This window comes from Citrobacter sp. wls706 (assembly GCF_005281305.1).
Taxonomy (GTDB): Bacteria; Pseudomonadota; Gammaproteobacteria; order Enterobacterales; family Enterobacteriaceae; genus Citrobacter; species Citrobacter werkmanii.
The window spans coordinates 57,672-114,556 of record NZ_SZXG01000040.1 but is presented as its reverse complement, the minus strand read 5'-3'; the positions used below and the strand labels follow the sequence as shown (position 1 = coordinate 114,556).

Here is a 56,885-nt window from a genome sequence, read left to right as displayed (position 1 = left end):
GATCTCACCGCCTTTGTTCCGTATTACAGCGGCCTGAAAGCATATCCGGCCAACTATACAATGGGTACAGATAAGGCTGACGATCAATCCATCTACTGGAAATATCGTAAATTGCAGACGCTGACGATGACCGATTATCCGAAGCTCGCGCCAATCGTCAAAAAGGCCTACAAAGCGTGGGAAGATAAAGTGGCGAAGGAGCAAAAAGAGGTCGAAGCAGAATATCTGAAGATGGCGAAAACCAATAAACCTGCCGCAGATAAAATGCTGAATGACTTCAACCTGCGCATCATGGCCGATGCCGAGAAGTTAACGGAAGATCTCACTAATCAGCTGTTTACCATCCGCACCAAAGACATTCAGTCTGATATTTTCTTTGCTAACGCAGCGAAAAAAGACTAAGTCACACCACAGTAATGTACTGGCGCAAAGCGTATCTTAGCTCTGCGCCAGCATCTCACATCGCGCCTTCACGGCGTCATGCAGCAAGCGTACTGCCGTAGAAAGCTGCTTACGATGCGGGCAAATCATATTCAGCGGGACTTTCTCCCCCTGATAATCCGTCATCAGCAGCTGCAATCGCCCTTCGCGTACATCCTCGCTAACATCCAGCCACGACTTGTAGGCAATCCCCTCACCAGCAATCGCCAGCCGCCGGATCACTTCGGCATCATCGCTTATAATCGTGCCGTTAACCTGCACGCTGCTGACCTCGCCGCCGTGTGTAAAGGTCCAGCGGTCGTGCAGGCGTCCACGTAAGACAAAGGTCATGGCGTTCAGCTGCGCTAAATCTTCCGGGGTCTGCGGCGCACCGTTTTGTATAACCCAATCCGGTGACGCCACCAGCACGCGTCGATTACCCGGCGCAACGGGCAGCGCAATGTATGACGCATCTTCGGTATTGCCATAACGGAATGCGACATCGACAGGATCTTTAAAAACATCCGTCACCTGATCGGAGAAAAAGATCCGCAAACGCAGCGCAGGATAGCGGCGTCGAAAAGATTGAAAGACCGGCAGCAGCAAATTTCTCCCAAGATCGGACGGAACCGCGATTTGCAGCGTGCCAGAAACTTCATCTTCCGGGGTCTGAATTTTTTGCAGTCCGGCATGCATCACGTCCAGCATCTGGCGGGCATAGGGCAACCAAATCTCGCCTTCCGGCGTCAGGCGCAGGCTGCGCGTGGAGCGAGCGAACAGGCGGATAGTCAACGTTGACTCCAGGCGCTTGATAGCAGAACTGACCTGAGCAGGCTGGACGCCGGCTTCGCGTGCCGCATCGCTAAAACTATTCAGCGCCGCGGCGCGGACAAACAACGTGAGATCTTCAAGCCGGAACATTTTCACTCCCCAAGTATAAGTCCTGTCGCCGTAGGGCTATTTTTCCCGTTCTGTTACCGGTTTACCATCGAATTATTCAACTGATTCCTGTGACCGGAGAGAATATGAAAGCCATCGCCATTACCCGCGCCGCGACTAACGGCAATAACATTGAGTTTTTACAAGAGATTGACCTGCCCATGCCAGTTGCCACAGGGCATGACCTGCTGGTTGAAGTGAAGGCCATTTCCGTCAACCCCGTTGATACCAAGGTCCGCGAAGGTTTTAACGCTGATGTGCCGCGCGTGCTGGGCTGGGATGCCGTTGGTGTGGTGCAGTCCGTGGGTGAAGCCGTCACCCTGTTCGCACCTGGCGATGAAGTCTGGTACGCCGGAGCGCTGGGCCGAGCTGGCAGTAACAGTGAATTTCAGCTGGTTGATGAACGTATTACCGCACTGAAGCCAAAAACACTGGATAATGCTTCTGCTGCGGCGCTGCCGCTGACCGCCATCACCGCCTGGGAAATGCTGTTCGACCGTCTGGGCGTTGAGGAAAATGGCAATGAAGATGATGTGTTATTGATTGTTGGCGCGGCTGGCGGCGTCGGTTCTATTCTGACGCAACTGGCCAGTAAGCTGACCAAAATGACCGTCATCGGTACCGCATCGCGTGCGGAAAGCCAAAAATGGGTACGTGAAGCGGGCGCTCATCATGTGATTGACCACAGCAAACCGTTGACGGAAGAACTGGCGCGGATAGGGATCAAGGAAGTGACGCACGTTGCCAGCCTGAACAATACCGAGCAGCACTATCAACAAATTATTGCCGCACTCGCTCCGCAAGGAAAGCTGGCGCTGATTGACGATCCGCAAACCCTTGATGCCCGCCCGCTGAAGGCCAAAAGTATTTCCCTGCACTGGGAATTTATGTTCACCCGTTCGATGTTTACCACCCACGACATCATTGCCCAGCATCAGCTATTGACCCGCGTGGCGCAGTTGATCGACGACCACACTATCCATACCACGCTGGGTGAACATTTTGGCGCGATCACTGCGGCGAATCTGCAAAAAGCTCACGCGCAAATTGAAACGGGTCGCTCGGTCGGCAAGATTGTGCTGGAGGGGTTTTAACATGTCTGATGCAGAAGTGATTTCAATTATTGCAGTACTGAAAGCCAAACCAGGGAAAATAGATGCCCTGAAACAGGCGCTACAGGCTCTCTTACTGCCCACGCGCCGGGAGGAGGGCAATATTGAGTATGCGCTGTTCCAGTTACGCGACACGCCAGATGTATTTTATGTGCGTGAATCCTGGCGCGGTCAGGCTGGCCTGGACGAACATATCGCCCTGCCGCATTTCCAGTCGTTTGTATTGCAAATGAACGATCTACTGGCCGAGCCGCTACGACTGGATTATCTGACGCCGATTGAGCCGTAATATTAATACCGTGCTCCTCTGCTGTTCGGAGGAGCACAATAAATATCAATCTGAGAATTTACTTAATTCAATAATGACTTAGTAAATAAAATAGACATGATCATTACTCTCAAGAAAACCGTGGCATTAGTCACAAAATTGACATTGAAGATATATCGTTAATATTCATTTTATTTCACAATAATAATAACCGTATAAAAATAAATCAGTCAGAAATACCCACCGAATCTTCCCCCCTACTTCCAACACACACCATAAAATAATATGAATGCAGAAATATAATTTCATAATAACAGGCATTGTTATTTTCATAGGGTCGGAGGAAATTAGTTCACTAAGGCTGTTCTGATAAAGATAGCTTTAGCCTCCCCCTGAAATTAACCATGATGATGTCAATAATGGTTAATTAGCTGTAGAGCAAAAATGGATATCGCCCAGGCGATTATAGACTTTACTGCAGGTTAGATAACCTGCAAAAAGCAACAACAAGGAATGGATCATGTCTACACCCGCTAATTTTAATGGCCAACGCCCAGTGATTGATGTCAATGACGCAGTTATGTTGCTTATCGATCATCAAAGCGGCCTGTTCCAGACCGTTGGCGATATGCCAATGACTGAACTGCGTGCAAGAGCTACGGCTCTGGCAAAAATCGCCACCTTATGCAAAATGCCGGTGATTACCACCGCCTCTGTGCCGCAGGGGCCAAACGGTCCGCTTATTCCGGAAATTCATGAGAACGCACCTCACGCACATTATGTCGCACGCAAAGGTGAAATTAACGCCTGGGACAACAAAGAGTTTGTTGCGGCGGTAAAAGCGACAGGCCGTAAGACGCTGATTATTGCTGGTACCATCACCAGTGTATGCATGGCATTCCCGGCCATCAGCGCGGTAGCAGAAGGCTATAAAGTCTTTGCCGTCATCGATGCTTCCGGTACTTACAGCAAAATGGCGCAGGAGATCACCATGGCCCGCGTCGTACAGGCTGGCGTCGTGCCGATGGATACTGCCGCGGTTGCGTCCGAACTGCAGAAAACCTGGAATCGGGAAGACGCAGCGGAATGGGCCGAAGTCTATACCAAAATCTTCCCGGCTTATCAGTTACTGATTGAAAGCTATACCAAAGCCCAGGATGTTGTGAAAAATAACGAGCTGCTGGACTCTCAGCGCACTTAACTTTTCCGATCTTCCATAAACGCCTGTTTAGTATAAGCAGGCGTTTTGTAATGCGCAGCATCAGTCCCTGTCAGCCATTACGTCCGGCCATAACCCCCCCATCGACATCCCAGACAGCACCAGTTACCCAACCCGCCTTGTCTGACAACAGGAACGCGACGGTTTCTGCCACATCACGCGGCGTACCGACCCGGCCAATCGGATGGAAGCTATCAAAGCTGCTCATCACACCTTGTACATCTTCTTTCGGGATAAATCCTTCATAGATGGGTGTATGCACGACCGCTGGCGAAACGGCGTTCACGCGAATCCCATGCGCACCCAGCTCAATAGCCAGATTTTTGGTTAACGCATGCAGACCCGCTTTGGCCATCGAATAGGCCGATGAAGGTGTCGCGCCCACCGCTTGTTGCGCCCACATTGAACCAATATTCACGATGGCGCCGTTTATATTGTCTGCCAACATATTGCGCACCACGTCGCGGGTAATGAAAAACGTCGCCCGATTGAGGCTCATATATTGCTCATAATCCTCAACCTCATGTTCAATAAACGGTTTCGGGAAAAACACGCCAGCCGCATTTACCAGCAGGCTGATATCTTTATGCTCGGCATTCAACCTGGCCATCACCTGCTGCGCTCCGGCTTCCGACATCAAATCCGCAACAATCACCGCGACATCACCCATCGTCGCCAGAGTTTGACGCGCTTGCTCTGCTTTGTCGGCGCGGTTGCCTACCAGCACCACGCTACCGCCGCCCTGGAGGATCAGTTTCGCCGTTTCGAATCCCATCCCACTGGTCCCACCCACAACTAACAATTTCTTTCCGGCAAATAATGCGCTCATCGTTAACCTCGTTTAAAGAATCCGTTGATGCGCTAAAGATGCCACTCGTTTCAGAGGTTGACGACTGAGAAGAAATAGCGCCTCAAGAAAGAAAATCTATCTCGCTGGCGTATACTGAAAACAGTTAACAAGAATGGAAAAAAGCAGATGCGTTCACTCAATCGGCTAAAATGGTTACACGCTTTTGAAGCCACCGCCCGTCATGGCAGCTTCACCGGCGCGGCGCAGGAACTGGGCGTGACGCCTGCAGCCGTTGGACAACTGGTGCGTGCGCTGGAAGATTGGGTAGGCCATCCACTGTTACATCGCACCCGCACGGGCAAAGAACGCCTCACGCTGGTCAGCGAAGCACAGGACGCATTGCGCGACATCACTCTGGGACTGGATAACCTGGAATCAGGACTCAACAAGCTGCGCGGCCGTCGGGCACGCTCAGTGGTAATTATTACCGCGTCGCAGGTCCTGGTCATGAACTGGTTGATGAGTCGTCTCAATCGTTTCTCACAAACGCATGAAAACATCGAGTTACGTTTGAATGTGACGGAAAAGCTGATGGATGTCGCCCACGGCGAAGCCGATCTGGGTGTACGCTGCGGCAAAGGTGACTGGCCCGGCGTCAACAAAACCTGGTTAATGGATGAAGAAGCCGTTCTGGTCTGCAGCCCACGAATGGTACCGGTAGATAAAATCGCCTGCGGGGAATGGCTGGCCGCGCAAAAGCTGATCCACGATGACACTCCCCACCCCGGTGCTCATTTTCCTGCCTGGGATGATGTCTTGAACGCTACCCATGCCCCGACCGTCCGCGACAGTGGACTGCACATCAACTCCACTGCTGCGGTGATCCTGGCAGCAATCAGCGGTCAGGGCGTGGCTATCGTTCGCCGGGCGCTGGTTCAGCAGTTACTTACCGACGGACAACTGGTGCAACTTCACCCCGACACCCGTTGGCCGCTGACGTGGTCATACTACATCGTCACGCCGCAACACGCGGTAATGCGTCCGGAGGTGAAAGTCTTTAATGACTGGCTGATTGCGGATGTGCTGGCAGAAATCGCGGCTAACTCTGCTATGATGCCTGCACACAAATAAAACAAAACAACATGCCGAGGGAAAGATGGGTTCCACCAGAAGAGGGATGATGAACGTCCTGATTGCCGCCGTATTGTGGGGAAGTTCGGGCGTTTGTGCACAGTACATCATGGAGCAAAGTCAGATGTCATCTCAGTTCCTGACCATGACGCGTCTGATTTTCGCCGGACTTATTCTGCTGATGCTCTCTTTCGTTCACGGCGACAAAGTATTCTCCATTATCAAAAACCGCAAAGACGCGATTAGCCTGCTGATTTTCTCCGTGGTAGGCGCGCTTACCGTACAGTTGACCTTTCTGTTAACCATCGAAAAATCTAACGCCGCCACCGCGACGGTACTGCAATTTTTATCACCGACCATTATCGTGGCGTGGTTTTCCGTTGTACGTAAAGCGCGACCGGGTATTTTGGTGCTAACCGCGATCCTGACCTCGCTCATTGGCACGTTCCTGTTGGTCACCCACGGTAATCCGACGTCGCTGTCTATTTCACCTGCCGCGCTGTTCTGGGGAATTGCCTCCGCATTTGCCGCCGCGTTTTATACCACCTACCCTTCAACGCTTATCGCGCGCTACGGTACGCTGCCGGTTGTTGGCTGGAGTATGTTAATTGGCGGGATGATCCTGCTGCCGTTTTATGCCGGGCAGGGAACCAACTTTGTCGTCAATGGCAGTTTGATTCTGGCGTTTTTCTATCTCGTGGTCATCGGTACGTCACTCACGTTTAGCCTGTACCTGAAAGGTGCGCAGATGATTGGCGGCCCGAAAGCGAGCATTTTGAGCTGCGCGGAACCACTGAGCAGCGCGTTGCTGTCTCTGCTGCTGTTAGGCATTACGTTCACCCTGCCTGACTGGCTGGGCACGATGCTGATCCTCTCATCGGTAGTGCTGATCTCAATGGACTCACGTCGCCGCGCCAGAGCGGTTTAATCCCAACCGGCGCGGCAACGGGTTAATTACCAGCCCGGAACCGCGCCGCCGTTGAAGATGGTTTCCGCCGCTTTTGCTACTTCCGGTGATTGATAAGATTGCAGGAATTCTTTCACATTTTCGGCATCTTTGTTGTCTTCCCGTGCCACCAGGATATTCACATACGGTGAGTTCTTATCTTCGATAAATACGCTGTCATGCACCGGAGAAAGTCCGGTTTGCTGGATATAAGTGGTACTGATAATCGCCACATCTACTTTCTGATCGTCCAGTACGCGTGGTAGCTGTGCGCCTTCCAGCTCCATGATATTCAGATGCCGTGGATTATCAGTAATATCCAGCGCCGTAGGCAACAGACCTGTCCCCGCTTTCAGGGTGATTAACTTTTCTTTTTGCAGCAACAACAGCGCCCGCCCAAGGTTGGTCGGATCGTTAGGTATTGCAATCGTTGCGCCGTCTTTCAGTTCCGCTATAGTTTTGATTTTCTTAGAATAACCGGCCATCGGAAAAACAAAGGTATTGCCCACCGCCACCAGCTTGTAGTTATGCGCTTTATTATCCTGTTCGAGGAACGGACGATGCTGGAAGACGTTGGCATCCAGTTCGCCATGATTAGTGGCATCGTTGGGTAATAATGAGCCACTGAAGCCCACCAGCTCAACGTCCAGCCCGTATTTCTCTTTGGCTACTTTCTTCGCGACCTCCGCCACGTCCTGCTCTGCGCCGTTAATGACGCCCACTTTGATATGTTTAGCGTCATTGCTCTGCTGATCGCACCCTGCCAGCAATAATCCCGCCAGTAATACCACCGTCCCGGCTGCAAAATGAGGTATTTTCAGTTTCACGTTTTTATCCTTTTGAAATAACCGCCTGATGAGTAATGAAATGACTATAGCGGGAAGGCCACTGCGGTTTAAAAAACGAAAAAGCATCAGCAAGAAGAAAAAAGCATAATGGAAAAAAGGATAATTAGTCAGAATGTGCCGTGAGCTCATCAATGGAAAGCCCGGTAATCATCAGCACCAGTTCACGATCGATGCCCTTCTCAAGCATGGCATGGGCGATCCGCAACGCTTCATCCTTTTTGCCTTCGAGTTTGCCTTCCAGCAATCCTGTTCTTCGCCCCGACTCACGTAAGCATTCTGCAATCGTCATTAATCTCTCCTTGTGTTGAGGAACGCGCCTGGCAACCTCACGAATAAACGCTTCAAAGCGCGGTGCGCTGCCGGACTGTACCAGGTAATTAAATAGCGTTTCTACCTGACTGTCATTAGCGTGTCCCTTAATCAGCAGGGCAACCAGTTTATCGACCAACACCATCAAATCGCGCTCACGTATATGCTTTTGGACAAGTTCCAGTAGCGCCATGCGCCGATGCTGCATAATCTCGTCATCAGATACCACCGTGATGTCTACCAGCGGGAAAGCCGCGCCATAAAGCTGCCGCGCAGTTTCTGAATCGTCAAACTCATCCAGCCAGCACAGTGAAAAAGGGTACGGGCTAGCAACGCCATGATAAAAAAGTATCGGCACCACTAGCGGCAGCGTTTTGTTTCCGGCATCAAGATGGCTCTGCATCGCGGCAATGGCATAACGCATCATCCGGAACGCCATATGCGCATCCGGCGAACTCTGGTGTTCAATCAACGCATAGATATAGCCTTTTCCAGTCCTTGTTTTTAGTGACCACAGTACATCGGAATAGCTGGCACGCAGGTCTTCCTCAATAAAACTCCCGGATTCCAGCTTCAGTGTGTTCAGATCGCAATGCTCGCGTAATGACGCTGGAAGATAGGTATCAAGAAAATCCCTCGTCGTTTCTGGATGGCTTAAAAACTTTTTAAAAACCGCATCATGCGGGGTAGAAGTTGTAGGTTTTTTCATGGCGATCCGTCACCAAAAGAACAAGATGACGGAACCTTACTCGCCAGCAGCGCAACCAACATCAGGGAAACTCTTCATCTGCGAGGCGCTTTGGCGAATAAATACATACTTTTGCAATGTATTCATTTTCCGGGAATGGTGTTCGCAAAAATGCCCGGTGAAACCTAGCGCTTACCGGGCATCTTTACACCGCATCGCGCAGGCTGCGATCGTAACCAATCAGGCCGAAAAAGGGATCGTCTGTCGCCTGGTCTTCCTGAACAGGCAACAGATCGGCAACGGTTTGCACTTCGCGTTCGGACTCATCCAGTTGGCGTCCCAACAGCGTTTCGATTGCCTGACGATGCAGAAAGAATACCGGACGTCCGCGACTTTTAATCGCCAGACCGTCATTCCAGAGCTGATTTAGATCTTTACTGACCGAGTTACGCGCCAGCCCAAGATTAAAGCCGATGGCCTCCGCTGTGAACGCCGTTTCCTGCGCCAGTTGGGCAAGATTCAGTCCTCGCGGCATCCAGACCTTCCGGTCATCAAAACGTTTTTGACAAATAATGGCGCGCGGAACCGGTTTCCGGGAAGTTATCGAGGGTCATTTGCAGCTGATAGCCGTTTTTCTGATAAAACGGCAGCGCCTGGAAACTCATCGTATCCACCAGCGCATGCAGACACCCTCTCTCACGCGCGGTTTGTTCCGCCGCCTGCATCAATTTTGTGCCGTAACCGCCTTTACGCAGCGAATCATGCATCCATAAAAACTCAATGCACAGCCATTCGCCTTTAATTTTGCCGATCAACCCGCCCAGAATTTCATTGTGCTCATCGCGCCAGTACACTGCCAGGTCGCCAAAATTGGTGGTTCTGAGAAACTGGCGATTGTACGCACGCAATCCGCTCAGCAGCGCGTTTTGATCGTCTTCGGTAATCGTATCGGTAATCTGTATTTGCATCCTATCCTCCTGAAAAACTACAACGTCTGGCTGATTTAGTTTTAGGCATTAACACAGGCTGATGAGTGAGTCGTATGCCGTCTACACTTACTCTTGAGATGATGCGCATAGACAACAAGGATTATTATCATGAAACGAGCCATTTTTCCGATTATTGCCGTCCTTTTAACGCTACCCGCTCTGGCGCAAGCCGACTCAGCGTATGGCAGTCTGCAGGCTGTACACGAAAAAAATACCGTGCTGAATGACTTACGTAAGATTTGCACCCCGCAAGGGTCGCCGTCAGATGAGGTGTGGGAAAAAACAATTATGGCTGATACGCGCAATCAACAGCACATTCGCGAAGCCATTCTGGCAATACAAAGAAACAATCAGAACAACTACTGGGAAGCGCTTGGCAAAGTGGAATGCCCGGATTTATAGCCATTATGTTGTAAAATGAGCACTGTAACCGGTTTCTGTATCGTAAAAACACGTATTGTTGCCAGAACAGATAAATAGCAATGGAGCAACAATATGCGATACCGTTTTCCTGAAAACTTCTGGTGGGGCAGTGCCTGCTCGGCGCTACAAACCGAAGGAGATAGCCTGAACGGCGGCAAAAGCCAGACCACGTGGGATGTGTGGTTCGGCCGCCAGCCAGGTCGTTTCCATCAAGAGATAGGCCCAGCGAACACCTCAGGCTTTTATCAGCACTGGAAACAGGACATCGCACTGCTCAAACAGCTGAAACACAACAGCTTCCGTACATCTCTGAGCTGGTCACGCCTGATCCCGGACGGCACCGGTGAGGTTAATCCTGAGGCCGTCGATTTCTATAATAACGTCATCGACGAACTGCTGGCGCAAGGCATAAAGCCATTTATCACCCTGTTCCACTTCGACATGCCGATGGTGATGCAGGAAAAAGGCGGCTGGGAAAACCGTGAAGTGGTCGAGGCGTTTGGCCGCTACGCACAGACGTGTTTCAAATTGTTCGGCAACCGTGTTAAGCACTGGTTCACCTTCAACGAGCCGATTGTTCCGGTAGAAGGTGGTTATTTGTATGACTTCCATTACCCTAACGTGGTGGATTTCAAACGTGCGGCCACCGTGGCGTACCATACCGTGCTGGCGCATGCGACGGCAGTGCGGGCGTATCGTGATGCAAACCATGACGGTGAAATTGGCGTGGTGCTGAATTTAACGCCTTCGTATCCGCGCTCGCAGCATCCGGCAGATGTCAAAGCCGCGCACTATGCGGACCTGCTGTTTAATCGCAGCTTCCTCGACCCGGTACTGAAAGGGGAATATCCGGCGGATCTGGTGGCATTGCTGAAAGAGTACGATCAGCTTCCGACCTGCCAGCCAGGCGATGCGCAGTTGATCGCCGACGGCAAAATCGACCTGCTGGGGATTAACTATTATCAGCCGCGTCGTGTGAAATGTCGCGATACGGCAGTCAATCCGAATGCGCCGTTTATGCCGGAGTGGCTGTTTGATTACTACGAAATGCCGGGGCGTAAAATGAACCCTTACCGCGGCTGGGAAATTTATGAGCCGGGTATTTACGATATTATTACCAATCTTCGCGATAATTACGGTAACCCACGCTGCTTTATTTCAGAAAACGGTATGGGTGTAGAAAACGAACAGCGCTTTATTCAGGAAGGACAAGTTAACGACAGCTACCGTATCGAATTTGTTGCTAAGCATCTGAAATGGCTACATAAAGGCATTAGCGAAGGCTGTCATTGCCTTGGCTACCATATGTGGACCTTTATTGATAACTGGTCATGGCTCAACGGCTATAAAAACCGCTACGGTTTTGTCCAGCTGGATTTAGAAACGCAAAAACGCACGGTGAAAAAGAGCGGCGAATGGTTTGCCCATACCGCCGAAAATAATGGTTTTGATTGATTAAGTTGCCGGATGACAGTGTTGACTGAAAACGATGCGCCATCCGGCAACTGTTTTCACTGAATCCTGACCTTCATCGTAACCAGAAGCGCTGTCAGCAGCATCAGGCTGCCCGAGAGCATCAGGGGCGACAGCAGTCCGAGGTTATCAAGCGCGTAGCCTCCCACCGCAGCCCCGCAGGTATTGGCAAGCTGGATCACGGCGACCTGAACGGATCCGGCTTTTTCTGCCTGATCGGCAAGTGAGCGGGTGATCCACGTCGACCAACCGACCGGTACCAACGCAAACGCCAGCCCCCAGATTATTGCAATGCCCGCGGCAACCACTTTATCGCTACCCCACAAAATCAGGACCAGCGCGCTGAGCGCCAGCACCAGCGGCGCACCGGCTAAGGCCAGTTTGACCGAGCGCTTTAGAATCACCGAAGAGAACGACGTCCCGACAAAGCTGGCGATACCAAAACTCAACAGCACCAGCGTCAGGCCATCAACATCAAAGCCCGCCAGATTCATATAGACAGGGCGAATATAGGTAAAGAAGGCGAACTGCCCGGCAAAGGACATGAAGATGGCAATCATCCCGGCCATTACTCCGGGGCGCTGCAGCAGGCTGAACATGTTTTGCTTCTGATGCGAAGGTTCACCCGGCAGCGAAGGCAGCGCTCTCACCACCCAGATGGTACACAACACCCCCATTACCGCCGCCGCGTTAAACACATTGCGCCAGCCGATGATGCCGCCCAAAAAGCTTCCCAACGGCGCGGCAATCACCAGCGCGATGGACACCGCGCCAAAGATCACCGACAGCGCTTTCGGCACCGTACGCGCGGGAACCAGACGCATAGTCAGCGACGCTGACATCGCCCAGAACCCGCCGAGCGCCAGCCCCAGACAGGCACGACCGATCAGCAGTAGCGTAAAAGAGTTAGCAAATGAAACCAGCAGGCAGGAAAGCGTCAGCAGAACCGAAAACAGGATCACCACATAGCGACGATCGGTCGCCTGGATAATTTGCGTCACAAACAGGCTGGCGAACATGGCGACAAACGCCGTCACGGTCACTGATTGTCCGGCAACGCCTTCTGAAATGCCCAGATCCTGCGCCATTGGCGTCAGCAGACTAACAGGCAGAAACTCAACGGTTATCAGGCAGGCAACACAGAACGCCACGGCGAATACCGCCGACCAGTTTGGCCGGGTATTTACCTCAGCGCGGGATTTTTGTTCAACAGCGTCACTCATTTTGTTACCTGCGTGGGGTTATTGTAGAAAAGTTACGCATTGTAACATTAAAAGTGTGACGTATTTAACGTTTTGACAACTCTCACCGCCGGATGGCGACGTCGCCTTATCCGGCCTACGGCTGAGCCTCTTTGTAGGACTGATAAGCGTAGTGCCATCAGGCATCACTATCAGTGCAGCCAGTGCACGCCATCTTCAGGTTGGAAAAAGGCGTTATAGCGCATCTGGAACGCGTTAAGTTCCTGCATATCCGGCTCCATTTCACGTAGAAACCCGAGCGCCAGGCGCACCTGCGCGTCGGTGATCGGGGCGGCCAGGCGAGATTTTTGTAGCAGACGGTGCCACTGCAGCAGGTTCTGCTCACTACCGTCGACAATGACGATTTGCCAGATTAACAATACCTGGGCGGCATTTTGCAGATGCGATTCCTCAGGGCGGTGCAGGTACTGTAAAAACGCCTCACCCTGTACTTTTCCCATCTGATCAATCATCGATTCTACCGGTACCACATCAATATTCAGTCGCTCGCTCAGACGGCGAATGGCCCGTCGTGATCCAGACGTCAGCACCCGAAAACCCACTACAAAAACAACCACCAACGTGGCCAGCATTATCCAAATCATTAATGACGATACCGCCGCTTAAACTAATTTTTCCGAAAGGGACTGACAGGCTTCGCGCACCCATTGCGAATATTGTGGAATACAATTTTTTGGCATTTGTAATTCAACGCCGCTGATACTTATTGCCGCAATCACGTCTTTATTACGGTTAAAAACCGGTGCGGCAATGCAATAGATGCCAGGAGAGTCTTCGGCGTTATCAAAGACCCAGCCTTGCTCGCGGATTCTGGCAAATTCCTTCATTAATGCTTTTTTGCTGGTAATGGTGGTTTCGGTATACCGTGGCAACACTTCCTCAGGCAACAGTTCATCGATTTTGTCCTGCGGCAACCAGGCACAAAGCGCTTTCCCCACACCGGAGCTGTGCATCGGTAATTTTTTACCAACCCAGGTCCGAATGCCAATCGGCTGGGTATTCTCCAACTTCATAAGATAAATTGGCGCGACTTCATCCAATATACCTAAGTGACAGGTCAGATCCGTTTGCTGACGCAGTTTTTCCAAAACAGGAAGTGCTGCATTACGAATATCAAATTGTTCCAACGAACGATTTCCCCATTCGTACAGCTTCAAGCCCAAAAAGAAACGTCCCTTTTCCAGGCGCAAAAGATGATGCGCAACCAGTGCATTTAGCAGGGAAGACGTGCTGCTTTTTGGTAATGCCAGATCCTGCTGAATCTGACTGAACGTCGCTCCTGGGGAGTTAAAAAGATAATTACAGATTTTTACTGTCTTATCCAATGCGGGAACAGAGGTCGTAATGTCTTGGTTCATGCGCTATTAATCTTTTTTATTCATAGACTCTGCACAGTATACCGCAATCACTTTTCTCAGGAATGCGGCTTTTTTGCACATACGCAAACTGGGCTCTATTACCTAAATTTTATACCCACAAACCCGATCCATCTCACAGTTGTTCATTTGTTCTGCAAAAAACGTTGACGAACGATTTGGATATTTGCTGTACTAACTTCAATATACAGAACATAAGTTCCATATACAGAACTAAAGGAGTGGCAATGTTGAACATTTTTAAGGGCATCTTCCCACCAGTGCCGACTATCGTTGACGAAAGCGGTGAATTGGATCGCGCAGGAATGGCAGTAATGATTGACCATGTGATTAGCAATGGTGCCGACGGAATGCTCATTCTGGGCAGTGGTGGCGAATTTTCCCATTTCTCGTCCGAACAAAGAAAGCAAATTGCAGAGTTTAGCCTGCAGCATGTTGCTGGTAGAGTTCCTGTTCTTATTGGTATCGCCTGCGCCAGCACAGCGGAAACTATCGAACTTGGAAAGCATGCTGAAAACGCGGGCGCAAAAGGAGTACTGGTAGTCAATCCTTATTATGCAAAACTCAGCGATGAGGCCCGCTTTACGCATTACAAACGAATCGCTGAAGCGCTAAGCATTCCCGTCTTCTTATATAATTTTCCAGAACTAACTGGCCAGGATATTGGTTTAAACGTTATCACTCGCCTTGCCCGTGAAGTACCAAATATCGTTGGCATTAAAGATACAATTGATAACATTAGCCACACCAGGGAAGTTATCAATCAGGTTCACTGTTTCCGCCCAGATTTTATCATTTTTAGCGGTTATGACGAATATTTGCTTGATACATTATTACTCGGTGGACATGGCGGCATTCCGGCAACATTTAACTTTGCGCCTCATATTACACGCGGAATTTATCAGGCTGTTCAGCAGAACGATCTTGCTACCGCCAAAGCACTTCAACAACAACTTGCCGGGTTATCACCTTTATATGCCTTAGAACAACCGTTCTTTGCCGTTATCAAGACCGCCATTAAATTAAGTGGCGTGGATATATCAACTGCAGTTGTCCCGCCAGCATTACCGTTAAATGAAGAAAAAAGAGAACAGGTTAAAAATATTTTATCCCGTATTGCGGTATAAACCAGCATGAGAGCAAAGATAATGAACATCAACCCTGTATTAAAATTGAATCCCAAAGATGATGTGGTTATCGCAAGGCAGGCTGTCCCCGCAGGCACCCGGCTTGAAGAAGAGCACATTACGGTACTCAGTGATATTCCCGCAGGGCATAAAATCGCCCTGCATGCACTGAGGGTTGGCGATGCGGTCAGACGTTATGGGCAAATTATTGGCTTCGCAACTCAGCCCATTAAGCCTGGCGAACACATCCACATGCATAATTTGGGAATGGGTGACTTCGAACGCGACTATGCCTGGGGCGAAGATTGCCATTCACCCTCCCCAGCCCCTCAACAGGATACCTTTATGGGTATCCGACGCGCCGATGGTCGTGCAGCTACACGTAATTACATCGGTATTTTAAGCTCCGTAAACTGTAGTGCCACGGTCGTAAGAGCTATTGAGGATCACTTCCGTCTGCAGGGTCTTGCAGATTACCCGAATGTTGATGGCGTGGTGTCATTACCACAAAGTTTTGGCTGTGCTATTGGCTCTAAAAGTGAATCAATGGACGTCATGAGACGTACGATGGCCGGTTATGCCACCCATGCCAACTTTGCCGGAGTAATCATTGTTGGACTGGGATGCGAATCCAGTCAAATTAAAGACATGATGAACGCCCATGGACTGGCCGATGGCCCCATGATGCACAGTTATACCATTCAGGATGTGGGCGGTACACGTCACGCCATTGAGAAAGGAATTTCCCTGGTTAACCAAATGCTGCCCGTTGCTAACCAGGTAACACGCCAACCTATCCCGGCATCAGAAATCATACTCGCGCTGGAGTGTGGCGGTTCCGACAGCTATTCCGGGATCTCAGCCAATCCAGCTCTGGGCTATGCGGTAGATAAACTGGTGCAACAAGGCGGAACAGCGATTTTATCTGAAACCTCCGAAATTTATGGTGCAGAGCATCTTCTTACCCGCCGCGCCATTTCTCGCGAGATAGGTGAAAAACTCATTGCCCGCATTCACTGGTGGGAAGAGTATTGTCGCCGCACCGGAAGTGAAATGAACAATAACCCCTCGGCGGGTAACAAAGTCGGCGGACTGACGACAATTCTGGAAAAATCACTTGGTGGTATTGCTAAAGCGGGTACAACCAATCTGACAGAAGTGTATGAGTATGCAGAACCGGTAACCGCGAAAGGTTTTGTCTTTATGGATACCCCTGGATATGACCCTATTGCCGTTACGGGGCAAATCGCCGGAGGAGCAAATCTTCTGTGTTTCACCACAGGTCGAGGTTCTGCCTTTGGTTCCAAGCCAACCCCAAGCTTGAAGCTGGCTACCAATAATGCGCTTTGGCAACGCCAACAGGAGGATATGGATATTAATTGCGGAACCATTGTCGAGGGGGAAGAATCCATTGCAGAAGTCGGTGAACGTATCTACCAGATGATCCTTGAGATGGCATCAGGTAAAAAAACGAAGAGTGAGGAATTTGGCTATGGCAGTCAAGAATTCGTCCCCTGGACTGTTGGCTCCATAATGTAACACTCCACAAGATAATAATACCTCGTACCGCCATACTCATTATGAGTATGGCAAGGAGCCCTTATGTCTATTGTTAACGTAAATACTGAAGAAGAAAAATTAAAGGCAACAACAGTAAGGTGGCGCATATTTATTATTATGCTCTTATTAGGTGCTATTAACTATATTGACCGCACCTCTCTTTCTATTGCCATGCCTTATATTACAGATGAATTTGGTATTACCGATACTCGCGTTGTTGGTGTGATTCATAGTGCCTTTTTCTGGGCTTATGCATTAATGCAAATTCCTAGTGGGGTCATTGCTGATAAATTCAAAGCCAGAAATATCATTGCTCTGGCCACTATCTTATGGGGAGCATTTCAAGCCATAGCGGCTCTGTGTCACTCTATTTTCACCCTTTCACTTTCTCGTCTGGGGTTAGGCGTCACTGAATCTCCAATCATGCCCGCCGGCGCGAAGTTAATGGGCACATGGTTAACGCCAACCGAACGTGGACGTGGTTCGATGCTACTTGATGGCGGCGCGCCATTGGGTACGGCGCTGGGTGCGGTGATCATCGCCGGACTTATTGCCTTTTTCGACTCATGGCGTATGGCATTCGTAGTGGCTGGTGTGGGAACAATGATTGTCGGTTTACTGGCCTGGTGGTACATCCGCACTTATCCATCAGAACACCCCAGCATCAATAAAGCTGAACTAGACCATATTGTTGCGGCAAACGGTGCTGAAACCAGTAGCAAGAAATACCGTCTGGCCGATATCAAACCTTACCTGAAACAACGTAATGTGATTGCACTTATCTGTGGCTGGGTCTGCTATAGCTTCGTGTTCTATGGCCTGATGACATGGCTACCGCTCTATTTCCAGGCCACCTACGGTTTTGATATCAAATCGATGGGCGGAGCAATGGCGCTGATCTTCCTGCTGTGTTTTGTCGGCCAACTGACTGGCGGCTACATTATGGATAAATGGCGCAGCAAAGGGGCAAAAACAAGCCGCGTTATGCATACGATGTTGGCGATTTCGGCTACCACCGCTGGTGTAGGTATTTTCCTTTGCGCACAAAGCTCGACGCCAGCCGTCGCAATTACCTTGCTCACTATTGCCCTTTTTCCCCTGCGATGGGCCAGCGTTTACTGGTCAATACCCGGACTGCTGGGCGCACAATCAGTTGCAGGCACCATTTGTGGAACTATGAACTTCACCAGTAACTTGTTCGCAGCCATCCTGCCTATTTTTATCGGTTTCCTGGTGCAATCCACGGGGAACTATTACGCAGCGATGATGTTCTTTGCGCTGGCTGCGGTGGGTTATCTCATCTGCTCGTTGCTGATCAACTTTGATAAAAAAATGGTCATTACCGACGAATAGTCCACCTGAATCTGGCCCGTTTACGGGCCATCTTTCAACATCAGGAACGATGTATGTTCAATTCAGAGAATTTCATTGCCGTAGACTGGGGCTCAACTAACCTGCGCATTTGGGTCTATCAACAGAATGAATGTGTCTGGCAACACGCCAGTCAGAATGGGGTACTCAAACATCAACCAGGTGTATTCAAAGACACCTGGCTAACACTGCTCAGTTTGTGTCCCCGGCCATTAAGCAAAGATACAACCGTCATAATGAGCGGAATGGTGGGCAGTAATATCGGGTGGGTAGATAGCCACTATTTACATTGTCCAACCCCGTTAAGTGCATTATCACAGCATCTAACAAAGGTTGAAGATGCCGGCCCTTTTCCCACTTTCATCGTTCCAGGCCTGCAAATTACCGGGCCAGAAAACTACAACGTCATGCGTGGAGAGGAAACTCAGCTTTTTGGCGCCTTAGCTGATGAGAACTGGTACGTATTCCCTGGAACACACAGCAAATGGGTGCAGGTACAAGAGAGTAACGTCTGCGATTTTCAAACCATCATGACTGGCGAGTTTTTCCACTTACTTTCACGTTACTCCATCGTTGGAAAAAACGCCGGGGAACAAAACACGAACGAACAGGCTTTTTTAGCAGGAGCCGAACGCGGCTGGCAGGAAACATGTTTATCCCGCAGCCTATTTGATCTGAGAGCCCGAATACTCACCCATGCGTTGTTACCTGATACGCTTTACGAATCTCTGTCAGGGTTATTGATTGGCCATGAAATAGCACAAATGCTACAGCATTATGCCATTAACACTGAAGAAGAAGTCATTCTGGTGGGCAATGACGATTTGCTCAGCCGCTATCAACGCCTGTTTCATCATTTCGGTTATCGCTGTCGGCTCTGTAATGGTGAAAACGCATTTGTTAATGGTATCAGGAGACTTTTAAATGAATAGTCGTAACCCTTTGGTCGCTATTTTACGTGGGGTGAAGCCCGATGAAGTGCTGGCCCATATTGATGCACTTATTACAGCCGGATTCAGCACAATAGAAATACCGCTGAATTCACCAGACTGGCAACGTAGTATTGCTCTTGCCGTGGAACATTATGGTCATACGGTAAAAATCGGTGCCGGAACGGTCACCAATGTCAGTGATGTCAGCACACTCTCTTCGCTGGGATGTGCATTTATCCTTACGCCCAACACCGATCCGGAAGTAATTGATACTGCGCGAGCGGCCAAAATGACGACCTGCATCGGCTGCCAAACAGTCAGCGAAGCATTTGTTGCATTCCGGCATGGCGCGGACGGATTGAAAATTTTCCCTGCGGGGGAACTGGGACCGGATTACATCCGGGCATTAAAAGCCGTTTTGCCTCCTCAAGTCCCTTTGTATGCCGTGGGCGGAATTAGGCCAGACAATTTGTCCCATTACCTGAAGGCAGGTTGTTTCGGTGCCGGCTTAGGCAGCGATCTGTATCGTGCCGGACAATCTATCCACCAAACAGCCGCAAATGCTAAGGCATTTATCGAGGCTTATAATACCTTCTGTCAGTCTCAGGCATAAAAAAGCCCGCCATTATGGCGGGCAAAAGTTACCAATGCACACTTAACTCAAGCAACTTTCAATTGTTGAATCTTTTTCTCGCGGCGAATTTTACGTTCTTCAAACACGGCCACGATGGCCATCAGGCAGATACAGCCAATGGCGGCGGTATCCAGCGCGGCAAAGGTGCCTGCCCAGCCGGTGAGGCCGAAAATCGGTGTGCCGTCGGCGATCATCCCGAGACCCAGCTTGGCAAAGCTGTCGCCAATCAGGTAGGCGAAGGTGCCTTTAATGCCATCGGCCGCGCCGATCGCTTTTTTCGGTACAAATCCGACGGCGGCCACGCCGATTAACAGCTGCGGACCGAACACCAGGAAGCCGAGGGCAAACAGCGACGCCAGATAGACGTACTGGTTGCTGGCGTGCTGGTATACGCCGAGCGTGGCGATGATGAGTGCCAGCGCCACGCAAGCCACCAGCGCGCGACGACCGTTAGCGAGATCGGAGAGCCAGCCCCACAGCAGCGTGCCGACCAGCGCGCCCACTTCAAACAGGGTAAAACCCTGAATCGCCACTTCTTTGGAGAGCTTCAGCTCCTGGAAGGCGTAGACGGTGGACCACTGGTCGATACCGATACGCACCACGTACAGGAAGATGTTCGAGAAACATAGCAGCCAGATCACTTTGTTTTTCAGCACGTACTCAACAAAGATCTGCCATTTGGTCATCTCATTTTCTTCGGTCTCTTTGTCCTCTTCGCTGATCTCCTCGCCGAACAGCTCTTCGGCTTTACCGAGGCCATAAGATTCCGGGGAGTCGCTGCCGTAGCGCAGGCCGATAAAGCCGACAATCAGGGCAATAATTGACGGGAAGATAAACATGCCGATGACGTGGCCGTCGAACAGGTAATTCGCGCCGAACAGCGCTACGCCCGCCGCCCCCGCGCCGCCGAGGTTGTGGGAGATATTCCACATGCCGAGGTAGGAACCGCGCTTACGGCGCGGCGTCCACTTGGTGATGGTGGAATAGCTGCACGAGCCGCCGGTGCTCTGGAAGAAGCCGCTCAGCGCGTAGAAAGCGATCATCAGGAACAGGCTGGTTGACCCCGCGCCCATGCTGGCGCTGAAGCCAAGCATACAGATGGCGGAGAGGATCAGCATAAACGGCAGGAACTGCTTGGTATTTTTGCCGTCCGCGTAGTAGGAAACCACGGTTTTACCCACACCGTAGGTGATGGAGAATCCCAGGCCAATCATCCCCAGCTGCGTCATGCTCAGCCCGTAGGTGGAGATCATGTCGTTCTGCGCGATGTTGAAGTTCTTGCGGATCAAGTACATGGTCAGGTAGCCGATAAAGACCACCAGATAGGACTGCATGAACGGTTTGAACCACATTTTGCGCCGCACATCGAGCGGCAGATCCAGGGTCGGCTTGCGCACCTGGTTGAGAAAGGCCAGCATTTGACACTCCCGAGCTGATTTTTTTACCTGCGAATGGCAGGCATTGTAAAAATCAGCCGGGAGACACGCCTGAGACAGCGTCCAGGTGAAACCGGGAAAATTTCTTAGTTTTACGCCACTCGGGGCAAAAAGGTGAGGTGCATCACGCTTCGTTGAGATCGCGCGGTGCCTGGGCGTTTAAGAACGGCAGCAACAGCAGTGCTGAGATGCCGGCCGCGATGGCGATCACCACAAAGAATCCGCTCCAGTGCCACACTTCCATCACCTTCGCCAGCGGCCAGCCGGAGAGCGATGCCCCCAGATAAGCAAACAGGCCGACAAAGCCGGTCGCTGCGCCCGCCGCCTCCTTGTGCGAGCACTCCGCCGCCGCCATGCCAATCAACATCTGCGGGCCAAAGACGAAGAAGCCGGTGGTGAAAAAGCACGCCGCCTGCATCACGTAGCTGGCGAATGGCATCAACCATAGCGAGCCCACGGAGAGCAAAATTCCGGCGGCGAAAATCAGGTTCATCGGCCCACGATTGCCGTTGAATAGCTTGTCCGAGCCCCAACCTGCAACCAGCGCGCCGATGAAGCCGCCCAGCTCGAACATGGTCACGGCGGTATTGGCAGTGACCAAATCGACGCCGAGCGTCTCCGACATATACAGATTGCCCCAGTCGTTGATCGCCGCGCGCACCACGTACACCAGCACATAGCACAGCGACAACAGCCAAATATATGGATTAAGCAACACATATTTGGTGAGGATCTCTTTACGAGTTAACCCCGCGCCCTCCTGCTGCTGGGCAATTTCCAATTCATCGTGCCGCCAGTCGCCAATCGGCGGCAGACCAATCGCCTGCGGCCTGTCGCGCAGCCGCCAGCACAGAAAAACGCCCACCACGATCGCCAGCGTACCGGCAATCATCATCCCGGCGCGCCAGCCGTAATGCAGCGCCGCCGCCGCCATGACGATCGGAATCAGCGCGCCGCCGACGTTGTGCGCGGTGTTCCAGATAGCCCACCAGCCGCCGCGCTCGTTGCGCGAATACCACGCGGTGAGCAGACGGGCGCACACCGGCGCGCCCCAGCCCTGGAAGAAGGCGTTCAGCGCCCACAGTACGGCAAAGGCCCAGACCGAGGTTGAGAAGCCGAACAGGATGTTAACCACGCCGGTGGCGATAAGCCCGATACCCATAAAATAGCGGGCGTTGGAGCGATCGCTAACAATACCGGAGACAAATTTCGACAGCCCGTAGGTGATGTAAAACAGCGTCGCCAGCAGGCCAATATCGCTGCGGGTCAGCACACCGCTGGTGATAATTTCCGGCACCGCGGCGTTAAAGCTTTTGCGCGTGAAATAAAACAGCGCGTAGCCGAGCCAGATAGTCAGCAAAATATGCCGCCGCCAGTAACGGTAGCGGGCGTCCACTTCCTGCTTGTCGGTGATAAGCGGCGCGCTGGCCGGAGCTTTTAAAAACTGAAACATGGCCGTTCCTTAGGCGTAGCGCTGGGGCAGCGACACGCTGACGCGCGTGCCGTGCATGCAGGATATCGTGAGTGAACCACCGAGCGCCGTCACCCGCTCGCGCATCCCGGTGAGACCAAAACCTTGTGGGTTCGACCCCGGCGGCAAGCCGCTGCCGTCGTCCTCAATGACCAGCATCAGCCGCTCATCCTGCTGCCAGCCCTGGAGCGTCACCGCGCTGGCATTGGCGTGCTTCACAATGTTGTTCAGCCCTTCCTGACAGATGCGAAACAGCGTCACGCGCTGGCTTTCGCTCAGCAATGACTCATCAATTCGCCAGTCAAGGTGGCTGACGATACCGCGGCTTTCCAGCTCCATTTCGCGCATCAATGAACGGATGGCCTGTTCCAGCGAGAGATCGTCCAACTGGCGCGGTCGCAAGCGACCCAGCAGGCGGCGCACCGAATCGTACACGCCCAGAGACAACTGCTCGATATGCGCTCCGCTTTGCTTAACGCCCGCGTTCTCGGGGGCCAGGCGCTGTACAATACCCGCCTGCGTGCGAATGGCGGTGATGGTCTGGCCGATATCGTCGTGCAGCTCGCGCGCGACGTCGCGGCGCACGCTCTCTTCGGTTTCAAGCAGACGTTCCGCCAGCCGATGATTGCGCGCCAGCTCGTTTTGCAGCGACTGGTTAAGCTCACGCAGCCGCTGAATACCCGCACCGAGCAGCAGCCCGGTCAGGCTTTGCGCCAGCAGCGAGAGCAGTAAATCGACCGGGTGATCGTGCCAGGTCTGGCTGGCAATCAGTGCGATGGCGTTCATCAACGTCGCAATCAGTGCCCCCTGCCAGCCGTAGTGCCAGGCAAGCGCGATAATCGGTAAAGCGAGGCAAAATGGGGTAAAGCGCGAAAGTTCGGCGGGCAAACCGAGCTGTAGCCACAGGCTGACGGTGAACAGCAGCAGGTACCAGACCAGATGTCGCCCGCGCCAGTTCACCGGCTGCGACACCAGCGCCGGGCCGAGCGGCAGCCAGGTGGTGCTGGTGAGGTAGTGCCAAAACACCAGGCAGATCGGCGCCAGCGTTAATCCGCCGGTCAGGGTCAGTAGCAGCGCATTCCACGCTTCCTCGCCCTGCCCCAGCCACGGCAGCGATTGCAGCAGCGCCGCCGCCGTCAGCGCTGCGCCCTGCAACAGCAACGTGCGCCAGTCGCGTTGATGGCGGTATCGCGAAATCAGCATCACCGGGAGCAGCGTGAGGGCACTTCCGATCATCAAAAGTGGCAAATGGGCCAGCGCCACCTCCTGCGCCAGCCAGTACATCAGCAGCCACTCCGCGCCCAGCAGCACCGGCCAGTAGCTGCGCGGGCATTGCAGCATTAATCCCAGACGCAGGCCGAACGGAAACAGCAGTACCGCCAGTTCCGGGCGCTCAACCAGGTGCAGGCTGATGCTCCACAGGCAAAACCACGCGGCGGAAAAGATAAAGAAACAGGCAACAACGGTAATTAACCGGGAGAAAAGTGCGTTCATTGCCAGCCGTCAAACATCCGGCGCGCCAGCTCAACATCGTTGCTGACGTTCAGCTTTTCCATCAGGTTGGCGCGATGAACGTGCACCGTTTTCGGCGACAACCCCAGCTCGGCGGCAATCTCTTTCACCGCCATCCCCTGTGCCAGCTTCTCCGCCACCTGACGCTCGCGTTTTGTCAACGGATCCTGACGCCCGGCCGCCAGCTTGACGGCGATGTCCGGCGTCAAATAGCAACCGCCGGTCGCCACGGTATGCACGGCGGCAATCAGTTCATCTGGGCTACAGCGTTTTGAAAGAAAACCACGCGCGCCTGCGTTGAGCGCCTGCTCGACCAGTGCCGGGCTGTCGTGGACGGAGAGCATGATAATCGCCATCCCTTTTGGCAGTTGGCTTAGTAACTCCAGGCCCGAGATATCGGGCATAGAGATATCGCAAATACACACCTGCACGCCGCGCCCCGGTAAACCGGCCAGCGCCTCGCGCCCGGAGCCAAATTCCGCCACAACCTGCAAATCAGCTTCCAGCCCCAGCAGTTGGGCAAAGCCGGAGCGGACGATAGTGTGGTCGTCGATAAGGGCGATGGTGATCATGGGTTTGTCCTGGCGCTAAGGCATGCCTGATAAGCGTAGCGCCATCCGGCAAAAGCGCTTACCTTAACGATAAGCGCTTTGGTGTTCAAGCCTTGAGCGATCAGGCTATGCCTGTCGTGACGGTAAATATCCGGGTGTGCTGCGGTTCTATTTCAATCAAGGTGCCATTGCGTTGTGCCGCCAGGAATCCTTCGGGTCGACAGGTTGCAGGCAACGCGAATGCCGCAACCTGTTGATCGCCGTTATACAGGATCCATCGCGTCACATAATTCAGCTCCGCGCTGGAGAAACGTGTAACGAACGTGGTGCCATCTGGAGCAATCATGCTAAATTCTGGATTATCTGTGTACCTGTCCAGTTGGTCAGCAAAGAAGACAATTTCCGGATCGTAAAAATGGGGTTCATTGAGCCGCGCCAGAGAAGCCTCGCCCTGCACAATCCGCTGATTAAACGCCAGCCATTGCTCAGTCGGCTTAACATGCGCGGGTATCGACTCACGCAGCTTCATGGCCTCATCCGGAATATTCTGGCTGAAGGAGGCTTCCGGTACGTAGGCATAGTTCATATGGCACATGTACTGCAACGGCATTGCCACTGAAGCGAGGTTGGTAACCGCCATCTGAATATCAAACAGCGCGCTCGCTTTGTGCATTACCACCGCAGGATGCGCCTGATAATGATAACCGAACCCCATCACATACTCATAGCGTCCGCCCACGCGCAAATTCTCACCCTCCAGCTCCAGCCAGGCTTCATCCATCGCGGCACAAGCCATTTCACCGTGCAAAGGATGTGAATCTTCTGGTGATGGGCAGCCATTAGCCAACAGACCTGAGTGGAAGGCAAAACAACCGTAGGTCGCCACCACTTCCGCCGCCGGTTTCGGCTGACTGAACATGTTGCGCATGGTCAGGTCATGGCCATCAAACTGAGCATCCCAGATCATCTGCCCCATCCAGGGCAGAATAACCAGATGTCCACGACTGTTTTCTACCTTCAGCCCTTCCACTCCGCTGGCGTAACGAAATGCGGTAACCGTGAAATCGCTATTCTTCAGTAAGATTCGCGGATGCTCTGCAAAGAGTTCTCGCCACAGCGTTATACGTGTTGTCATGATCGCTCTCCTCAGGAAACTGTCGCTTCAGCCAGGTTGTTGCGCACTTTGCTTTCACGCCAGAAGTAGATGCCGACGTACACGAAACAGAGCATGGAAACCAGGAACGAAAGTTGTAATGAATGGAACATATCAGCCACATAGCCCTGAATCGCCGGAACCACCGCCGCGCCGACAATCGCCATAACAATGACGGCACCTGCCATTTCGGTATGTTCGTTATCCACGGTATCAAGCGTACCAGCATAGATTGTCGCCCAGCAGGGTCCAAACAGGACACTCACCAGCACTGCGACATACACAGCGCTGAAGCTTGGCGCCAGTGCAACATAGACGAGGAACAGGGCACCAATGATGGAATAGAGAATCAGCACTTTTTCCGGATTGAAGCGCGTCATCAAAATGTTGGCGATAAACTTGCCGATAAAGAAGCAGGCGAAGCTATAGACCATGAAGGTTGAGGCGTCGCGCTCGTTGATATCACCTAATTCCAGTGCCAGACGGATGGTGAATGACCACACCGCGACCTGCATCCCCACATAAAGAAATTGCGCCACAATTCCACGACGGAAACGGGCATTGCTGGCCAGATAACGCAGTGTATCCATCGCTGACGGGCGTTTACGACTCGTGGTTTGCGCGACTTTACAGGTCGGGAAGCGGGTCAGCAGGAATAACACCATCACCACAACCAGCACCATAATCATGTACTTATATGGCTCAAGAGTATTTTCCAGCATCAACACTTTAAAGTTATGGATCTGCTCGGCGTTCATCCCGGCCATCTGTTTTTCCAGGCTTTCGCCTTCAGAGAAGACCAGATATTTACCCAGCAGAATACCAGCCGCCGCGCCAATAGGATAAAAAGTTTGACTGATGTTCAGGCGTAAAGTGGCATACGCTTTTGGGCCGATCATTGAGCTGTAGGTGTTGGCCGCTGTTTCCAGGAAGCTCAGACCAATCGCAATCGCGAAAATCGCCGCAAGGAACATGGTGTAGGTGGCCATGTGCGATGCCGGGAAAAAGAGCGTACACCCAACGATATAAAGGGTCAGCCCCATTAAAATGGCGACTTTATAACTGGTCTTTTTAATCACCAGAGATGCCGGAATTGCAATTAAAAAATAACCGCCATAAAAGGCACTCTGAACTAATGCCGAGGCAAAGTTGCTGAGTGAAAATACGCTTTTGAATTGCGTAATCAGAATATCATTTAATGCGGCTGCGCATCCCCATAACGGGAATAAACAGGATAACAAAATAAACTGGAACAGAGGGGTCTTATTCAAATAGCCGTCAGCCATCTGAATGATGTTTTTATCGTTCATAGTGCTACCTTTTACAGTGCAGGAGTATTATTCGTTTAAGGTAAGAAACTCATTAAATTGTTCGATGCTTGGATAAGATGATTGAGTGCCTTTCCCGGTAACGCTGAAAGCAGCGAAGAGAGCGGCTTTTTTCATGGCGGCTTCCACATCACCGCTTTGAACGTAATAGTGAGCAAAACAACCGATGAAAGCGTCGCCTGCGCCACTGGTATCGATAGCGTTCACTTTAAACGCCGGAACATGGACTTCCTGGTCACGCGTCATCCACAGCGCACCTTTCTCACCCATGGTGACAATAATATTGTTCAGACCTTTATCAACCAGAGAACGTGCCGCTGCGCGAATATGGTCATAGGTATCTACTGACATACCGGTTAATATTTCCAGCTCGGTTTCGTTCGGCACGAAAAAATCACATTTACAGGCATAAGACATATCTAATTCCCGTAATGCAGGGGCGGGATTTAGTAACACTTCAATACCGTGTTTTTTGCCAAATTCAATCGCGTGATAAACGGTTTCCAGCTGCACTTCCAGTTGCAGGACAATAAGCTGACATTTTTTCAGATCTTCCGCCGCACGATCGATATCTTCCGGGGAGAGAAATTTGTTCGCTCCTTTAATAATCAGGATGCTGTTGCTGGAGTTGGCATTAACAAAGATCGGTGCGACACCGCTGCTGGTGCAGGGTACCTTTTCGACATAGGTGGTATTAATTCCCCAGGATTCGAGATTGCGAATAGTGTTATCCGCAAAAATATCATCACCGACTTTTGTCAGCATCAGCACTTTGGAATTGAGCTTAGCGGCCGCAACGGCCTGATTTGCGCCTTTGCCCCCACAGCCAATTTTGAACGCCGGCGCTTCCAGCGTTTCCCCTTCTTTGGGCATCTGGTTGATGTAGGTGATGAGATCCACCATGTTGGAGCCAATAACCGCGATATCCATTTTACTACCTCTCAGAAACAATCACACAACAATGATATTAAAATAACATTATCATGTTACTTTCGTACCATTTGTGACTAGGATCGCGATTGGAAGATCATTTTATTGTTTATTTATTACGCTAAATGTTGCTACGCCATCACACTACAAATGATGAAGTTGCTTACAATTGACTGAAAGTTAACTGTATACAATCAATAAAACGTGAAAAAACACGCTTTTATTTCCGAATAGTCAGACGTATAGTAATGCGGCAATGCCATGTTCTAAGAAACACAAAAATGTTACTGAAGGAACATGGAAACATGATTCGTGGAGAAGCACATGGAAACTAAGCAAAAAGAACGTATTCGACGTCTGATGGAATTGTTGAAGAAGACCGACCGAATCCATCTGAAAGAGGCGGCACGAATGCTGGAAGTTTCCGTGATGACTATTCGTCGGGATCTCAGTCAGGATGACGAGCCGTTACCACTCACGCTGCTCGGTGGTTACATTGTGATGGTGAACAAACCTGCTGCCATCGTTAACGCGCCACTCCCCGCGCAAAAGCAGTATCACCGCGATGATTTACCGGTTGCCATTCTGGCTGCGGGACTGGTGAGTGAAAATGATCTGGTCTTTTTTGATAATGGTGCGGAAATGCCGTTGGTGGTCAGCATGATCCCGGACGATATTTCCTTTACCGGGATTTGCTACTCGCACCGGGTGTTCGTAGCGCTAAATGAAAAGCCCAACGCCACAGCGATTCTTTGCGGGGGGACCTACCGGGCGAAAAGTGACGCCTTTTACGACACCAGCAATCCCTCCCCGCTGGATGCACTCAACCCACGAAAAGTCTTTATCTCCGCCAGCGGAGTCCATGAGCATTTCGGCGTTAGCTGGTTCAATCCGGACGATCTGGCCACAAAACGCAAAGCGATGGAACGCGGATTACGCAAAATTCTGCTGACGCGCCACGCCCTGTTCGATGAGGTCGCCCCCGCCAGCATTGGTCCACTCTCCACCTTTGACGTACTGATAAGCGACCGTCCGTTACCGGCAGATTACGCAACCCACTGCCGGAACGGCTCTGTCAAAGTGATCACCCCGGATTCAGACGGCAACTAACTCACTCAAAGAAGACGGTGATTTTGTTAAACATCGACGGGTCGGATTGGTTGCGGGCGACTTTCACCACATCTTCCAGTTTGTCGATCTGGCTTATCATCTGCTCCAGACGCTGATCGTCGTTGACCAGTAGCCAGATGCGGCTCTTATCGCTGTCCTGAATCGGTAGACAGAGAATGCCTTCCACGTTGAACGCGCGGCGGGCAAACAGCCCGCAGACGTGGGTCATTACGCCCGGATGGTTGCGTACGGTGAGTTCCAGGATTACGTTGTCATGAGTCTGCTGTTGCATGGCTTATTCCCCCACCATTTCAGTGTTTGCCGCACCCGGCGGCACCATCGGGTACACTTTTTCTTCGGCGTCGATACGCACGTGGATCAGCGCAGGTCCAGGCCGATTAATCATTTCCTGCAACGCTGCCTGTGGGTCTGCTTCGTTATTCAAATCACAAGTTTCCAGACCAAAACCAGCTGCGATCTGCATAAAGTTAATCATCCCCGGATAGGTCGCAGCAAAAACACCCTGCTTATAGAACAGGCTCTGCTGCTGATATACCAGACCCAACGCTTCGTTATTCATCAGGATGATTTTAATATCCAGCTGATTTTCGCTGGCTGTCGCCATTTCCTGAATATTCATCATCAGGCTACCGTCGCCGGAGAAGCACAGCACTTTTTTATCCGGGTTCGCCAGCGCCGCGCCAATGGCCGCCGGCAGACCAAATCCCATGGTACCAAGACCGCCAGAGGTCAGCCACTGACGCGGACGGTTCAGCGGGTAGGCCTGCGCCGCCCACATCTGATGCTGCCCGACATCGGTGGTGATAATGGCGCTGTCATCCACGCATGCCGCCACCGCATTGATCAGCCCATAGTGACTGAGCGGGTCGCTTTCCTGCGGAATGGCGCAAGGAAATTCACGTTGTAAATCGGCCACCATCTGATGCCATGCCTCTCGCGGCTGGGCCTCAACCAATGGGATCAGCTGTGCCAGTACCTCATCGACATCCGCCTGAATCGCTACGTGCGGCTGTTTGATTTTACCCAGCTCCGCACGGTCGATATCCACATGGATGATTTTGGCGTTCGGGCAGAACTGTTCGGTTTTACCAATCGCCCGGTCATCAAAACGTGCGCCAAGAACAATTAATAAATCCGCTTCTTGCAGAATAAAGTTGGTACTGCGCGCGCCGTGCATACCCAACATGCCTAACGACAGCGGATGCGCCTTTGGCAGCATGCCAAGCGCCATTAAGGTCATGGTGGTAGGCAGCATGGCTTTTTCGGCCAGTTCACGCACGCGTGCGGGCGCGTTAATCACGCCGCCGCCGAGGTACAGTACCGGACGCTGTGCGGCGTTAATCATGGCTGCGGCATCGCGAATGCTGTCCTGACTGAACGCCGGCGCCGCCATTTTCTGCGCGGGTTCCGGCATCTCTTCAATTTCAAATACGGCGGTTTGAATATCCTTAGGAATGTCTATCCACACCGGGCCTGGACGTCCGGACTGCGCAATGCGGAATGCATCGCTCATGACCTGAGGTAATTCATTGATATGGCGGACCAGATAGTTGTGTTTGGTGATGGGGATAGAAATACCGTAGGTATCGACTTCCTGGAAGGCATCGGTACCGATCATCGAGGCCGGAACCTGCCCGGTGATACACACCAGCGGGATGGAATCCAGACGAGCATCGGCAATCGCGGTAACCAGGTTGGTGGCGCCCGGCCCGCTACAAGCCATACACACGGCGGGTTTACCATCGGTTCGTGCCATGCCTTGCGCGATAAACCCCGCACCCTGCTCGTGGCGCGCCAGGATATGACGGATTTTCGTGCTTTGGCTTAACGCGTCATAGACGGGAAGGATCGATCCGCCAGGGATACCGGTGACTACCTGGATTCCCTGACGTTCCAGGAAATGAACGATGAATTCTGCGCCCGTAAAACGCGTACGCTTGGATGTTATGCCCGAACTTGCCATGCTCCAGTCCTTTTATTCTGGGCCTTTGCTCCGGGCAGGTCTCTTAAACGAAAAACCCCGCCCGGTTTGCGCCGGCGGGGTTTTGGAATCGTGTGTTGATCCGGACCCTACGGCGCATTGCCGACGACCACCACCACACGCACGACGACCGCTGCGCGAGATGGCGCAGTTTTTAGTAGGGTCGCAGTCAGCATGGAAGGGTTCATTAGGGACCTGTCTGTTTGTTGATTAACTGGATTTATACAAACACAGGTTTTTCAGCGTGACAATGGAAAAATTTTCATCTGCACAAAAATGCGTCAACGATCACATTTCACTATACGGTGTTGAAAAACAAAAAACCCCGCCGGAGCGAGGTTCTTTTCAGCGTTGTGCGGTTGGTAGCCGCCGAGCACACTGTGTTATGTCAACGAGAAAAGTATACGCGCTCCGCGAAGAACACGCAATTTCGGCACGAATTTTGATGATATTGAGTATGGCCTAATGTTGACGTTACGTCCACAAAATACTGTTAATTTATACAGTATTTATCTATAATATTTCAGTACGCAATGTGTTATGCGGGGGCCGCATCGTAAACCGGCGCATCAAAGTCCTGGCTGAAACGGGTGGTGCCGTCAGCGCCTTAACCCCCGTGCGAGCACACTGTGTTATGTCAACAAAGGTGCTGGCAACAGGCAGCGGCGAGGTACGCCAGCACCGTGCTCCTTGTACCAAAAGGAGAGCGTATGAGCCTCGTGGATATCGCTATTCTTATCCTCAAACTCATTGTTGCAGCACTGCAACTACTTGATGCCGTTCTGAAATACGTTAAGTAATTCAGATTCAAGTCGCACCTAAGGGGAGCGGGTAACACTCCGCTCCCCTTTCACCTTTTCCCAGGTGCTTGTCACGCGTCAATATGTTACGTTTTTATGACATTCTCAGGGAAGAATTCCGCCATGACGCTTTCTGTTTTCTGCATTTTGCTGTTCGCCGCGCTGCTGCATGCCAGCTGGAATGCCATTGTTAAGGCTGGAAACGATAAACTGTACTCGGCGATCGGCGTCAGCGGCTCAGCTGCGATTATGGCTTTAATCTGCTTACCCTTTGCGCCTCAACCTTCTGCCGCCAGCCTGCCGTTTTTGGCTGTCTCTACGGCCTTACAAGTGGTGTACACGGTTCTTGTCGCCAAAACCTATCAGGTTTCGGATATGAGTCAGACCTACCCTTTGATGCGCGGCACCGCACCATTGCTGGTTGCGATTATCAGCGTCCTGTTCCTTGGCGATAGTCTCTCTACGCTTGCCTGGGTGGGGATTGCCACCATCTGCCTGGCTATTCTCGGCATGGCATTTAACGGGCGCAGCAGCTCGCAACGCGGGATCGTACTGGCACTCATTAACGCCTGCTTTATTGCCGGTTACACGCTGGTCGACGGCACCGGGGTACGCTTATCTGAAACCGCGCTGGGTTATACGCTGTGGACCTTCTTTCTGAACGGTTCTTGCCTGCTCACCTGGGCGATGATCGCCAGACGCCGGGAAGCGTCACGCTATCTGGTACAGCAGTGGAAGAAAGGCATTCTTGGCGGGATTGGCACAATGGGTTCCTACGGACTGGCGCTGTGGGCCATGACCCAGGCACCGTTGGCGGTGGTCGCTGCGCTGCGTGAAACTTCCATCCTATTTGGCGCGCTGCTCGCCTGGCTGTTGCTGAAAGAAAAGGTTGCCGGAGTGCGTCTTGTCGCGGCCGCAGGTATTGCCATAGGCGCGGTTTTGCTACGCTTGTCATGATTTGTTGGTCGACCTGATGCAATCCGGCAACATTTGTTGCCGTTTTTTGTTTACATTTCCTGCCGTTCATCGCTTAAACATTCCAGCCTACTATCTGGCCTTCTTTTTCTGTTGTGGTAGATTCCACGCGCATTTACGGGAAAGTGCAGCACCTTATTCTTCTTTTTTCACTTTTTTAAAAGTTATCAGCGAAATGAAAAGGCATAGAAGCGTCAATTTGTTGTTGATGTTGGTATTACTGGTGGCGGTTGGACAGATGGCACAAACCATTTATATCCCCGCGATTGCTGATATGGCGCGTGAACTGAACGTTCGCGAAGGGGCAGTGCAGAGCGTGATGGCCGCCTATCTGCTGACCTACGGCCTGTCACAACTGTTTTACGGCCCACTTTCCGATCGTGTTGGCCGCCGTCCGGTGATCCTCGCCGGGATGTCTATTTTTATGCTGGCCACGCTGGTTGCCATTACCACCCATAGCCTGACGGTACTGATTATCGCTAGCGCGATTCAGGGGATGGGGACGGGCGTCGGTGGTGTGATGGCGCGAACCTTGCCACGAGACCTGTATGAAGGTACACAGCTTCGTCACGCCAACAGTTTGCTGAATATGGGGATCCTGGTCAGTCCGCTGCTGGCACCGCTGATTGGCGGTATGCTGGATACCGTGTGGAACTGGCGCGCTTGCTATATTTTTCTGCTGATTCTGTGCGCGGGCGTCACGTTTAGCATGGCGCGCTGGATGCCGGAAACGCGCCCGGCAGGCGCGCCGCGTCCACGGCTTATCGCCAGTTACAAGACACTGTTTGGCAACAGCTCTTTCACCTGTTACGTGCTAATGCTGATCGGCGGTCTGGCGGGCGTTGCGGTCTTCGAAGCCTGCTCTGGGGTATTATTGGGCGCAAGGCTGGGTTTAAGCAGCATGGTGGTCAGTATCCTGTTTATTCTGCCTATTCCGGCGGCGTTTTTCGGTGCCTGGTTCGCCGGTCGCCCGAACAAGCGTTTCTCAACGCTGATGTGGCAGTCGGTTATCTGCTGTCTGGTCGCCGGTTTGATGATGTGGATCCCTGGCCTGTTCGACGTGATGAACGTCTGGACGCTGCTGGTTCCCGCCGCGCTGTTTTTCTTCGGCGCCGGGATGTTGTTTCCGCTGGCAACCAGCGGCGCAATGGAGCCTTTCCCGTTCCTGGCGGGCACTGCCGGCGCGCTGGTCGGAGGATTACAAAACATTGGTTCCGGCGTGCTGGCATGGTTCTCTGCGATGCTGCCGCAGACCGGACAAGCCAGTCTGGGCCTGTTGATGACCCTTATGGGGCTGCTGATTTTTGTGTGCTGGCTTCCGCTGGCGTCACGCGTGTCGCATCAGGGGCAGGCGGTTTAAGCGCATGATGGCCCGGTTTATCGCCGGGCTTGTCACATTCAGGCGCAATCATCGTCGTCAGCAACGGCTCCAGTGCCGGACGCCAGGCTCCCTCCTCGCCATCATAGAACTGCGTATCCGCATTGATAGCATAGGGAATCTTCGCTTTCTTCAGCTCACACGCCATAAAACGGGCGAAGGCCATTTGCGCAGCAGATGGCCCATTTTTAATGGTTTCTCCCGGCGACCAGCCGCCTACCCAACTCACGTGACCGGTTTTCTGCTGCCAGCGAATGGCGGTATTGATACGGGCGCGAATAGCCGTCTTTTCAGCCGCAGTCCCGGACGTCCATGGGTATTTGCCGTTATTTTTCAGCGGCCCCCACGGGAAGATGTGCCATTCGGCCAGCACGGTATTCTGGCTTTGCGGCGGTAACTTCAGGTTCGGCAGCTCTTCCGGCGCGGCACGCAGTCGCGGCGCGATGAAGATCATCCGTTGCGGGTCAATAGTGTGGATGGTGCGAATCGTTTTGTCATACACCCGGTTGAGCGATGCCTGATTATGGTTGAGCTTATCCGCAGGTTCATAAATCAGGTCAAAACCCAGTAGCGGCGAACGTTGACCAAAGTAATGCGCCACCGCCACCCACCAGTTAACCACCTCTTTTTCATTACCGGCGCTGGGGTCTTGTTTATATTCATCCGCCTGGTAAGCAATAATCGGGATTACGCCATACTGCTCGCAGGCTTCGACCAGCTTGCGCAGATGAATTAGTCTGGCTTCTGTCGGTTCTCCCGCCACGCGGATACGCACATGAGAAATGCCTTTCGCCCTGAAATCCCGCACCACCAGCGGATCGAACTCACGGATGCCGCGCTCGGTTCGCGCCCAATCTACGTCCATCCCGACCCCAAGCTGCTGCGCATACGACGCCGCCGTCAGCGCTGGTGGTGCTGCACACACGGTGGCGCTGGCGAAGAGTAACAGGGAAACAATCGACTTTAACACGCTCGTCCTTACGCAAATCATCAGGAGTGATATCACGTATTTAGCATGCTTTTTCACTTTCCGTGTAGAGAGAAAGCGTAAAAAATATGCATGACCCGCTTATTTAACCTGCTCCTGTAGCCAGCCAATAAATGCCTCGATTTTCGGCCACTGCCTGCCGGGCAGCGTGGTGATGTAGTAATGCTGATGGCATTTCAGCGCCATATCGCCAAAAGGCGCGACCAGCTCTCCGCTGTCGAGACGTTTTTGCACCAGCCTCTTTCTCCCCATCGCCACGCCGATATGGTTCATTGCCGCAATCACCGCTAAATCAGAACGATCGAAACCAATGCCCGACGATGTCGGCAAATTTGCCGCATAATGCTGCGCCCAGCTGTGCCACTCATCGGTTCCAGAATCGTTACTCCATGCCTGCCTGTCGTGCAGCAGCGTACAGTGCGGCAAGTTCAGCAGTGATCCCATCAGGTCATAGCGACGAGCGTATTCCGGGCTGCATACCGGCAAAATCTCTTCGTCCATCAGAAAATGGTGCGTGAGCTGCGCGGACGGCGCATCATCAAAATAGAGCGCCAGATCGACCCCGGCACGCTGTAAATTGACGTTGTCGTTCCCGGTCAGGATGGTCAGTGAAATGGAGGGGTAGCGGCGGGTAAAGTCGCCGAGCGCCGGAACCAGCCAGCACTGGGCGATAGAGGGCCGCGAGTAGACGGTGAGCGTCCCCGACAGTTCCTGATTCTTGATATCAAGAATTTCCTGGTTGAGCGTGTCCAGCGACGATTTCAGCGCCCAGAACACGCGTTTGCCTTCGTGGGTGAGTTCCACTTTGCGGTGCGAGCGGACAAACAGCTGAATGCCTAACTCCTCTTCCAGCTGATTAATCCGATGGCTGACGGCGCTGGGGCTTAATGACAGCTCGTCCGCCGCCAGCGCAAACGACTGATGGCGGGCCGCCACTTCAAAGGTATACAGCTTCGACAACTGCCAGCCGTTAAGTAGTCGGTTTCGGACTTCGCGTAGGGGATCCATATTCATCTCTGTTATCCTGAATCATGCATCGGAGTGTAAAAAAAACCGCTGTAAAAATCAGCACAAAGATGATTCAGAGTGAACCATATCGCATTGATGACGTGTAATTAGACGTAAATCACTCACTTGATGCAATCTGGCTCATGTGAAAGAGGATTTATATCGTTTGTCAGACCCTGCCTTATTTTTGTCCAATAACCCCAGGTTAATCACAGGGCAAGGTGAGCTATGCACTCTCAAATCTGGGTTGTGAGCACGCTGCTGATAAGCATCGTGTTAATCGTTTTGACCATCGTGAAGTTCAAATTCCACCCGTTTCTGGCGCTGCTGCTGGCCAGTTTCTTCGTGGGTACGATGATGGGTATGGGGCCGCTGGATATGGTCAATGCCATTGAGAGCGGCATCGGCGGCACGCTGGGCTTCCTCGCTGCGGTTATCGGCCTCGGGACCATTCTGGGCAAAATGATGGAAGTGTCCGGCGCGGCAGAACGCATTGGCCTGACGCTACAGCGCTGCCGCTGGCTTTCCGCTGATGTCATTATGGTGCTGGTCGGGCTGATTTGCGGGATCACGCTGTTTGTTGAAGTCGGCGTGGTACTGTTGATTCCGCTGGCTTTTTCGATTGCCAAAAAGACCAATACTTCACTGCTGAAGCTGGCAATCCCACTGTGTACGGCGCTGATGGCGGTGCACTGTGTGGTGCCGCCGCATCCGGCCGCCCTGTTCGTGGCGAATAAGCTGGGCGCAGATATTGGCAGCGTAATTGTTTACGGTTTACTGGTGGGCTTAATGGCCTCGCTTGTCGGCGGGCCGCTGTACCTGAAATTCCTCGGTAACCGTCTGCCGTTTAAACCGGTGCCGGCTGAATTTTCCGACCTGAAAGTGCGCGACGAAAGTACGCTGCCGTCGCTGGGCGCAACGCTGTTTACCGTCCTGTTGCCGATTGGCCTGATGCTGGTCAAAACCGTTGCTGAGTTGAACATGGCGAAAGGCAGCACGCTGTATACGCTGCTGGAGTTTATTGGTAACCCGATCACCGCGATGTTTATTGCCGTCTTCGTGGCCTACTACATTCTCGGTCTGCGTCAGCACATCGGCATGGGCACGCTGCTGACCCACACTGAAAACGGGTTTGGTTCGATTGCCAACATTCTGCTGATTATCGGCGCAGGCGGCGCATTCAACGCTATCCTCAAGAGCAGCGGGCTGGCGGATACCCTCGCGCTAATCCTTTCAAACATGCATATGCACCCGATTCTGCTGGCGTGGCTGGTGGCATTAATTCTGCATGCTGCAGTGGGTTCCGCCACGGTCGCGATGATGGGCGCCACGGCAATCGTAGCGCCGATGCTGCCGCTCTACCCCAACGTTAGCCCGGAGATCATCGCCATTGCGATTGGTTCCGGCGCCATTGGCTGCACGATCGTCACAGATTCCCTCTTCTGGCTGGTCAAGCAATACTGCGGCGCTACCCTGAATGAGACGTTTAAATACTATACGACCGCGACATTTATCGCGTCCGTTATTGCACTGGCTTGCACATTCCTGCTTTCCTTTATTATCTAAGCGCGAAGAGACTGACTATGGAAAACATTCAAACACTTATCGCCCAGTATCCTTTAGTGGAAGATCTGGTGGCTCTCAAAGAGACGGCCTGGTTTAACCCTGGCACCACCTCTCTTGCGGAAGGTTTACCCTATGTTGGCCTGACCGAACACGATGTTCAGGATGCCCATGCCCGGCTGACGCGCTTCGCGCCATATCTGGCGCAGGCATTCCCGGAAACCGCAGCTACTGGCGGCATTATCGAATCCGAGCTGGCCGCAATCCCGGCGATGCAAAAACGGCTGGTAAAAGAGTACGGGCAGCCTATCCGCGGCGAAATCCTGCTGAAGAAAGACAGCCACCTGCCGATTTCCGGCTCAATTAAAGCGCGTGGCGGCATTTATGAAGTCCTGACCCACGCGGAAAAACTGGCGCTGGAAGCCGGAATGCTGACGACAGAAGATGATTACAGCATTCTGCTTTCACCTGAATTTAAACAGTTTTTCAGCCAGTACAGCATCGCAGTAGGCTCTACCGGCAACCTCGGGATGTCGATTGGCATCATGAGCGCCCGCATCGGTTTTAAGGTGACGGTGCATATGTCTGCCGACGCGCGCGCATGGAAAAAAGCCAAACTGCGCAGCCACGGCGTGACGGTCGTCGAGTATGAAGAGGATTACGGGGTGGCGGTTGAACAGGGCCGCAAAGCGGCAGAGTCCGATCCGAACTGCTTCTTTATCGATGATGAAAACTCCCGCACGCTGTTTTTAGGTTACGCGGTGGCTGGTCAGCGTCTGAAGGCGCAGTTCGCGCAGCAGGGTCGCGTGGTGGATGCCGATCATCCGCTGTTTGTCTACCTGCCGTGCGGCGTCGGCGGCGGCCCTGGCGGGGTAGCGTTTGGTCTGAAGCTGGCATTTGGCGATAACGTGCACTGCTTCTTCGCCGAGCCAACCCATTCACCGTGCATGCTGCTGGGGATTTATACCGGGCTGCACGATACCATTTCCGTGCAGGATATTGGCATCGACAACCTGACGGCAGCGGATGGGCTGGCGGTGGGGCGCGCGTCCGGCTTTGTTGGCCGGGCGATGGAACGTCTGCTCGACGGTCTGTACACCCTGGACGATCAGACGATGTACGACATGCTGGGCTGGCTGGCGCAGGAAGAAGGGATTCGCCTTGAGCCTTCGGCGCTGGCAGGAATGGCCGGTCCGCAGCACGTTTGCGCCTCAGTTGACTATCAACAGATGCACGGCTTCAGCGCCGACCAGCTCAATAACGCCACGCATCTGGTGTGGGCGACCGGCGGCGGCATGGTACCAGAAGCCGAAATGGCGCAGTATCTGGCCAAAGGGCGCTAACGCCGCTGAGCTTAACGCAGCATCGCCATCAGTTCCATCGGTGAGCGATGCTGCTTAAGCAGATCGCGCATCACGCGCATATGCGGGGCGGTATGGTTGAAGAAAGCGCTGTACCCGCTGCAAATCGCACTCTTTCCACGGCTGTCGCGATGCTTTGGACAATCGCCATGGCAAAAGCGTAACAGCGAACACGCCTGGCATTCCGCACTCAGCGTGGTCTTCTTGGACTGACCAAACTCCACTGCCCGCGGGCTGGCGTTGAACTCACTCAGCGACGTGTGATGAATATTTCCCAGACGAAAATCAGGGTAGACATAGTGATCGCATTGATACAGATCGCCATTCGCCTCCAGGGCAAACGCATGTCCGCAGGTTGAGCTAAGCGAACACATCTGCGACGGATGCCCGCACCATACGCCCAGAGTTGAATCAAATAACTGGACGAATACGCGACCAATATCTTCTCTGACCCAGATATCAAAGATGGAATTCAGGAAAGTGCCCCAAGCCTGCGGCGGGACGGATTCGGCGGTAAGCTCGCCTTTTTCATCATATTCAACCAGCGGAATGAACTGCAAAAACGGCGTGCCAAGCTGGCGAAGGTAGCGATACATCTGCCCGGGCCGCTGACTGTTCAGAGAATTAACCACCACCAGCAGATTGAACTCCACCTGATGCTCACGCAGCCTGGCAATGGCGTCCACCACCTTATGGTGAGTCGGCTTTCCACTGCGGTTAACGCGATACGCATCGTGCAACTCGGCAGGGCCATCCAGGGAAATCCCAACCAGCCAGCCGTTATCGCGTAAAAAATGACACCATTCGTCGTTGAGCAAAATCCCGTTGGTCTGGAAAGCATTATGGATTTGCTTCCCTTGCCCGTACTGTTTTTGTAAGGTCACTACGCGGCGAAAAAAGTCGATACCACAAAGGGTTGGCTCCCCGCCCTGCCAGGCGAACATCACTTCAGACCCTGGCTGCGCGGCAATGTGCTGGCGAATAAACGTCTCTAAGGTGGCATCATCCATTTCGGGTTGAGTGGGTTTATCAATGTAAAAACAGTAACGACAATCAAGGTTACAACGAGAGCTGGCCGGCTTGGCCATGACCTGACATCCTGTCATGCTAAATTCCCGATAAATGCAATAAGTTGGCGAACATGCGTTACAGCAAACAGTATTGCGAGGGATAACACCGCGAGGGAGATCATAAATTTGTCACGCACCGCGCGAGATTCAGAAAAATCACTATGCGTAACGTCCATCAGGGTACGACTACGGGTATAGCGCCAAAGTACGATAGCCGCCATCGCCAGCACCACAATTGAAACCCAAAACAGAAAACCCGCCTGATGCCAGTTATGCTTCAGCGCCAGCGCCATTAGCGCGCCATAGCCCAGCAGCGTACGAAACCAGGCCAGCGATGTTCGCTCCGGTTGTAACCCCGGATCGGCGATACGTCGCGACTTACGGCTATCCGGCATACAGTACCAGTCCCATGACAATCACCGCGACGATCATCAAAATCAGGCTGATGATTAACAGACTATGGGTATACGGCAAATCCTCTTTCAGACGCATTGCCCTCTCATTACGCAGCCAGCGCAGGTAACCATAAATCGCCAGGCCACCGGCAAACAGACACAGTAACAGCGCCAAAAGCTCACGAATGACCGGAGTGGCAAAATCCGGAGCCAGCTGGTCGAGCCCCACGCCCGCCGCCAGAAATCCCAACGCGGTGCGGATCCATGCCAGAAAGGTACGCTCATTTGCCAGCGAGAAGCGATAATCCGGGGCTTCTCCAAGGCGGGAAATCTTCATCTAAACTCCTCTGGCTGTCATTGCCGGATGGCGGCTAGCGCCTTATCCGGCCTACAAGTAAGTGCAAATGTGGGTATTTGCATCAGGTGGCATTATAGTCAGAACTTCTGCTTTTTCTCCTCCACTTTTACGCCCTGGGTTGGTAAACCGGTGTCGTAATCGCGAACCACCGGCGAATAACCGTCTTGCGGGCGTGGGCGGAAAGCGCCCATCCAGCGTGGTACGGCATCTGAACGCCACGGACGCAAACTCCATTGGTAGGTACGGAACGGGTCGCGGATTTTATCCATATAGTCCAGCAGAGCGTCGTGCATCTTGGAGCGAACGTCGGCTAATTGTGGCGAATCTATCAGGTTATGTAGCTCATCGGGATCGTTTCGTCTGTCGTAAAGCTCATCGCTGGTAAACAGGTTCAGCACCAGCTTCCAGTCGTCTGTCACCCAGCAGCGTACCGGAATAAATCCGCCAAAACTGTCATGTTCAATCTCATAACGGTTGAACTCCACCATCACGCCGCGTGGCTTTTCAATGTTAAGGACGTTTTCACCCGGCAGGATTTGTGGCTTCTCAATGCCCGCCAGCGCCATCATCGTCGGCAGCAGATCGATATGACTGACCGGCGTGTCTACCTGCATAGGTTCTCCCTGCGGCGGGCGCATAATCAGAGGAATTCGCGTGATGTCGTCATACATCGCCGCCCCCTTACTGATGAGCTTATGCGCCCCCATCATCTCACCGTGATCGGAGGTATAAATAACCCAGGTATTCTCCCGCTGTTCTGGCGTTAAGGCATCAATCACCCGGCCAATCTGATCATCAACAAAGTCGTTACAGGCAAAATAGAGTGGATGGTGATAACGTCCGTCTTCACCCACTGGAGATGGCATCGCCTGCGACCACAGGCGATGATGCTCAGGCTTATCGCACAGAGTATCCTGCGCTTTCGCGCCCAGATCGTAGTAAAAGTCCTGATATTTTTGCAGATAATCCACCGGACAGGTAAACGGGTGATGCGGCTCATCGTAGGAAACCACCATCAGGAAGGGTTCGTCATCACGAGCAGGCTGGTGGAGGAAATCAACCGCCCGGTTGCTGATACGATGCGCCCAGGTGAAGGTTTCATCGATATTGTTGGCCAGCAAATCCTCCACGCTGTTCAGGCCATTACGCCACAAACCAATCTCTTTTTCCGTCAGTTCTGCAAGGTAATTGGCACCGTCATACCAGTAGTCGGCATCCCACTCGGGGGGACACTCGCCGGTACCAAAGTAATCATGCCCGTCGAGATGCCACTTGCCGATGTAGCAGGTGTGATAGCCCGCATCCTTGAAGTAGCGCCCCATGGTGGAAATATTTTTCCCCGGTGCGACGTTATTGGTCCACGGACCGGACTGGTTGGCATAAATACCGGTAAACAGCCCCGCGCGGGCCGGGGTGCACACCGGTGAGCAGGTATAAGCGGAATTAAAGCGAATACCTTCTGCCGCCAGGCTATCGATATTATTGGTATTCAGCGGCTTACCACTGTAGCAGCCGACCATATTGGTGGCCTGAGTATCGGTCATGATGAACAGAAAATTAGGGCGGTTCATGCTTTATCCTTAGTGTCAGAGACACTGTGTGCCGTAGAGATACGTCGCGACTGCCAACTGCTGAAAATCAGGTATATCACTACTGCTGCCGTGATGGCGTAGCTGAAGATTGTCAGCCAACGAGAGTTGTAGCCACCAAACTGCGCCAGACCTGAATAGACGCCAATCATCGCAAACAGGACGCCAACAGAGGCGATCTTCGCGTTTTTCCACGGCTTCATATCTACCGCGAAAGCATTATGGAATTTAAACGGCGTGGCACGCGGCTTGATAACACCGATAACCAGCATGACCACCACGTTAATGCAGAAGGTACAGGCCAAAACGTAAAGGAAGTGAAAGTCGAACTTAACCAGATAGTTAATGGTGATGTAGCTGACGATACCCAGCCCCATCGCGACCTTCGCCGCCAATGCCGGGATGCGGGGGAAAAAGAAGCCCATAATAACGATGGTCACCAACGGTACGTTGTAAATGCCGTTGAGTTGTTTCATCCAGCTGTAAAGCCCCTGTGGCGCATACGCAATCCACGGCGCAACCAGCACAGAAATAACCGCGACGATAAAACCAAAACGACGCCCCACGCTGACCAGTTTATCGGGGCTGGCCTGCTCGTTAATCAGACGACGATAAATACCGAGGCTGAATAGTGTCGAGGCGCTGTTGAGAAAACCGCAAAACGCGCTGATGATCGCGCCGAACAATACGGCGCTGAAAAAGCCAATCAGCGGCAATGGCATGACTTTGTTTACCAGCGCCGGGTAAGCCATATCCGCTTTTGGGAGATCCTGGAAAAGGTGAAAGGCGATAACGCCAGGCAATACCAGAATCAGCGGATCCAGCATCTTCAACACCGCCGTCAATAAGGCCCCTTTCTGTCCCTCCGATAAACTTTTGGACGCCAGCGTACGTTGAACAATTCCCTGGTTCGTACACCAGTAGAAGGTATTCACCAGAATAAGCCCGGTCAGCGCCGCGCCGATCGGTACCGGGTCGTTGCTCCCGCCAATCGAATTCAACATCTGGCTGTGATCCTGCGTTAAGCGCGTAATTCCTTCGCTCAGGCTGCCTTTACCCATTGCCATCAGGCCAAATAGTGGCACCATCAGACCGCCAATAACCAGACCGATACCATTGATCACATCAGCAATAGCAATGGCACGCATCCCGCCGACCACGGCGTACAAAATACCACTAATCCCCAATACCACCGCCATCAACCAAATTGCCGTATGCTGGGAAATACCAAAGGTTTCAGTAACATGAAACATACTGTTAAAGGCAAGTGCGCCGGAATACAAAATGATCGGCAGAAAACAAATCCCCGTGGCAATTAAAAAACAGCAGTCGATGATAATGCGGGTCGTTTTGTCATAACGCTCCTCAATAAAGTCCGGAATGGTGGCAATGCCGCGCTGCAGATAGCGCGGCAAAAAAATCAGCGCCAGAAAAATGAGCGGGATCGCTGAGATAACTTCCCATGCCATTACCGACATCCCACTGCGATAAGCCTGGCCGGTTAACCCTACCAGTTGCTCCGTCGAGAGATTCGTTAGCATCAGCGATGCGGCAATAACCGGCGCTTTTAGCGATCGCCCCGCCAGAAAATATCCTTGTTGCGATCCGGTATCCGCTTTCCGTAACTTCCACCAGGTGATTACCGCCACCAGCAGCGTAAAACCCACAAAGCTTAGAATTTGTAGCGTATTCATCTCATAGCCCTTGTTTTTCATTATGTCCCGGCAGCTGTAGGGAGAATGCGAGGTATTGTGCACCGGGTCAGGCAGTCAGATTTCTTAAAATAAAAACGTCATATCCCTGAACAGATTTTTTCTGTTAAGTTCAGGTTGTGGGCATAATTCTCCGGCGGGTAATTAAAATGAATGGAAAGATGCAAAGTTCGCATGTAAAAAACGAAACTACGTACAATATTCCCCTATTAATTAACGAAAATGTGATCTCAAGCGGAATTTCATTGATCTCGCTGTGGCACACCTATGCCGACGAACATTACAGGGTTATTTGGCCACGCGATAAGAAAAAGCCACTGATAGCTAATTCATGGGTTGCTGTCTATACCGTCCAGGGCTGTGGGAAAATCCTGCTAAAAGACGGCGAACACATTACCCTCACCGGGAATTGTATAATCTTTTTAAAACCAACAGATATACAGTCTTATCATTGTGAAGGATTAGTATGGGAACAATACTGGATGGAATTCACGCCAACCAGCGTAATGGATATTCCGTTACGCCAGCAAAGTATTATTTATAATGGTGATATTTATAATCAGGAGCTGGGCGAGGTCTCGCGATTAATTACGTCACAAGACTCAATGAAAAATAACCTGGCCGTCGCTTTTCTCACAAAAATAATTTATCAATGGATTTGTCTTATTTACGCCGAAGGAAAAAAAGACTCACAGCGGATACAAATTGAAAAACTAATTGCCACTCTGCATGCCAGCCTGCAAAGGCGCTGGAGCGTGGCGGATATGGCGGCCACCATCCCCTGTAGCGAAGCCTGGCTACGTCGTCTTTTTTTACGTTACACCGGTAAAACACCAAAGGAATATTATCTCGATGCCCGGCTGGAACTGGCGCTGTCACTGTTAAAGCAGGAAGGGAATACGGTCGGACAGGTGGCAGATATGCTTAACTTTTTTGACTCATTTCATTTCAGCAAAGCGTTTAAACACAAATTTGGCTATGCGCCCTCGGCAGTGCTTAAACATGAGAAGTGAAATCGGCCTGCAGAAGATGCAGGCCGGACACGCGTTCTTTATCCCATTCCCCAGAAGATCACCGCCAGCAGCTGTGGGGTGATAATCCTCAGGAACATCACCAGCGGATAAACGGTAGCATAGGAGAGCGCCGCCGCCCCGCTGGTGGCATGCAGGTTGTTAGCAAACGCCAGCGCGGGGGGATCGGTCATCGAACCCGCCAGCATACCGCACAGCGTCAGATAGTTCATTTTGGCGAAGATACGCGCCAGCAGTCCCACGGTAATCAGCGGAATGGCGGTAATAAAAATACCGTACCCGACCCAGCTCAGCCCATCACCCTGAGTCAGCGTGTTAACAAAATCACCGCCAGATTTCAGGCCAACCACCGCCAGAAACAGTACAATACCTAACTCTCGCAGCGCCAGGTTAGCGCTGGGAGGCATAAACCAGTACAGCTTACCAATGCTGCCAATACGCCCCAGAATTAAGGCCATGATCAGCGGTCCACCGGCCAAACCCAATTTTAACGCTACCGGGAAACCCGGGATGAAAAGCGGGATGGAACCCAATAGGACACCCAGTCCAATACCGATAAATACCGGCAGCATCTGCACCTGCTGCAGTTTTTGCTGGGCGTTGCCGACAACATTGGCGACGGCATCAATGGACGCGGGACGCCCCACCAGATTGAGGATATCCCCGAATTGCAGGCTGGCATCGCTGCTGGCCACCAGCTCAACGCCCGCACGGTTCAGACGGGAGATAACCACGTCATAACGTTCTTTAAAATGCAGGTCGCGGATACGTTTACCCAACACCTGTTCATTAGTCACCACCACGCGTTCAACGCGTAAATCGGTACCTCGCGTCGACAGCGATGTGTCCACCTCCTGCCCAATCACTACCTGCGCGTTGTGCAGATCGCCAGGCTGACCGACCAGGTGTAACAGGTCGCCCATCTGGATAATCGTCCCTGGCGACGGCACCATCAATGTCTCTTCACGCTTCAGACGCGAGCAGATGATTTTATCGCTGTTCAGAATTGGGACATCCTGAATCGCCATATTGTTGAGGTTCGGGTTTTCCACGCGGATATTCATCGTCTGAATCAGCGCGTGTCCGTTGGTCAACGTGGATTCATGCTGCTGAGCTTCAGCATCGACGTTAACGCGGAAAATAAGGCGCATCAGCCACATCGTGAGCAAAATACCGCAGATACCAAAAGGATAAGCCATGGCATAGCTCATCCCCATCTGGTCTACAATATCTGCTGGCGTCCCCAGATCGCGCAGAATTTGCTGCCCCGCCCCCAGCGCTGGCGTATTGGTGACCGCGCCGGAGAATATCCCCAGCACCACCGGAAGGGGAATGGCAAAAATCTTATGCAGGATCGCGGTGACCAGGCCACCCATAATAACAATCAGTACGGCAAACAGATTCAGCCGCAGTCCGGAAACGCGCAGTGACGCAAAAAAGCCCGGCCCCACCTGAATACCGATGGTGTAGACGAAAAGAATCAGGCCAAATTCCTGAATAAAATGCAGCATGTCGCCGCTCAAGGTCATCCCTGCCTGATCGACAAAATGTCCGACGATAATACCGCCGAACAGCACCCCTCCAATGCCAAAACCAACGCCACGTATTTTTATGTTGCCGATCCATAATCCGACAACCGCCACCAACGCCAGAACGCTGACCGTCAATGCTATATCACTCATTATCCTGTTCCCTGTGAATAACATTTCATTTAACGAGGATTATGACTGAACCGTTCAGGCATGAATGCAGAGTGGCGCACATTATCATGCTACAGAGCGCCAATAAGCGCTTAAGAAGGGCGTTATTTAGCGTTTTTCTTCACGTCGATTTGTAGTTGCTGAATGCTTTATTCTGGCAATGGCAGCGCTTCCGGCATCGTGCCACCCAGTTCATGAATAGTCTGGCGAACTTTGCATCCCACCTCGTAATGCGTCTGATTAGCTTGCTGTTTGGTGTTAACAGAGTCTCTGCGCAGTTTGTCTTCCGTTTGCGTTGCCCGAAACAGATTTGCCGCCAGCTCTGTAGACCCCATGTAATCGAGAATTTTCTGGCTTTTCCTCAACCCTTTACGTTCATGAATCGCTCGCTGATCTAAACCGCCATAAAGCCCCTTGTAACCATGGTTTTGAAAGATAGCAAAATCGAAAGCGGTCTCTACGCCAGCAAGTTGTGCGGTTTCAACCAGATGCTTATTGTGTTCTTTTAGTTCATTGCGTAAGAACAAACGCTTTTCATCCTCACGCAGAGATTTAAAAGCAGCATCATCGGCCAACTCCTGACGTCGGGTTTGAATGGCAAAGTAGGTTTACCCTGCCGCGATAACAGGTTTCGCGGGATCACCATTTTGCACGACCACATAACAGGCGTAGCGGGAGAGTTTTACGTCTTTTAATTCCCGACTAGCTCCTGACCCAATTCGTACCATTGCGAGGATCTCCTCGAAATGGTCACTCTCTAATTGACCACTGGCTACACATGACTCCGCAGCTTTCTTTATCACAGGTAGAAAATGTCGGTACTCTGAATATTCAAGAACCTTAGCTAATTCCCGGGCAGACCAATATTCGATCCCGGCATCATCAAACTGTTTCATAGCATCAAATGGTTGATGTTCACTCATAAAAACATTCCTTCGTTAAGAGTATTGATACTGGATATTTTTACAGTGAAACATTCGTTACAACAAGACAGTTTCATGAGTGCTGACGCACAAAAAAGCCCCGTCATTTCTGGCGGGGCAAAGGCATGGAGCTATTTAGCTATTTAATGCGGGACGTTCGCTGATGGCGATACGTTGTGGGGCAATGGTTTCAGGTTCATTGCGGGTCAAATCGATATGCAGCAAGCCGTTAGTAAAGCTTGCGCCTGAGACCTCCATATTTTCAGCCAGCGTAAAGCTCAGGCTGAACGGCTGAGTAACCAGCCCCTGGTGCAACCATTTTGTCTCTTTTTCCGGCTGCAGCGGTGTACCTTTCACGGTCAGGCGCGTACCTTCCAGTTGAATATCCAGATCTTCCTGGCGGAAACCGGCTAACGCAAGGGTAATGCGGTAGTGGTTATCATCGCTCTTTTCGATGTTATAGGGTGGGAAGCTCTGGCTTTCACCGGCGTTTTGTAAGGCATTGGCCAGTTTGTCAAAACCGATCCATTGACGCAGCAGTGGGGATAAATCGTAGTTACGCATAATAATCTCCTTCTAAGAAGCGAGTAGGTACCTTTCGGCTCCCTGACGGCAAGCCGATTGCTTAGCAGGGCCGCCTGAAGCGGCCCACAGAATTAGTTGATTTCGATGCGGCGCGGTTTGTTCGCTTCGGGAATAACGCGCTCAAGATCGATATACAGCAGACCATTCACCAGGTTTGCGCCGCGAACATGAATGTTCTCCGCTAACTGGAACTTACGTTCGAAGTTGCGCTCGGCAATACCCTGATACAGGTAAGTACGTTCTTTTTGCTCATCCGCATGAGCGCCTTTTACCACCAGCAGATTGTCCTGAGCGGTAATTTCCAGCTCGCTTTCAGCGAAACCGGCAACGGCAATCGCAATGCGGTAATGGTTTTCGTCTACCAGCTCAACGTTGTACGGAGGGTAGCCGCCATTACTCTGGCTCTGGTTGTTTTCCAGCAGGTTAAACAGACGGTCAAAACCAATAGCAGAACGGTACAGCGGGGATAAATCAAAGTTACGCATAATCAATAGCTCCTGAAATCAGCGAGAATGTGAGACCTTCCATCATGGACAGGTCAGGTAGCCAGGACACCCATCAGGCATGCCCTTCTGTTGTCTACATCCTAAAAATGGGTCTTAAAACAAACTTTTCAAGCGTATTCATCTGACTTTTTTTGCAGTTTGTTGTCTATTGCATACACTGGGGAGAGCAGTTGTTATCGATAAATCGCGATAGCCGCCACAGTGCGACGAAATGGTGATGTTATTTTCGCAACGGATCGCTTTAACTCATCATGCAAACACGATGAAAACAGATGAATAAATGATGATAAAAAAAATGTTGGTAACACTGACAATGTGCAGCGGGATGGCGTTTTTGAGCGGCTGTTCCAGCATAATGTCACATACCGGAGGCAAGGAAGGGACGTATCCTGGCACACGCGCCAGCGCCACCATGATAAGCGAAAGTGATACGAATTGGGGAACGAAGTCGCTGGCGATTCTGGATATGCCTTTTACGGCGGTGCTTGATACCGTATTGCTTCCATGGGATCTCTTTCGTAAAGATAACTCGGTGAGATCCCGCGTAGAAAAGAGCGAGGAGAGAACGCAGGCCACGAACGCCGTTCTCCCCCCGGCGAAAATGCCTGCTCCTTAATTAACGCCCTGTTTCAGTCATCCACAATTGGCGAAAACCTTCGACGTCTTCCATCCACGCAACCCGTCGCCCATCAGGAGAGAAGACGACCGCATCGGCCGAGGGCGGGTTGCCGTGACGATCCGTTAAAAAATCAATCTCTCCCGTCTGAGCATCACAACAGGCGATTCTGTTTTCCAGCACAAACCCCAGCCATTTCCCCGACGGATGCCAGTTGAATGCTGACTGAATACCCGTGGCGCAGCGGGTAAGCTGACGCGGCTCACCACCCTGTGGTGAAATTAACCACAGCTGCACAACGCCATGGTTATCGCGCATTAAAAACGCAATTTCAGACGCCTGTGGATTAGTGCGCACCCAGTGGCGCGGCTGATTCACCAGCCCCGGAAAGGCGCGCTCATGAGTAAACGTCAGACGGCGTTGGTGAATGCCGGATGGCGGCGCAGGCATTGTCGCCTCTGTGCCCTCCAGCGGTGCGTCACCCGGCTGTTTCCAGCCGCTTTCATTCTGTGGCAAATCAACGATAAACAGCTCAGGCACTTTCTCACCGGTAACTGACAACGTATCGCCGATAAACGCCAGTGTGCTTTCGCCCACCCAACCTTCTTCATAGGCTCGGTTTATCTCATCGCTCCCCGGTTTTGGCGCAGGCGTCGTTTGACTCACCAGCACGCACCAGCGGCTCCCGCTATATTCACGCGGATGCTGCGCGGATACGTTCACCGGACCATACGGCGCAGCCACGCCGACGTTACGTAAATCCAGCGCCGGAGAGCGTTCATGCAGCACATGGTCGTTATAAGTGAAACTGACAAACTCACCGCTCGGGCTAAAGACATGCACATGACTGCCGCCACGTAATGCACCAGGCGTGTACGGCGCGGTGATATCCATCGCATCCAGGTTAGACACATCTGTCTGCGAAACAATCACTCCACGGCGATGATGAAAATCGTAATCCCATGTTTCATCAGGATTTTCTGGACCATGAATAAAAACATACTGTTCCAACTTTGGATGAACGGTCACCACGCCAACATGTGCCTCTTGAGTGGCCCGGTAAATCACCTCCAGTTCGCCAGTATGAACATTGACACGTTCAATCGTTTCTCCCGTAAAAGAGGCACCGGAAGGACGCACGTCGAAGACCAGCCAGTTACTGTCCGGGGTCCAGGTGTTGATATTAGTAAGCTGATGATTACGCGGCGTAAAGGTGATTTGCTTCATGGGATGCCCTGATACAAGACGATTTAAGCAATCATACTTCACAAGCACTTCACTTTCAGGCTTTAGCGTATGTCCATCTTCATTTTTTGCGGACAGAAAGATGGAACATTTTGACGTAGCGATTATCGGATTAGGCCCGGCAGGCGCAGCGCTGGCGCGACAGTTGAGTGGAAAAATGCGCGTGATTGCATTGGATAAAAAGCGCCAGTGCGGCAACGAAGGATTCACGAAACCCTGCGGCGGGCTGCTGGCCCCGGATGCTCAGCGTTCGTTTATCCGCGACGGGATAACCTTGCCCGTTGATATCATCGCCAACCCACAGATTTTTAGCGTTAAAACGGTTGATGTTGCAGCCTCTCTGACCCGTAACTACCAGCGCAGCTACATTAACATCAATCGCCATGCTTTTGATTTATGGATGAAATCTCTCATTCCTGAAGAGGTGCAGGTGTACCACGATAGTCTGTGTCGCAAGATCTGGCGCGAAGGCGATAACTGGCATGTTATCTTTCGCGCCGACGGTTGGGAGCAGCATATCACCGCGCGTTATCTGGTGGGCGCCGACGGCGCGAATTCACTGGTACGCCGTCATCTCTATCCCCAGCACCAAATCCGTAAATATGTGGCAATTCAACAATGGTTTGCAGAAAAACATCCCGTGCCGTTCTATTCCTGTATTTTTGATAACGACACAACCGACTGTTATTCATGGAGTATCAGCAAGGATGGTTATTTTATCTTTGGCGGCGCCTACCCAATGAAGGACGGCCAGGCACGCTTTGACGAACTAAAAGAGAAGATGGAAGCGTTCCAATTCCAGTTCGGCAACCCCGTGAAAAGCGAAAAATGTACGGTGCTGTTCCCATCGCGCTGGAAAGACTTCGTCTGCGGTAAGGACAATGCGTTTTTGATTGGCGAAGCGGCCGGTTTTATCAGCGCCAGCTCGCTGGAAGGAATTAGTTACGCGCTTGATAGTGCAGAAATCCTCAAATCAGTATTAATACGGGATAGAAAGGATATGAATCTCGCATACAGGCATGCCACTCGCAAGCTACGTCTTAAACTGTATGGCAAGATCCTTAAAAGCCGCATATTAACAGCGGCGTGTATCCGGAAATGGATAATGCAAAGTGGCGTTGCGCATATCCCCCTGACAGGGTCAGAAAAACATCCGCCAATGAAGTTCTGGTGGAGGTTTTTAATAAAGGAATGAATGTTCACCCACTTTCGACAGATTATCGCTATCACTTGCAATCGTAGCCAGCATGGGGAAATTAGCCCCGGTATACCAGGATTGTGGTAAAGGTAGCCGTGCCATGTTGTTTCCGGGGCGGAGTTGAAGTTGTGCCAGCGTATCAAGGGAGTAATTTCGCCAGTGATGCGGCAGCGACAGGCGTAGCGGCACGGCTTTTTCGCCCGGCACTGGCGTTGGCAAACGCGAATCACTCACATCGTAGTTTCTGTGCAGCACCAGATATTTCTCCGGCACCCGACGCTGGCTGTTCCACCACTTGCCATCCAACATATCAAACTGAAAACGGGTTATTGTTTCAGGCTTAGCTCCCAACTGCGTCAACGCCTGATACAGTGCCTTGTTCATTGCTGCATCGTACATTTCTGATGTTGCCAGTTGCCCATCAAGAATCAGCGACACCGCAATTCTTGCCCCCAACAGGTTGGAGTAGAGATCTTCCGGTGAAAATGCGGAAACTTCCTCAGAAAATCCAGGAACTGACTCAAAACCGTACCATTGTGCAATTTCATGCCAGGCCGCGAGCTGAAAGGCCAGATGCGCTGCCAGCCAGGCAGCTAATGCGTAACGATCGCCTGCCGTTTCAGGTGGCGTAAAGGCATTGAAAACAATATGCCGCTCCGCGAGCTCATCTTCCAGACGCAGCGTAAAAGGCTGGCCTAACCGTGGAAGTAGATGGCTAAAAAGCCAGACCGTCATATCTGCGGTATCTCTTACATGCGCGGTATCGATAAAACCGCCGCGTGAGGTATACACAATGCCATTGTGTTCATGCCCGATACCGGCCAGATTCACTAACCCTAACAGCAGGCTGTCGTTATAGCGATGCTCGCCAATACCGTCAGCCGCAACGACGTTATCAAGTTCATAAAACGGTACCGGCATATCCAGCACCTGCGCGTGCAGGTCGTAACCAAAAGCACAGCACGGACGTAACCCTTGAGGCGCGGGGAGCGGCGAAACTACCGGCCAGGCGGTACTTTGAGCCTTATCATCTTCCGTTAGCTGCAAAGGTACAGGTATCGCAGCATGGACCCCGATCGTTGCCAATAACAAGGTCGTCATCAGCAGCACTTTATTGATCAAAACGCCTCTCCTACCTGAAAATAAAAACCGCTGCTCCCTTTTCCAATGCCATAATCCAGACGCACATTCACCCGCGGCTTAAATTCAAAACGATACCCCACCCCCGCCGAGGGTAGCCAGCGTCCATCATCCAGCGCGCTAAATGATGGCCCCATCGTCCCTGCGCCCAGCCAGCCGACCACGCCATGCCGCCAGTCAAGTTTGCGGCGATACTCTACCTGCCCGCTGACGGCGTTTTTATCGCGATAGCGTCCTTCGTAATAGCCACGCATCCGCTGATTGCTTCCAAGCAACGGCATCATGCTCCACGGTACATCACCCTGAGTAAACGCACCGTCCATCTCCCAGGCAAGCACATTCTTCTCGTCCAGAGAGTGGTAGCGGCTGTAGTGCAACTGGTATTCATCAAATCGGGTATCGCTCCCCACATCGGGCGTATAGCGGGTATAGCGTACGTCAGCATATTGTCCCTGGCGCGGGTTAGGAACAAAGTCACGGTCATCCCAGCTAAGTTCTACACTGCTGCCGGAACTCAACACCGACGCGCCCTGCCCGGTATTCTCAATTTTGGGGGGATCATTGTCATCCATTTGCGCAGCATGCTGTGCGTTCAACGACCAGCCGAGTCCCAGATAGACATTAGGCGCTAACCGTCGATACAAGGTGGGGCGTACATCCAGCACCTGAGCCGTATATTGCTGTTTCTGGCTGTCTTTATCTCCTGCGCTAAAACCCTGTCCCCAGTAATAAGTTGGGGTATCGGTTAATGCGCCATTGATAAAAAAACGCCAGCGATCGTCGGCAAAAAAGGCGTAATTTTGCATTGTGACGCCGAAAGCGCCCGTTGAGCTAAAGTAACCGCTGAGGGTCAGCGTCGAATTCTGACTCACCGTGTCGTTTGGGTCCGGGCGATACATCCCCACCACCGCCGTGCCGATCCCCAGTCCCAGTTCGGGAGTGTAGAAAGGCCCTGGCATTACCCCCCAATCGATACCTTTGCTGGCGTTAAAGTTATCGCTGGCGCCCAGAGTATTCAGCCAGCCGTCAACTTCTTCACGGCTGGGGAGCGCGGCCTGCACCGCCGTTCCCAACAGGCTGAATGCACAGAGCAAAAACAGACGAGTTAAACTATTCAAAAGCGATACTCACCGGCGACAAAGAAGCTATTACGCTCAGCAAAGCCAATTTCAGAGGTGATATTAAAGTTGCGGGTCAGCTCATACTGCGCGCCGACCAGGACGTTCCATGGGGATTGCAAATGCTGTTTAACGTCGAAACGGCCATTTCCGTCCTTATTCGCCAAATCAACCATTCTCTGCAGCGTAGCGGAGGGCATGGAGAGATCGTTCAGGCTTCCCTTAAACTCTTGCTGCACATCCTGATACATAGACCCCACCCAAACGTTGAGTTTCCCGGAGGGCAGATGCAGCGTATCCACGCCCGGCGTCGCAAAACGGTAGCCGACTCGCGGAGAAACCGTGAAGGCATCGATACTGCCATCAAGAATGTCAAACTGCGTCTGGGTATAGTTGGCATCAACAGCGGTAAACCAGTTCCCGACACCGCCGACCAGCGTTGTCCCGATACCGTAGGTGGTGCCTTTGAAATCGAGTTTAAAATCCAGGTTTTGCAGATTCGCCGGATAATGATATTTACGCGCGCCCTTAACCCCGACGCCAATCTGCGAAATCGAATGACCGTCGGTGTAGCCCACCAGCCCGTAGATATTCATAAAGGGCAGCAGCCAGGCATCCAGCTTCAGGGTTTCGGTTTTGCTGCTCTCGCGCGTGTTGCCGACCTTGATTTTGAACGCGTTATCCAGCGAATGGCCGCCCAGAGAAAGGCCATTAAAGTTAATACTGTCTACATTAATATTCTGCCTGATATTCATGTAGTTAATATTCACACCAAACGGCTCAGGCAGGTCGTAGCCACGTTTACGCGCCTCGTCACCTAAAAAGGGCAAAACAGAGTGGCTTGCGGCAGGTTTAGCCGCCGGTTTTACCGGCACAGGAGTAGCCTGACCATCGTCCTGATAATCATACAGCGGTGTTAACGTTGAGCCAGAATCCGTCGCAGCCCAGGCTTGAAAAATCAAACAGGAAGACGTCATCAACACCAGGCGAATGCTTGTGTTAGTCATAAGAAAACATAGTTGCAGGCAGGAACCGCCTGAATATAAAAGAAGGTGGGAGAGTATAGAAGTTGTGTACTAAATGGGGGGATTAATGTGCTGTTTCACATCTGATAATACAAACGTGATTTTTATAACATTCTTAATGTTTTATGCCTGGCCGAAGCCAGGCATAACGCACATCAGGAGAGGACGTACTTCTCAATGGCCCAGGCAACACCGTCTTCCAGATTAGATTTCGTCACGAAGTTGGCGATCTCTTTCACCGTTGGAATGGCGTTATCCATCGCAACGCCCACGCCGGCGTATTCAATCATCGCGATGTCGTTTTCCTGATCGCCAATCGCCATGACCTCCTCGGCTTTAATTCCCAACGCCTCGGCCAGCGATTTTACGCCAGTCCCTTTGTTGACGCGTTTATCGAGGATTTCGAGGAAGTACGGCGCACTTTTCAGCACGGTGTATTTTTCTTTCACTTCCGCCGGAATGCGCGAGATGGCCTTGTCGAGGATCTCCGGCTCATCAATCATCATCACTTTCAGGAACTGGGTCGCAGGATCCATTTTTTCGGCTTCACAGAACACCAGCGGAATCGTCGCGACAAACGATTCATGCACCGTGTAATAACTGATATCACGGTTCGCGGTATACAGCGTGTTGCGATCGAGCGCGTGGAAATGCGAGCCAACTTCCCGGGAGAGCTGCTCCAGGTAGCGATAATCATCATAGCTCAGCGCGGTTTGCGCAACGGTACTGCCATCGCCTGCTTTCTGCACCAGCGCACCGTTGTAGGTAATGCAGTAGTCACCGGGTTGTTCCATATGCAGTTCTTTCAGATAGCTGTGAACGCCGGCATACGGGCGTCCCGTGGTCAGCACTACGTTCACGCCACGCGCGCGTGCCGCAGCAATTGCCGTTTTGACCGCAGGTGAAATGGTGTGATCGGGCAGCAGAAGTGTGCCATCCATGTCGATAGCAATAAGTTTGATAGCCATGAGTTCCCCGGATGAAATGAGTCCGTCCTCATGCTAACGCGATTCCGCTCAAAAAACAGCTACGAAAAGGGGGATAGAAAGGGGAATCAAGATTCCCCTTTTGTGGTTCGGTTGTAGGCCGGAAAGGCCTACAGAAGCAGGCCTTGGTGTAGGTTAAATATCGATGTTCGCCGCTTTCAGGGCGTTTTCTTCGATAAACGCGCGGCGTGGTTCGACGGCATCGCCCATCAGGGTGGTGAACAACTGGTCGGCGGCAATCGCATCCTTCACAGTAACGCGCAACATGCGACGGCTTTCCGGATCCATGGTGGTTTCCCACAGCT

56 protein-coding genes, 2 pseudogenes and 1 other annotated feature (2 of these 59 cut by a window edge) are annotated in these 56,885 nt (G+C 52.1%); of the genes and pseudogenes, 22 read left to right on the top strand and 36 right to left on the bottom strand.

The window, feature by feature from the left end; all coding sequences use genetic code 11:
• On the top strand, nt 1-402 hold the end of the coding sequence (locus FDW92_RS20660) for a C69 family dipeptidase (protein ID WP_042311531.1). 1,095 nt of this gene lie to the left of the window's left edge; only the last 402 of its 1,497 coding nucleotides appear in the window; its start codon lies beyond the left edge, outside the window; it ends in the stop codon at nt 400-402.
• A gap of 36 nt (nt 403-438) precedes the next feature.
• Here FDW92_RS20660 and FDW92_RS20655 read toward each other — a convergent pair whose 3' ends face one another.
• Nucleotides 439-1,341, bottom strand: a complete 903-nt coding sequence (locus FDW92_RS20655) for a LysR family transcriptional regulator (RefSeq protein WP_042311529.1) — start codon at nt 1,339-1,341, stop codon at nt 439-441.
• 104 nt (nt 1,342-1,445) lie between these two features.
• Between FDW92_RS20655 and FDW92_RS20650 the strand changes: the two genes are divergently transcribed.
• From FDW92_RS20650 to FDW92_RS20640, 3 genes are all read left to right on the top strand, one after another.
• Complete coding sequence (locus FDW92_RS20650) at nt 1,446-2,453, top strand: zinc-binding alcohol dehydrogenase family protein (RefSeq protein WP_042311527.1); 1,008 nt, start codon at nt 1,446-1,448, stop codon at nt 2,451-2,453.
• Nucleotide 2,454: 1 nt separating this feature from the next.
• Nucleotides 2,455-2,760, top strand: coding sequence for a putative quinol monooxygenase (locus FDW92_RS20645; RefSeq protein ID WP_042311525.1), 306 nt, complete (start codon nt 2,455-2,457; stop codon nt 2,758-2,760).
• A 499-nt stretch (nt 2,761-3,259) separates the two neighbouring features.
• Nucleotides 3,260-3,940, top strand: coding sequence for a hydrolase (locus FDW92_RS20640; RefSeq protein WP_042311522.1), 681 nt, complete (start codon nt 3,260-3,262; stop codon nt 3,938-3,940).
• A gap of 70 nt (nt 3,941-4,010) precedes the next feature.
• On the opposite strand, the gene FDW92_RS20635 is transcribed toward FDW92_RS20640, so the two are convergent.
• Nucleotides 4,011-4,787: an SDR family oxidoreductase gene (locus tag FDW92_RS20635; protein WP_042311520.1), complete on the bottom strand. Its 777-nt coding sequence runs from the start codon at nt 4,785-4,787 to the stop codon at nt 4,011-4,013.
• A gap of 147 nt (nt 4,788-4,934) precedes the next feature.
• On the opposite strand from FDW92_RS20635, the gene FDW92_RS20630 reads away from it, so the two are divergent.
• The gene (locus FDW92_RS20630; protein WP_042311518.1) at nt 4,935-5,879 is read left to right on the top strand and encodes a LysR substrate-binding domain-containing protein; all 945 of its coding nucleotides are present in this window, start codon (nt 4,935-4,937) and stop codon (nt 5,877-5,879) included.
• A gap of 25 nt (nt 5,880-5,904) precedes the next feature.
• Entirely contained in the window at nt 5,905-6,807 is a 903-nt protein-coding gene (locus FDW92_RS20625; protein ID WP_038635581.1) for a carboxylate/amino acid/amine transporter, read from the top strand.
• Nucleotides 6,808-6,833: 26 nt separating this feature from the next.
• Here the strand turns inward: FDW92_RS20625 and nlpA are convergent, their stop codons facing one another.
• From nlpA to FDW92_RS20605, 4 genes and pseudogenes are all read right to left on the bottom strand, one after another.
• Nucleotides 6,834-7,652 carry a lipoprotein NlpA gene (nlpA, locus tag FDW92_RS20620; protein WP_042311515.1) on the bottom strand — a complete coding sequence of 273 codons (819 nt, stop codon included), beginning with the start codon at nt 7,650-7,652 and terminating at the stop codon, nt 6,834-6,836.
• 124 nt (nt 7,653-7,776) lie between these two features.
• Nucleotides 7,777-8,691 carry an Rpn family recombination-promoting nuclease/putative transposase gene (locus FDW92_RS20615; RefSeq protein WP_042311513.1) on the bottom strand — a complete coding sequence of 305 codons (915 nt, stop codon included), beginning with the start codon at nt 8,689-8,691 and terminating at the stop codon, nt 7,777-7,779.
• Between the two features lie 187 nt (nt 8,692-8,878).
• Nucleotides 8,879-9,205: pseudogene (locus FDW92_RS20610) on the bottom strand (transcriptional regulator); the annotation flags it as partial.
• 16 nt (nt 9,206-9,221) lie between these two features.
• On the bottom strand, nt 9,222-9,638 hold the full coding sequence (locus tag FDW92_RS20605) for a GNAT family N-acetyltransferase (protein ID WP_042311510.1): 417 nt from the start codon (nt 9,636-9,638) through the stop codon (nt 9,222-9,224).
• Between the two features lie 129 nt (nt 9,639-9,767).
• On the opposite strand from FDW92_RS20605, the gene FDW92_RS20600 reads away from it, so the two are divergent.
• Nucleotides 9,768-10,061 carry a YicS family protein gene (locus tag FDW92_RS20600; protein ID WP_042311508.1) on the top strand — a complete coding sequence of 98 codons (294 nt, stop codon included), beginning with the start codon at nt 9,768-9,770 and terminating at the stop codon, nt 10,059-10,061.
• A 93-nt stretch (nt 10,062-10,154) separates the two neighbouring features.
• Nucleotides 10,155-11,537, top strand: a complete 1,383-nt coding sequence (locus FDW92_RS20595) for a glycoside hydrolase family 1 protein (protein ID WP_042311506.1) — start codon at nt 10,155-10,157, stop codon at nt 11,535-11,537.
• 56 nt (nt 11,538-11,593) lie between these two features.
• On the opposite strand, the gene nepI is transcribed toward FDW92_RS20595, so the two are convergent.
• From nepI to FDW92_RS20580, 3 genes are all read right to left on the bottom strand, one after another.
• A complete protein-coding gene (gene nepI / locus FDW92_RS20590) occupies nt 11,594-12,778 on the bottom strand; it encodes a purine ribonucleoside efflux pump NepI (RefSeq protein WP_042311504.1) in 1,185 nt (394 codons plus the stop codon).
• 170 nt (nt 12,779-12,948) lie between these two features.
• On the bottom strand, nt 12,949-13,401 hold the full coding sequence (locus FDW92_RS20585; RefSeq protein ID WP_042311502.1) for a DUF1198 family protein: 453 nt from the start codon (nt 13,399-13,401) through the stop codon (nt 12,949-12,951).
• 18 nt (nt 13,402-13,419) lie between these two features.
• Nucleotides 13,420-14,175: an IclR family transcriptional regulator gene (locus FDW92_RS20580; protein ID WP_042311500.1), complete on the bottom strand. Its 756-nt coding sequence runs from the start codon at nt 14,173-14,175 to the stop codon at nt 13,420-13,422.
• A gap of 245 nt (nt 14,176-14,420) precedes the next feature.
• On the opposite strand from FDW92_RS20580, the gene FDW92_RS20575 reads away from it, so the two are divergent.
• The 5 genes from FDW92_RS20575 (at nt 14,421) to FDW92_RS20555 (ending at nt 19,796) form a co-directional block, all read left to right on the top strand.
• Nucleotides 14,421-15,320 carry a dihydrodipicolinate synthase family protein gene (locus FDW92_RS20575; RefSeq protein ID WP_042311498.1) on the top strand — a complete coding sequence of 300 codons (900 nt, stop codon included), beginning with the start codon at nt 14,421-14,423 and terminating at the stop codon, nt 15,318-15,320.
• A gap of 21 nt (nt 15,321-15,341) precedes the next feature.
• Nucleotides 15,342-16,859, top strand: a complete 1,518-nt coding sequence (locus FDW92_RS20570; RefSeq protein ID WP_042311496.1) for an altronate dehydratase family protein — start codon at nt 15,342-15,344, stop codon at nt 16,857-16,859.
• A gap of 63 nt (nt 16,860-16,922) precedes the next feature.
• Nucleotides 16,923-18,233, top strand: coding sequence for an MFS transporter (locus FDW92_RS20565; RefSeq protein ID WP_042311494.1), 1,311 nt, complete (start codon nt 16,923-16,925; stop codon nt 18,231-18,233).
• 53 nt (nt 18,234-18,286) lie between these two features.
• The gene (locus tag FDW92_RS20560; protein ID WP_042311492.1) at nt 18,287-19,183 is read left to right on the top strand and encodes a 2-dehydro-3-deoxygalactonokinase; all 897 of its coding nucleotides are present in this window, start codon (nt 18,287-18,289) and stop codon (nt 19,181-19,183) included.
• Nucleotides 19,176-19,796: a 2-dehydro-3-deoxy-6-phosphogalactonate aldolase gene (locus tag FDW92_RS20555; protein WP_042311490.1), complete on the top strand. Its 621-nt coding sequence runs from the start codon at nt 19,176-19,178 to the stop codon at nt 19,794-19,796. The genes FDW92_RS20560 and FDW92_RS20555 overlap by 8 nt, the downstream gene beginning before the upstream one ends.
• 47 nt (nt 19,797-19,843) lie before the next feature.
• Here FDW92_RS20555 and uhpT read toward each other — a convergent pair whose 3' ends face one another.
• From uhpT to rbsK, 7 genes are all read right to left on the bottom strand, one after another.
• Entirely contained in the window at nt 19,844-21,235 is a 1,392-nt protein-coding gene (gene uhpT / locus FDW92_RS20550; RefSeq protein WP_038635654.1) for a hexose-6-phosphate:phosphate antiporter, read from the bottom strand.
• A 142-nt stretch (nt 21,236-21,377) separates the two neighbouring features.
• Entirely contained in the window at nt 21,378-22,706 is a 1,329-nt protein-coding gene (locus FDW92_RS20545) for an MFS transporter (protein ID WP_042311488.1), read from the bottom strand.
• A gap of 9 nt (nt 22,707-22,715) precedes the next feature.
• Nucleotides 22,716-24,218, bottom strand: a complete 1,503-nt coding sequence (uhpB, locus tag FDW92_RS20540; RefSeq protein WP_042311485.1) for a signal transduction histidine-protein kinase/phosphatase UhpB — start codon at nt 24,216-24,218, stop codon at nt 22,716-22,718.
• Entirely contained in the window at nt 24,215-24,808 is a 594-nt protein-coding gene (gene uhpA, locus FDW92_RS20535; protein ID WP_038635664.1) for a transcriptional regulator UhpA, read from the bottom strand. The genes uhpB and uhpA overlap by 4 nt, the downstream gene beginning before the upstream one ends.
• Before the next feature lie 100 nt (nt 24,809-24,908).
• On the bottom strand, nt 24,909-25,922 hold the full coding sequence (locus FDW92_RS20530; RefSeq protein WP_042311483.1) for an aldose 1-epimerase family protein: 1,014 nt from the start codon (nt 25,920-25,922) through the stop codon (nt 24,909-24,911).
• 11 nt (nt 25,923-25,933) lie between these two features.
• Nucleotides 25,934-27,250: an L-fucose:H+ symporter permease gene (gene fucP / locus FDW92_RS20525; protein ID WP_042311481.1), complete on the bottom strand. Its 1,317-nt coding sequence runs from the start codon at nt 27,248-27,250 to the stop codon at nt 25,934-25,936.
• A gap of 27 nt (nt 27,251-27,277) precedes the next feature.
• Nucleotides 27,278-28,198: a ribokinase gene (rbsK, locus tag FDW92_RS20520; protein WP_042311479.1), complete on the bottom strand. Its 921-nt coding sequence runs from the start codon at nt 28,196-28,198 to the stop codon at nt 27,278-27,280.
• 324 nt (nt 28,199-28,522) lie between these two features.
• Here rbsK and FDW92_RS20515 point away from each other — a divergent pair, with 324 nt between their 5' ends.
• Nucleotides 28,523-29,308 carry a DeoR family transcriptional regulator gene (locus FDW92_RS20515; protein ID WP_042311477.1) on the top strand — a complete coding sequence of 262 codons (786 nt, stop codon included), beginning with the start codon at nt 28,523-28,525 and terminating at the stop codon, nt 29,306-29,308.
• A gap of 1 nt (nt 29,309) precedes the next feature.
• Here the strand turns inward: FDW92_RS20515 and ilvN are convergent, their stop codons facing one another.
• The 3 genes from ilvN to ivbL all read right to left on the bottom strand — a co-directional run bounded on the left by ilvN (nt 29,310) and on the right by ivbL (nt 31,498).
• The gene (ilvN, locus tag FDW92_RS20510; RefSeq protein WP_003023914.1) at nt 29,310-29,600 is read right to left on the bottom strand and encodes an acetolactate synthase small subunit; all 291 of its coding nucleotides are present in this window, start codon (nt 29,598-29,600) and stop codon (nt 29,310-29,312) included.
• A 3-nt stretch (nt 29,601-29,603) separates the two neighbouring features.
• The gene (ilvB, locus tag FDW92_RS20505) at nt 29,604-31,292 is read right to left on the bottom strand and encodes an acetolactate synthase large subunit (RefSeq protein ID WP_042311475.1); all 1,689 of its coding nucleotides are present in this window, start codon (nt 31,290-31,292) and stop codon (nt 29,604-29,606) included.
• A 107-nt stretch (nt 31,293-31,399) separates the two neighbouring features.
• Complete coding sequence (gene ivbL, locus FDW92_RS20500) at nt 31,400-31,498, bottom strand: ilvB operon leader peptide IvbL (RefSeq protein ID WP_003827118.1); 99 nt, start codon at nt 31,496-31,498, stop codon at nt 31,400-31,402.
• A gap of 522 nt (nt 31,499-32,020) precedes the next feature.
• Between ivbL and tisB the strand changes: the two genes are divergently transcribed.
• From tisB to emrD, 3 genes are all read left to right on the top strand, one after another.
• Nucleotides 32,021-32,110 carry a type I toxin-antitoxin system toxin TisB gene (gene tisB, locus FDW92_RS20490; RefSeq protein ID WP_003023909.1) on the top strand — a complete coding sequence of 30 codons (90 nt, stop codon included), beginning with the start codon at nt 32,021-32,023 and terminating at the stop codon, nt 32,108-32,110.
• A 123-nt stretch (nt 32,111-32,233) separates the two neighbouring features.
• Nucleotides 32,234-33,067 (top strand): DMT family transporter, encoded by an 834-nt coding sequence (locus FDW92_RS20485; protein ID WP_042311473.1) that lies wholly within the window; start codon nt 32,234-32,236, stop codon nt 33,065-33,067.
• Nucleotides 33,068-33,260: 193 nt separating this feature from the next.
• Nucleotides 33,261-34,445, top strand: a complete 1,185-nt coding sequence (emrD, locus tag FDW92_RS20480; protein ID WP_038635685.1) for a multidrug efflux MFS transporter EmrD — start codon at nt 33,261-33,263, stop codon at nt 34,443-34,445.
• Here the strand turns inward: emrD and FDW92_RS20475 are convergent.
• Nucleotides 34,372-35,454 carry a cellulase family glycosylhydrolase gene (locus FDW92_RS20475; RefSeq protein WP_061380867.1) on the bottom strand — a complete coding sequence of 361 codons (1,083 nt, stop codon included), beginning with the start codon at nt 35,452-35,454 and terminating at the stop codon, nt 34,372-34,374. The genes emrD and FDW92_RS20475 overlap by 74 nt on opposite strands.
• 78 nt (nt 35,455-35,532) lie before the next feature.
• Entirely contained in the window at nt 35,533-36,459 is a 927-nt protein-coding gene (gene dsdC / locus FDW92_RS20470; protein WP_042311987.1) for a DNA-binding transcriptional regulator DsdC, read from the bottom strand.
• A gap of 228 nt (nt 36,460-36,687) precedes the next feature.
• Here dsdC and dsdX point away from each other — a divergent pair, with 228 nt between their 5' ends.
• Nucleotides 36,688-38,025 carry a D-serine transporter DsdX gene (dsdX, locus tag FDW92_RS20465; RefSeq protein WP_042311469.1) on the top strand — a complete coding sequence of 446 codons (1,338 nt, stop codon included), beginning with the start codon at nt 36,688-36,690 and terminating at the stop codon, nt 38,023-38,025.
• Nucleotides 38,026-38,042: 17 nt separating this feature from the next.
• Entirely contained in the window at nt 38,043-39,365 is a 1,323-nt protein-coding gene (gene dsdA / locus FDW92_RS20460; protein WP_042311468.1) for a D-serine ammonia-lyase, read from the top strand.
• Between the two features lie 11 nt (nt 39,366-39,376).
• Here the strand turns inward: dsdA and FDW92_RS20455 are convergent, their stop codons facing one another.
• From FDW92_RS20455 to FDW92_RS20435, 5 genes are all read right to left on the bottom strand, one after another.
• Nucleotides 39,377-40,489, bottom strand: a complete 1,113-nt coding sequence (locus tag FDW92_RS20455) for an anaerobic sulfatase maturase (RefSeq protein WP_169742017.1) — start codon at nt 40,487-40,489, stop codon at nt 39,377-39,379.
• Nucleotides 40,486-40,848, bottom strand: a complete 363-nt coding sequence (locus tag FDW92_RS20450; RefSeq protein ID WP_042311464.1) for a DUF202 domain-containing protein — start codon at nt 40,846-40,848, stop codon at nt 40,486-40,488. The genes FDW92_RS20455 and FDW92_RS20450 overlap by 4 nt, the downstream gene beginning before the upstream one ends.
• On the bottom strand, nt 40,838-41,185 hold the full coding sequence (locus FDW92_RS20445; protein ID WP_042311462.1) for a DUF202 domain-containing protein: 348 nt from the start codon (nt 41,183-41,185) through the stop codon (nt 40,838-40,840). The genes FDW92_RS20450 and FDW92_RS20445 overlap by 11 nt, the downstream gene beginning before the upstream one ends.
• A 98-nt stretch (nt 41,186-41,283) precedes the next feature.
• Nucleotides 41,284-42,777, bottom strand: a complete 1,494-nt coding sequence (locus tag FDW92_RS20440) for a sulfatase-like hydrolase/transferase (protein ID WP_042311459.1) — start codon at nt 42,775-42,777, stop codon at nt 41,284-41,286.
• Nucleotides 42,774-44,489 (bottom strand): solute:sodium symporter family transporter, encoded by a 1,716-nt coding sequence (locus FDW92_RS20435; protein WP_042311984.1) that lies wholly within the window; start codon nt 44,487-44,489, stop codon nt 42,774-42,776. Before FDW92_RS20435 ends, FDW92_RS20440 begins: the two co-directional genes overlap by 4 nt.
• A 167-nt stretch (nt 44,490-44,656) precedes the next feature.
• Between FDW92_RS20435 and FDW92_RS20430 the strand changes: the two genes are divergently transcribed.
• Nucleotides 44,657-45,520, top strand: coding sequence for an AraC family transcriptional regulator (locus FDW92_RS20430; RefSeq protein WP_042311457.1), 864 nt, complete (start codon nt 44,657-44,659; stop codon nt 45,518-45,520).
• A 38-nt stretch (nt 45,521-45,558) separates the two neighbouring features.
• On the opposite strand, the gene FDW92_RS20425 is transcribed toward FDW92_RS20430, so the two are convergent.
• The 4 genes and pseudogenes from FDW92_RS20425 to ibpA form a co-directional block, all read right to left on the bottom strand.
• Nucleotides 45,559-47,220 carry a putative transporter gene (locus tag FDW92_RS20425; RefSeq protein ID WP_042311454.1) on the bottom strand — a complete coding sequence of 554 codons (1,662 nt, stop codon included), beginning with the start codon at nt 47,218-47,220 and terminating at the stop codon, nt 45,559-45,561.
• Nucleotides 47,221-47,387: 167 nt separating this feature from the next.
• Nucleotides 47,388-48,161 (bottom strand): annotated as a pseudogene (dinD, locus tag FDW92_RS20420) (DNA damage-inducible protein D).
• A gap of 135 nt (nt 48,162-48,296) precedes the next feature.
• Nucleotides 48,297-48,725, bottom strand: coding sequence for a small heat shock chaperone IbpB (gene ibpB, locus FDW92_RS20415; RefSeq protein WP_042311452.1), 429 nt, complete (start codon nt 48,723-48,725; stop codon nt 48,297-48,299).
• 92 nt (nt 48,726-48,817) lie between these two features.
• The gene (gene ibpA, locus FDW92_RS20410) at nt 48,818-49,231 is read right to left on the bottom strand and encodes a small heat shock chaperone IbpA (RefSeq protein WP_006687722.1); all 414 of its coding nucleotides are present in this window, start codon (nt 49,229-49,231) and stop codon (nt 48,818-48,820) included.
• Nucleotides 49,225-49,297: a sequence feature (ROSE (Repression Of Heat Shock gene Expression) occurs in the 5'-region of heat shock genes and acts as an RNA thermometer to modulate expression.), on the bottom strand. (Overlaps the previous gene by 7 nt.)
• 238 nt (nt 49,298-49,535) lie before the next feature.
• Between ibpA and FDW92_RS20405 the strand changes: the two genes are divergently transcribed.
• The gene (locus FDW92_RS20405; protein ID WP_170972950.1) at nt 49,536-49,868 is read left to right on the top strand and encodes a YceK/YidQ family lipoprotein; all 333 of its coding nucleotides are present in this window, start codon (nt 49,536-49,538) and stop codon (nt 49,866-49,868) included.
• Here the strand turns inward: FDW92_RS20405 and FDW92_RS20400 are convergent, their stop codons facing one another.
• Nucleotides 49,869-51,095, bottom strand: a complete 1,227-nt coding sequence (locus FDW92_RS20400; RefSeq protein ID WP_042311447.1) for a DUF3748 domain-containing protein — start codon at nt 51,093-51,095, stop codon at nt 49,869-49,871. It lies immediately after the preceding gene.
• A 100-nt stretch (nt 51,096-51,195) separates the two neighbouring features.
• Between FDW92_RS20400 and cbrA the strand changes: the two genes are divergently transcribed.
• Nucleotides 51,196-52,308 (top strand): colicin M resistance lipid reductase CbrA, encoded by a 1,113-nt coding sequence (gene cbrA, locus FDW92_RS20395; protein ID WP_042311445.1) that lies wholly within the window; start codon nt 51,196-51,198, stop codon nt 52,306-52,308.
• On the opposite strand, the gene FDW92_RS20390 is transcribed toward cbrA, so the two are convergent.
• The 5 genes from FDW92_RS20390 to gyrB form a co-directional block, all read right to left on the bottom strand.
• Nucleotides 52,294-53,412, bottom strand: coding sequence for a DUF4056 domain-containing protein (locus tag FDW92_RS20390; protein WP_042311982.1), 1,119 nt, complete (start codon nt 53,410-53,412; stop codon nt 52,294-52,296). The two genes, cbrA and FDW92_RS20390, sit on opposite strands and share 15 nt — an antisense overlap.
• 17 nt (nt 53,413-53,429) lie before the next feature.
• The gene (locus tag FDW92_RS20385; RefSeq protein ID WP_042311444.1) at nt 53,430-54,569 is read right to left on the bottom strand and encodes a BamA/TamA family outer membrane protein; all 1,140 of its coding nucleotides are present in this window, start codon (nt 54,567-54,569) and stop codon (nt 53,430-53,432) included.
• Entirely contained in the window at nt 54,566-55,546 is a 981-nt protein-coding gene (locus FDW92_RS20380; RefSeq protein ID WP_162267366.1) for a hypothetical protein, read from the bottom strand. Before FDW92_RS20380 ends, FDW92_RS20385 begins: the two co-directional genes overlap by 4 nt.
• Before the next feature lie 203 nt (nt 55,547-55,749).
• Entirely contained in the window at nt 55,750-56,562 is an 813-nt protein-coding gene (gene yidA, locus FDW92_RS20375; RefSeq protein WP_042311439.1) for a sugar-phosphatase, read from the bottom strand.
• Nucleotides 56,563-56,715: 153 nt separating this feature from the next.
• Nucleotides 56,716-56,885 carry the end of a DNA topoisomerase (ATP-hydrolyzing) subunit B gene (gene gyrB / locus FDW92_RS20370; protein WP_042311438.1) on the bottom strand. 2,245 nt of this gene lie beyond the right edge of the window, so the window shows 170 of its 2,415 coding nt (coding positions 2,246-2,415); the start codon falls outside the window, past its right edge; its stop codon occupies nt 56,716-56,718.

Bases quoted from the DNA above. Each gene is read 5' to 3' on its own strand.
- FDW92_RS20655 (WP_042311529.1), bottom strand. From the start codon at position 1,341: ATGTTCCGGCTTGAAGATCTCACGTTGTTTGTCCGCGCCGCGGCGCTG.
- FDW92_RS20650 (WP_042311527.1), top strand. From the start codon at position 1,446: ATGAAAGCCATCGCCATTACCCGCGCCGCGACTAACGGCAATAACATT.
- FDW92_RS20645 (WP_042311525.1), top strand. From the start codon at position 2,455: ATGTCTGATGCAGAAGTGATTTCAATTATTGCAGTACTGAAAGCCAAA.
- FDW92_RS20640 (WP_042311522.1), top strand. From the start codon at position 3,260: ATGTCTACACCCGCTAATTTTAATGGCCAACGCCCAGTGATTGATGTC.
- FDW92_RS20635 (WP_042311520.1), bottom strand. From the start codon at position 4,787: ATGAGCGCATTATTTGCCGGAAAGAAATTGTTAGTTGTGGGTGGGACC.
- FDW92_RS20630 (WP_042311518.1), top strand. From the start codon at position 4,935: ATGCGTTCACTCAATCGGCTAAAATGGTTACACGCTTTTGAAGCCACC.
- FDW92_RS20625 (WP_038635581.1), top strand. From the start codon at position 5,905: ATGGGTTCCACCAGAAGAGGGATGATGAACGTCCTGATTGCCGCCGTA.
- FDW92_RS20615 (WP_042311513.1), bottom strand. From the start codon at position 8,691: ATGAAAAAACCTACAACTTCTACCCCGCATGATGCGGTTTTTAAAAAG.
- FDW92_RS20605 (WP_042311510.1), bottom strand. From the start codon at position 9,638: ATGCAAATACAGATTACCGATACGATTACCGAAGACGATCAAAACGCG.
- FDW92_RS20600 (WP_042311508.1), top strand. From the start codon at position 9,768: ATGAAACGAGCCATTTTTCCGATTATTGCCGTCCTTTTAACGCTACCC.
- FDW92_RS20595 (WP_042311506.1), top strand. From the start codon at position 10,155: ATGCGATACCGTTTTCCTGAAAACTTCTGGTGGGGCAGTGCCTGCTCG.
- nepI (WP_042311504.1), bottom strand. From the start codon at position 12,778: ATGAGTGACGCTGTTGAACAAAAATCCCGCGCTGAGGTAAATACCCGG.
- FDW92_RS20585 (WP_042311502.1), bottom strand. From the start codon at position 13,401: ATGATTTGGATAATGCTGGCCACGTTGGTGGTTGTTTTTGTAGTGGGT.
- FDW92_RS20580 (WP_042311500.1), bottom strand. From the start codon at position 14,175: ATGAACCAAGACATTACGACCTCTGTTCCCGCATTGGATAAGACAGTA.
- FDW92_RS20575 (WP_042311498.1), top strand. From the start codon at position 14,421: ATGTTGAACATTTTTAAGGGCATCTTCCCACCAGTGCCGACTATCGTT.
- FDW92_RS20570 (WP_042311496.1), top strand. From the start codon at position 15,342: ATGAACATCAACCCTGTATTAAAATTGAATCCCAAAGATGATGTGGTT.
- FDW92_RS20565 (WP_042311494.1), top strand. From the start codon at position 16,923: ATGTCTATTGTTAACGTAAATACTGAAGAAGAAAAATTAAAGGCAACA.
- FDW92_RS20560 (WP_042311492.1), top strand. From the start codon at position 18,287: ATGTTCAATTCAGAGAATTTCATTGCCGTAGACTGGGGCTCAACTAAC.
- FDW92_RS20555 (WP_042311490.1), top strand. From the start codon at position 19,176: ATGAATAGTCGTAACCCTTTGGTCGCTATTTTACGTGGGGTGAAGCCC.
- uhpT (WP_038635654.1), bottom strand. From the start codon at position 21,235: ATGCTGGCCTTTCTCAACCAGGTGCGCAAGCCGACCCTGGATCTGCCG.
- FDW92_RS20545 (WP_042311488.1), bottom strand. From the start codon at position 22,706: ATGTTTCAGTTTTTAAAAGCTCCGGCCAGCGCGCCGCTTATCACCGAC.
- uhpB (WP_042311485.1), bottom strand. From the start codon at position 24,218: ATGAACGCACTTTTCTCCCGGTTAATTACCGTTGTTGCCTGTTTCTTT.
- uhpA (WP_038635664.1), bottom strand. From the start codon at position 24,808: ATGATCACCATCGCCCTTATCGACGACCACACTATCGTCCGCTCCGGC.
- FDW92_RS20530 (WP_042311483.1), bottom strand. From the start codon at position 25,922: ATGACAACACGTATAACGCTGTGGCGAGAACTCTTTGCAGAGCATCCG.
- fucP (WP_042311481.1), bottom strand. From the start codon at position 27,250: ATGAACGATAAAAACATCATTCAGATGGCTGACGGCTATTTGAATAAG.
- rbsK (WP_042311479.1), bottom strand. From the start codon at position 28,198: ATGGATATCGCGGTTATTGGCTCCAACATGGTGGATCTCATCACCTAC.
- FDW92_RS20515 (WP_042311477.1), top strand. From the start codon at position 28,523: ATGGAAACTAAGCAAAAAGAACGTATTCGACGTCTGATGGAATTGTTG.
- ilvN (WP_003023914.1), bottom strand. From the start codon at position 29,600: ATGCAACAGCAGACTCATGACAACGTAATCCTGGAACTCACCGTACGC.
- ilvB (WP_042311475.1), bottom strand. From the start codon at position 31,292: ATGGCAAGTTCGGGCATAACATCCAAGCGTACGCGTTTTACGGGCGCA.
- ivbL (WP_003827118.1), bottom strand. From the start codon at position 31,498: ATGAACCCTTCCATGCTGACTGCGACCCTACTAAAAACTGCGCCATCT.
- tisB (WP_003023909.1), top strand. From the start codon at position 32,021: ATGAGCCTCGTGGATATCGCTATTCTTATCCTCAAACTCATTGTTGCA.
- FDW92_RS20485 (WP_042311473.1), top strand. From the start codon at position 32,234: ATGACGCTTTCTGTTTTCTGCATTTTGCTGTTCGCCGCGCTGCTGCAT.
- emrD (WP_038635685.1), top strand. From the start codon at position 33,261: ATGAAAAGGCATAGAAGCGTCAATTTGTTGTTGATGTTGGTATTACTG.
- FDW92_RS20475 (WP_061380867.1), bottom strand. From the start codon at position 35,454: ATGATTTGCGTAAGGACGAGCGTGTTAAAGTCGATTGTTTCCCTGTTA.
- dsdC (WP_042311987.1), bottom strand. From the start codon at position 36,459: ATGGATCCCCTACGCGAAGTCCGAAACCGACTACTTAACGGCTGGCAG.
- dsdX (WP_042311469.1), top strand. From the start codon at position 36,688: ATGCACTCTCAAATCTGGGTTGTGAGCACGCTGCTGATAAGCATCGTG.
- dsdA (WP_042311468.1), top strand. From the start codon at position 38,043: ATGGAAAACATTCAAACACTTATCGCCCAGTATCCTTTAGTGGAAGAT.
- FDW92_RS20455 (WP_169742017.1), bottom strand. From the start codon at position 40,489: ATGACAGGATGTCAGGTCATGGCCAAGCCGGCCAGCTCTCGTTGTAAC.
- FDW92_RS20450 (WP_042311464.1), bottom strand. From the start codon at position 40,848: ATGCCGGATAGCCGTAAGTCGCGACGTATCGCCGATCCGGGGTTACAA.
- FDW92_RS20445 (WP_042311462.1), bottom strand. From the start codon at position 41,185: ATGAAGATTTCCCGCCTTGGAGAAGCCCCGGATTATCGCTTCTCGCTG.
- FDW92_RS20440 (WP_042311459.1), bottom strand. From the start codon at position 42,777: ATGAACCGCCCTAATTTTCTGTTCATCATGACCGATACTCAGGCCACC.
- FDW92_RS20435 (WP_042311984.1), bottom strand. From the start codon at position 44,489: ATGAATACGCTACAAATTCTAAGCTTTGTGGGTTTTACGCTGCTGGTG.
- FDW92_RS20430 (WP_042311457.1), top strand. From the start codon at position 44,657: ATGAATGGAAAGATGCAAAGTTCGCATGTAAAAAACGAAACTACGTAC.
- FDW92_RS20425 (WP_042311454.1), bottom strand. From the start codon at position 47,220: ATGAGTGATATAGCATTGACGGTCAGCGTTCTGGCGTTGGTGGCGGTT.
- ibpB (WP_042311452.1), bottom strand. From the start codon at position 48,725: ATGCGTAACTACGATTTATCCCCACTGCTGCGTCAATGGATCGGTTTT.
- ibpA (WP_006687722.1), bottom strand. From the start codon at position 49,231: ATGCGTAACTTTGATTTATCCCCGCTGTACCGTTCTGCTATTGGTTTT.
- FDW92_RS20405 (WP_170972950.1), top strand. From the start codon at position 49,536: ATGATAAAAAAAATGTTGGTAACACTGACAATGTGCAGCGGGATGGCG.
- FDW92_RS20400 (WP_042311447.1), bottom strand. From the start codon at position 51,095: ATGAAGCAAATCACCTTTACGCCGCGTAATCATCAGCTTACTAATATC.
- cbrA (WP_042311445.1), top strand. From the start codon at position 51,196: ATGGAACATTTTGACGTAGCGATTATCGGATTAGGCCCGGCAGGCGCA.
- FDW92_RS20390 (WP_042311982.1), bottom strand. From the start codon at position 53,412: ATGACGACCTTGTTATTGGCAACGATCGGGGTCCATGCTGCGATACCT.
- FDW92_RS20380 (WP_162267366.1), bottom strand. From the start codon at position 55,546: ATGACGTCTTCCTGTTTGATTTTTCAAGCCTGGGCTGCGACGGATTCT.
- yidA (WP_042311439.1), bottom strand. From the start codon at position 56,562: ATGGCTATCAAACTTATTGCTATCGACATGGATGGCACACTTCTGCTG.